Genomic DNA, 56810 nt, shown 5'->3' on the forward strand with positions numbered 1-56810 from the left:
GAACGCGACGGACGCCGGCTGCACTACGAGGTGCTCGGCCGAGGCGATCCCGTAATGCTGATCCATGGGTTCACGAACGCCGGGTGGTCCTGGATGAACCAGGTCGCCGCCCTGGTGTTCGCCGGCTACAGCGTGATCCTACCCGATCTTCGCGGGCACGGCCTGTCGGATCCCGCCGCCGACGTCACCACCGTGGACGATCTGACCCGGGACGTCATCGGCTTGCTCGACCATCTCGCGATCGCGCGCGTCTCGGTCTGCGGCTTGTCGCTCGGCGGCATGATCGCGCTGACGCTCGCGCTCGAGCAGCCGCAGCGGGTCGACCGGCTGGTCGTGGCCAATTCGCGGGCCGCGTTCAACGACCCGGCGACGGCGGATCTCGTCGCCGGCTGGGTCGAGATGTTTCATCAGCTGGGCGGGCCGCTCCGACGCTTCCAAGCGACGTGGCCCGTGATGCTCAACGCGCAGTACCGGGAGAGCTCGGCCGGACGCGCGACTTACGCGACCTGGTGCCGCTTGGCCGAGCGACACAGCGGGTCCTCACTCGCGAACGTCGCCCTCGGCATGCGCGCGTTCGACGTCGCGGGCCGCCTCCAGGGTATCGGGCATCCCACCCTGGTGATCGCCGGCGAAGAGGACAGGCTGTTCCCGCCCGCCGTCGCGCGCGAGGTCAGCGACGGCATGGCCGATGCGCAATTCACGATCATCCCTGGGGCAGCGCACATCTCGTCTCTGGATAGCGCGGAGGCGTTCAACGCGCGCCTGCTCGCCTTCCTCGCCGGTTGATCGAGAACGCTGAACCCCTCGGATGTCCCGCTGATACGGGTCCTTCCCTCAGCGTGGCGGGACGTCCCAACCCGCCTGCTTCAGCCGGGCGCTCCCGTTCGGTCCGGTCACGAAGGCGATGAAGGCGCGTGCCGCGCTCGGGTCCTGCGTCGTCGTCGTGACGGCGGCGGCGTAGGGCGTCCACGTGTTGACGGCCTCGGGCAGGAACCCGGCGAACGCCACACCTGGTGCGTCGATGAGCTCGCTGGCCTGTGTCAGCCCGATCGCTGCCCGGCCTGAGGCGACGGCAGATGCCACCTCGGCGCCGGTGGCGCACAGCACCGCTCTGGCCTGCACTGCCTCGGCGAGGCCGAGCCGGGTCAGCATCCCGTCGAAGAAGGCGCCGGCCGAGCCGCCGCCCTTGGGATCGATGTAGGCCACGGTGGGCGCCGCGAGGAGCGCGGTGCGGAAACCCGCCTCGCCCGTCAGGTCGGGGAGCGCGGCCCTGGATCTGACGGCGGCGCCGAGCCGCATGCGTGCGATATCGACCTTGGTCTCCGGGCGGACGTCGCCGCGCGCGACGAGCGCGTCGATGCCGGCCGAGGCGGTCATGGCCACGTCGGCGTCTTCGTGCGCGGCAAGCTTGGCGAGGACGCCGCCCGCATTGGTGATCGTCAGGACGAGGTGATCGCCGGTCATTGCCTCGAACGGCCCGGCGAGGTCGCGCAGGCTGGACGCGTAGACGCCCGTCGCGAGCACACGGATGTCGGCCGCCGCCGCGGGCGTGCTCAGCGCAGCCATGCAGGAGGCGATCGACAGCAGCTGAGCTCGGCACATGGCATTTCTCCTCAGGCGCGATGCCTGCGATCGCGCGAACCGACGGGATGCGCCGGACTTTGGACCACGGAGCGCTGCACTCTACACACGATGGGCCGCGTCCGGCCGCCGTCCGCCTCCCCGCCTGTCGCGCCCTCCCCCGTCCGAGCGCGGCCTCGGAGACGCCTGATACGGCGGCACCGGGACGCCTCTCCTCGTGGCATCGCCGCTCGGGCGCTCCGGGAAGTGATCCCGGATAGCGAGTGCGGGCCGTCGGCCACAGGGCGCGGAGCGGGCGGTGCTCGAAGCTGGGACTTACCCCTCATCCTGCCTCGCGGGTCTTCGCCCGCGGGGCGAGCGTTGCGGTCTGCACCTGCTCACCCGGTAGAACGGGGCTCAGCGGCGCGCGCGTGCGGCCCAAATCCAGCGCGAGAGCGGCGCCCGTGGCCGTGACCAGGGCGAGCGGCAGCAGGCCCAGCGCGTAGCTGCCGCTCGCATCCTTGATCACGCCCATCAGGTACGTCCCGACGAAGGCGCCGAGATTGCCGATGGCGTTGATCTGCGCGATCCCGGCCGCGGACGCGCCCGGCGGCAGCCATTCCGTGACCATGGCCCAGAACGGGCCCTTGACGGCGTAAGTCCCCAGGATCGCCAGGAACAGGATCGCCACCGTCGGCCCGAACCCCTGGGCGGCCAGCGCCGCGGCGAGGCAGAGCGCGGTGAGCGCCTGCGGCCCGGCGACGTGCCAGGCCCGCTCCCCCGTGCGGTCCGAGCGTCGGGCCCAGAGCACCATCAGCCCGGCCGCGACCCCGAACGGCACCGAGTTGAGCAGGCCGATCTCCATGGTCGTGAGGCCGTAGGATTTGAAGATCTGCGGCTGCCAGATCGACAGGCACGCGCTCGCGCCGACGCTGCCGGCGAAGATCAGGCCCGCCGCCAGCACGCGCCGATCGAGGATCACCCGCCAGACGGAAGGCCGGACCAGCGGCTGCTCCGCGCGCTCGGCTTCCAAACGTCCGGTGAGCCAGCCGCGCTGCGCCGCGTCGAGCCAGGGCGCCCGGTCCGGCCCCTCCGGGAGGAACCGCAGGACCAGCACGCCCAGCACCACGGCCGGCATCGCCTCGACGATCGACATCAGCTGCCAACCGCGCAGACCGAGCCAGCCGTCGAGCCCGAGCAGCGCCGCCGAGAGCGGCGAGCCGACGAAGTTCGACAGGGGCACGGCCACCGCGAAGAGGGCGATCACCCGGGCGCGATAGGCCTTTGGGAACCAGCGCGTCAGGTAGAAGATCACGCCGGGATAGAAGCCGGCTTCCGCCGCGCCGAGCAGGAAGCGCACCGCGCAGAACGAGACCGGTCCGACGACGAGCGCGGTGGCCGCGGAGATCACCCCCCAGGTGATCATGATGCGGGCCAGCCACAGCCGGGCGCCGAACCGCTCGAGCATCAGGTTCGAAGGCACCTCGAACAGGAAGTAGGCGATGAAGAACAGGCCCGCGCCCAGGCCGAAGACCGACGCGGATAGGCCGGCATCGGCGTTCATCTGCAACGCCGCGAAGCCGACGTTCACCCGGTCGATGAAGGCGACGAGGAAGCCCAGCATCAGGAGCGGCATGATCCGCAGCGTGACCTGCCGCATCGTCGCCCGCTCGATCTCGGACGGGGTCTCGTCGCTCGTCGATGTCACGGGCCGCTCCGGGTCTGAGGGGGCATCCGCGCGCAGAGGCTGGCCCGGGCGCAGGCGACCGGCCGCACGGGCTGTGCCAGCTCGGCCCGGCCCGTCAGGTGCCGACCCGGAGCGGGGCGGCGAGCTTGCGCAGGTAGGCGATGACCGACAGGGCCGTGATGCGGCCCGTACGGGGGTTCTCGTCGGTCGGCACGTTCTCGATCGTCATGGAGAACCGCGCCGCGTCGGCCTCGACCTCGATGCGGTGGGTGTTGCGGTCGAGATTCGGGTCCGCCCAGATCTCGAGCTCGGTCCGATCCGGTCCGATGCCGGCGAGTGAGAGCGCGACCGCGACGTTGAGGTTGGCCGGAAACCCGCGGGCTGCCTCGCGCGGGCTGCCCGAGAAGACCCGCATCGGCTCGGTGATGCCGGCGATCTCGATGCCGTTCTCCACGAGGTAGGGCGCGCCGACGAGGCCGCGCACGGGCTTGCGGGTGATCATCCGCACCGTGTGGATCGTGCCCTCCGCGGCGGCCGTCACGGCGTCGAGGCCGAGCAAGGCGCCGGTCGGGACGACGATCTGACCGCCGTAGGCGCGGGCGGTCGCCACGAGGTCCTCGTGGTCGAGGAGCGCCCCGCAGCTCAACACGACGGCGGTTTTGCCCGCCGTCACGAACGGCCGCACGATCGCCGGGAGATACTGGGACGGCGCGCATTCCAGCACGATGTCCGCCCGCGGCTACAGGGCATCGAATGCGGTGACGACCTCGGGGGGGGCGGCGAGCGCCGCGAGCTCGGCGCGGGCTTTGCCGCCATCGCGGACCGCGACGGCGGTCAGGCTCAGTCCGGGAATGGCCCCCCCGTCGAGGGCGCGCGCCACGGCGCGCCCGACAGTGCCGAGGCCGGCGATCGCGACGCGCCCACCGCGGACCGGCGATCTGGCTGCTTCCTGCGGCGGCATGCTGGGATCCCGTTTTTTCGAGGCCGGAACGGCTGGCCACCGCCACCCTTTGCATCGGCCGTGCCGATGGATGACGCGGATCGCTTCCATCTTGGACCGCCGGTCAACCGGCGGCTAGGCCCGAACGCGCCGCCGGCATGCGGCTTGCCATGTGCCCCTGGGGATGTGACCCTGACCGGCGCGCCGGGCGCGTGCGTGCTCGACGAGGTGCAGGATGGATCGCCGTCGGTTCCTCCAGCTCGCAGCGGCTCAGGCCCTCACCGCGGGCATCGCACGGCCAGGCCGCGTCGCCGCGCAGGGCACGCGCGTCCTGCGCTACGTGCCCTACACCGACGTCACGGTCCTCGACCCCACCTGGAGCACCGCCTACGTCACCCGCGACCACGCGGCGATGGTCTACGACACGCTGTTCGCCCTCGACGAACGGCTGACGCCCCAGCACCAGATGCTGGCCGGCCACACGGTCTCGGACGATGGCCTCACCTGGGATCTCACCCTGCGGCCGGGACTGAACTTCCACGACGGCTCGGCCGTGCTCGCCCGGGATTGCGTCGCGAGCCTCGTGCGCTGGGCGCGCCGTGACGCCTTCGGCGGGGCGCTGATGGCCGTGACCGACGAACTCGCGGCGCCCGACGACGGCACCATCCGCTTCCGCCTCAAGCGGCCCTTCCCGCTCTTGCCCTACGCCCTGGCCCGCAACGGCGCCCCCTACCCCGCGATCATGCCCGAGCGGCTGGCACGGACCGACGCCTTCACCCAGCTCACCGAGATCGTCGGGAGCGGCCCGTTCCGCTTCAAGGCGGACGAGCGCGTCGTCGGCGCGCGCGCCGTGTACACCCGCTTCGAGGGCTATCGCCCGCGCGAGACCGGGACGCCGAGCGGCACCGCCGGGCCGAAGATCGTGCACTTCGACCGAGTCGAGTGGCTCGTCCAGCCGGACGCGGCCACCGCCGTCAACGCCCTCGTCGCGGGCGAAGTCGACATGTTCTACAATCCACCCACCGACCTGTTGCCGGTCCTGCGCCGCAGTCGCGACCTCCAGGTCTTCCAGGGCGATCCCCTCGGCAACGTCGCCCTGATGCGGGTGAATCACCTGCACCCGCCCTTCGACAATCCGGGCGTGCGCCGCGCCGTCCTCTCGGCCGTGCGCCAGGAGGACTTCATGCTGGCGATGATGGGCGAGGACCGCGCCCTGTGGCGCGACGGGGTCGGCGTCTTCCCGCCCGGCACGCCGATGGCGAGCGAGGCCGGCCTCGACGTCCTGACGAACCCGCGGCCGGTCGAGGAGGCCAAGCGCGCGCTGGAGGAGGCGGGCTACCGGGGCGAGCGCGCGGTGGTGCTGATCTCGACCGACAGCCCCAAGCTCCAGGCGCTGGGCGAGGTGGCGGCCGACCTGATGCGCCGCATCGGCATGAACGTCGACCCGCAGGTCACCGACTGGGGCACCGTGGTGCAGCGCCGCGCCAAGAAGGAGCCGGTCGCGCAGGGCGGCTGGAGCGCGTTCTTCACGACCTTCTCCGGCCAGGACCTCCTCGACCCCGCGGGCTACCTGGCCCTGCGCGGCACCGGCGAGCGCGCGTGGTTCGGCTGGCCGACCGACGCACGGGTGGAGGATCTGCGCGCCCAGTGGCTGGCGAGCGGCGATCCCGCGCAGCAGCGGGCGATCTGCAGGGACATCCAGGCACGGGCGATGGCCGAGGTGCCCTTCCTGCCGCTGGGGCAAGCCTTCTACGCCACGGCGGCCAAGCGCGACCTCACAGGCATTCTGAAGGGCTTCAGCACCTTCTGGAACGTGCGGCGGGCTTGAGGGGATCGGGATCATGGCGGATGACCTCGCCTACACGCCCGCGGCGGAGCTCGCGACCCTGATCCGAACGCGGCGGCTGTCACCGGTGGAGCTCATGACGGCGACGCTCGCGCGTATCGCCAGGGCCCAACTGGTGCTGAACGCCTTCATCACCGTCGCGGAGGAGCAGGCGCTCGCCGGTGCCCGGGCAGCGGAGGCCGCGGTGATGCACGGAGAGCCGCTGGCGCCACTGCACGGCCTGCCGGTCTCGATCAAGGATCTCGTTACGACCGCCGGGATCCGCACCACTTGGGGCTCGCGCGTCTTCGCCGCGCACGTGCCGGAGGCCGACGCGGAGGTCGTGACCCGCCTGAAGGCTTCCGGCGCGATCGTCGTGGGTAAGATCACCACACCGGAATTCGGTCAGCAATGCCTAACCGAGGCGCCCCTGTTTGGGCGCACGCGCAAAGCCTGGGACGCGGGCCGCACGTCGGGCGGATCCAGCGGCGGGGCGGCGGTCGCCGCGGCGGCGGGACTGACCGCGCTCGGCGTCGCCACGGACGGCGGCGGCTCGACGCGGATCCCCGCCGCCTGCAACGGCGTCGTCGGATTCAAGCAGGGGCTCGGCGTCGTGCCGCAGGAGTACGCCCAGGATGGGTTCGGCAACATCTCCTACGTGACGCCGATGACCCGCACCGTCCGCGACACGGCGCTGATGCTGGACGCGATGGCTGGACCCGACCCTCGGGATCCGCTCAGCGCGGGCCGGCCCCAGCCAGGCTTCGTCGCGGCCCTGGACACGCTCCCTCCGAGGACGAAGCCTCTCGCCGGGCTGCGCGTCGGCTGGCGGCCGCTGCTCGGCAACGCGCACGTGGCGACCGTTGTGCTGGCAGCCTGCGAGCGGGCGGTCGCCGCCCTGGCGGATCTCGGCGCCGAGACGCGCGAGCAAGAGGCGCCGTTCGAAAATCCCGAGGCGCTCTGGTTCGTCAGCAACGGCGCCTACCGGATGGCGCAGTTCGGCCACCACATGGCGCGGCACAGGGAGATCCTGTGCCCGACCTTCGTGCGCCAGATGGACCGGGTGCGCGACGTCTCGGCGGCCGAGCTCTACGCGGCGATCTTCGCGCGCACTGCCCTTTACCGGCAGGTGCAGGGATGGTTCTCAGATACCGACATCCTGGCGATGCCGACCCTGTCGCGCACAGCCCTACCGATCGACCAGGACTTCTTCGGGCCGATCACGATCGACGGGACGTCCGTGCCGAACCTGCGCGCGGCCTGGTACCCGTACACCATGCCATTCAACCTCACCGGCAACCCGGCCGTGAGCCTACCCTGCGGCTTCGACGAAGCGGGACTGCCGATCGCGATCCAACTCGTCGGACGCGTCGGCGAGGATGCGCGCCTGCTGCAGGTCGCGGCCGCCTTCGAGCGGGCGAAACCCTGGGCGGACCGGCATCCGCCGCTGCCGGAACTCGACTGACCCGAGGAGCAGAAATGGCCCCCTACGATCCGAACCGCCGGACCCCAGGCTTCGACGCCGCCGCGGAGGCGTTCCGCTCGGGCGCCGATTCCCCGCGAGCTTACCTGGAGCGCTGCCTCGCAGTGATCGCTCAGTGCGAGCCCGTGGTGCGGGCCTTCGTGGTCGTGAACGAGGCCGGGGCGCAGGAGGCTGCGGACGCCAGCGGCGCGCGCTGGCGGGCGGGGCGGCCGCTCTCGCCGATCGACGGCATGCCGGTGGGGATCAAGGACCTCCTCGAGACGCGCGACATGCCGACCCAGATGGGCTGCGCGGCCTACGCGGGCAACTTTCCCCGACGCGACAACGCCGCGGTCTGGGCGCTGCGCGAGGCCGGGGCTGTGGTGCTCGGCAAGACCACCACGGCCGAGCTCGGCGGTACGCACCCGCCGGCGACGACGAACCCGTTTGATCCGGCGCACACGCCGGGCGGGTCGTCCTCGGGCTCGGCCGCCGCGGTCGCGGCCGGGATGGTGCCGGCCGCGATCGGCAGCCAGGTCGGTGGCTCGATCATCCGGCCGGCGAGCTACTGCGGCAACTGGGCCCTGAAGCCATCCCAAGGCGCGATCAACCGCGGCGAGCGACAGGCGACCAGTATGAGCACGCACGGCGTGCACGCGACCTGCGCGGAGGACATGTGGCGCGTGTCGATCGAGATCGCGCGCCGGGCCGGCGGCGATCCGGGGCGCGCCCCGCTCGCCGGCCCCGCGGACCCGCCCTCCCCGCACCGCCCGCTCACCGTGGCGGTGATGGAGACGGAGGGGTGGGAAGCGCTCGACGACACGTCGCGGGCAGCCTTCGAAGCTGTGGTGGCGCAGATCGCCGACGCCGGCGTCTCGGTGCTGCGCCGCCGGGACGCCCCCGCGATCGAACGCCTCGAGCGCACCCTCGTCGGCGTGCGCGAGATGGCCAACACGATCACGGCCTGGGAGAATCACTGGGCGATCCGCAACCTCGTGGCGCAGCACCCCGACGGCGTCAGCGCGCGAGCCAAGGCCACGGTCGCGACCGCGGAACGCCTGGGGGTCGAGGGCTACCAGGATCTACTGCATCGGCGGGAAGCGGTGCGCACCGTGTACGCGGCGCTGGCGCCCACGCTCGACGCGCTGATCGCGCCGGCCTCGCCCGGACCGGCGCCACCTTGGTCGGGCGATCGTCCCGGCGAGCCGCTCGCGCCGCGCCCGACGGGGGATTCCGTGTTCAATACGCCGAGCTCGCTCCTCGGCGCGCCCGTGGTGACGGTCCCCCTCACGGCCGTGGGCGGCCTGCCGATGGGCATTCAGGTCGTCGGGCAGCCCGGCACGGACGCGCGGATGACGGCGATCGCGCGCTGGATGGATGCGGCGGTGCGGCGGGTGGTCCTCTGACCGAGCGGCGGTGATCCCGTTGCCGTCCGTGATTTGCGGCCCAGCTGTGTAGGCCAGACGAGGGCAGGAGAGATCTATGGACATCGATCGACGCCTCCTCCTGGCCGGCGCGGCCGCACAATTCCTGGCCTCCCGCGCTGCCACAGCCGAGGATCGCCCCATCGCGCCGGCCGAGACCCGGATGAAGGCCATCGTGGTCGGACCGGAGGGGCCGAGCCTCGTCGAGATCGACACGCCGACGCCGAAACCCGCGGAGGTGCTCGTCCGGGTTCGGGCCGCCGCCCTCAACCGCGCCGATCTCGCCGTCGCCTCGGGGCAGCCGCACGGCCCGACCGGAGGGCCCGACGCGATCCCGGGGCTGGAGTGGGCCGGGGAGGTCGTGGCGGTCGGCGCGGCCGTGAACGACTTCCATCCGGGTGACCGCGTCATGTGTTCCGGCGCCGGCGGCTACGCCGCGTATGCCGTGGCGGATCACGGGCGGACCCTTCCGCTTCCCGCGGACCTGTCGTTCGAGGTCGCCGCGACCTTGCCGGTCGCCCTGCAGACGATGCACGATGCGCTCATAACGCAGGCGCACCTGCAACCGGGCGAGACCGTGCTGATCCAGGGGGCGAGTTCCGGCGTCGGGCTGATGGGGCTTCAGATCGCTCGGTGGCGGAGGGCCTCATTGGTGATCGGCACGTCGCGAAGCCCCGAGCACCGCGCGCGCCTGGCCGAGTTCGGCGCAACCCTGGCGATCGACACCAAGGATCCGACTTGGCCCGAGCAGGTACGGGCGGCGACCGGCGGCCGGGGCGTCGACGTGATCATCGATCAGGTCTCAGCGCCGGTCGCCAACGGCAATCTGCAGGCGGCGGCGGTCCTGGGCCGCATCGTCAACGTCGGCCGCCTCGGCGGGAGCCGGGGCGAGTTCGATTTCGATCTGCACGCCACGAAGCGCATCAGCTACATCGGCGTGACCAACCGGACTCGGTCGATCGAGGAGCAGCGCGCGATCACCGCGCGCGTCCGGGCCGACCTGTGGCCGGCGATCGCGGCCGGGGGCTTCCATCTGCCGATCGATGGCCGCTACGCTCTGGCCGAGGCGCCGGCCGCGCTCACCCGCATGAGGAAGAACGAGCATTTCGGGAAGATCGTCCTGACCGTCTGACGCATGGTTCTCGGCTCGCCGATCGCCGACGGCTTGGTCGCGTCGAGGTCAGCCTCTCGGCGCCGCGGCCGGAAGTGCGGGCTTCACCTCACCGCCGAACCAGCCCCGGACCGTGCCGAGGATGTCGCTCGGGATCACGACCCAGGATGGTAGGAAGCCCGAGACGCTACCGTTCCAGCGCCCCGCCAGCGTCTGCCGCGCCTGCGCGTCCGAGCGGCGGATCTCCAAGTCGAGGATCCGCTCCTGGATCGGCAGCGTGGCGAGCTGCGCCTGGGCCGACTGCGCCCGCTTGTTGGCCATGAACGTGTCGTCGATCGCCGCCTGGATCGCGGCGTTCTCGAAGTTCAGCTCGTCGGCAAAGCCCAGCGTCGTGACTGTGACGCCCATCGGAGCGAACTGGTCGATCACCGCCTTCTCGACGGCCGCCATGATCTCGGCCTTCTGGTGGATCGCGTCATCGGTCGAGCGGCGGCCGAACTCGCGCGCGAGCGCCGCTTGCACGGTGCGGTGGACGTTGCCGTCGACCACCTCGGCGAGCGAGCGGCCGTAGAGCACCGAGGCGAAGCGCGCCTCGTCCGTGTCCTGGGCGGCCGGCTTCGTGCCGAACCAGTACAGGAACTTGGCCGCGTCCTCCTCCTTCACGAAGGCCGAGATGACCACCGAGGTCGACAGCCCGATCGAGTCTGCGGTCTCGAAGCGGAAGCCCTGATCGGCGCTCGACGTGCCTCGATTGGCCGACGTCGTCCACTCGCGCGACACCGGCGTGCGGTCGACGATGATCAGGCGCGCGGCCGGCACGTAGTAGTCCGACAGCGTCCCGGTGTTCGGCAGCTTCGTGTGCGGGATCTGCACGCGCTTGGCCGCGACCTTGCTCTCGGCGAGGAACCGCTCCGAGCCGAACTGCGCCTGCGTGGTCTTCGTGTCCCCGCTCTCCGGGATCACGAAGGCCGACTGGTTCGGCAGGATCTCGATGTATTCGCCGTAGTCGTACTTGCTGAAGTAGGCGCGCGCGGGCTCAGGCTCCACAAACGCGCTGAGCCCGAGGAGCAGGATAGCGAGGGGGATGCGTCGGGCGGGCACGAGCCAGATCACTGTGAGGACGGCGAGCAGTGCCAGGAACGGCAGGGGCGAGCCGCCAGCGAGGTCGGACGCGATCTGTGTCTTGAAGGGGGCGGCATCGCTGTCGGAGAGTTGTGCGACGGCTATACGGCCCGCGGCCAATCCGGCCTCGGTCGAGGCGAGCCGCGGCAGGCCGGCGAAAACCGCGACGGCGCCGAGCGACAGGCCAGCGCGGATGAGCGTAGACATGCAAAGTCTCAAGGATCGAATGCCCAAGATGAGCGTCGCCGATATCAGTACTCGTGCCGAAGCGTGTCAGGGTCTTTTTCGCGAAGCTCGGCCTTGAGCCGAGCTGCCGCGGTATGGAACAACCCCTACACTCCTTCGTTTGGGGTGCCGCCCGCAGGGGCAGGCCGCGCACCGGCCGGCGTGAGATGCTCCGTCGAATCGCCGGATCAGGCGTGCCGACTACCCCATGCTGGACCAGCCGCGGCGGTCCTGGCACCGGTCGTGAATTCCGCGGGGCGCAGCGTGGCCACAAAGCCTTCCGGCGCTCTCGTGCCAAAACACGTCACGCCGGAAGGCTGGCGCCGCGACCATCGCGTCACGTAGGGCGCGGACGGCGTTCACGGCTCCGCCGCCACGGGCGTCGTCGGGTTCACGGGCGGCTCGGATCGGTCCGAAGACGCCGAGGCCGAGGGCATCGGGCGTCCGAGCAGGACGACGGCCACCGTGGCGACCGCGGTCACGCCGGCGAGCGGCAGGAGCGCCACGGTCCAGCTTCCGGTCGCATCCTTGATCGCCCCGGTCGCCCAGCTCGTGAAGAAGCTCGCGCCGGTGCCCACCGCGTTGATCTGTGCGATCCCCGCGACTGCCGCGCGCGAGGACAACCACTCGGTCGTCAGCGCCCAGAAGGGGCCGCGCGACGCCGATACGCCGAGCAGGGCGAGGCACAACAGGAATACGGTCGGGATCAAGCCGTGCAGGACGAGGCACAGGCAGAGGCCCAGCGTCGTCAGTGCGGTGGGCACGGCCGTGTGCCAGACGCGCTCGTCGCGCCCATCGGAACTCCGGCCGCCCGCGTACATCGCCAACGCGGCGACGGCGAACGGGATCGCGTTCACGAGGCCGACTTCCGCCGTCGAGAGGCCGAACGACTTCAGGAATTGCGGCTGCCACAGTGACAAGCCGGCGTTGGCGGTGGCTTGCCCCGCGTAGATCAGCGACAGCACCAGCACCGTGCGGTCACCCATCACCGCCCAGACGGAGGTCTTCTCGACGCTGATCCGTGCGGCAGCGTCGGCGGCGAGACGGCCGGCGAGCCAATCCTTGTGCTCCGGGTCGAGCCAACGTGCCTGCGCGGGCGAGTCGGTCAGCCAGAACAGGCCGACGAGGCCGATCAAGACGGCCGGCATCGCCTCGATGATGAACAGCCACTGCCAGCCCGAGAGGCCGAGACAGCCGTCGAGCCCGAGCAGTGCCGCCGAGATCGGCGAGCCGACGATACCAGCCACAGGGCTCGCGACCATGAACAGGCCGATGACGCGGGCCCGCTCCCGGGCCGGGAACCATTGCATCAGGTACAGGATCACGCCGGGCACGAAGCCGGCCTCCGCCGCGCCGAGCAGAAACCGCAGCACGCAGAAGGAGACCGGACCGGAGGTCAGCGCCATCGCCCCGGAGACGAGCCCCCACGTGATCATGATCCGCGTGAGCCACAGGCGCGCCCCGACCCGGACCATCGCGAGGTTGCTCGGCACCTCGAACAGCAGGTAGGCGATGAAGAACATCCCGCCGCCGAGACCGAACGCGCTCGCCGTCAGCCCGACTTCCCGGTTCATCTGCAGGGCGGCGAAGCCCGCGTTGACCCGGTCGATGTAGTTCGCGAGGTAACTCAGCGCCAGAAATGGCAGCAAACGCAGGCTAATCCTGCGCAGAGCTTCTCGGCCGACCGCGTCAGTCGGCGTCGACGGGATACTCACGGTTGTCCTCCCAGTATTTGGGCCGGCCCACGTCTCGACGCGCGGGTCACGGCGGCTCTAGATGGCGGGTGGCCCGAACGCGCCGGAGAGCGAAGGCCGCATCCGTGGTGGTCCCGGGCCGGAGGCGACGTCATGCGCATACGAGATGTCACTGTGACCCTGTTCGGCTGGGACGATATCCCGCCGACGCGCTACTCCGGACGCACGGCGCGCGCGGTGGGCAGCAGCCAACTCGGCCTCGTCACGATCCACACCGACGAGGGCATCGAGGGCCACGCCTTCCTCGGCTCGGCGTACGGACCGGCCGATCTCGACGCGCCGCTTCTCGTGCGGGTGCTCAAGCCGGTGCTCATGGGGCGCGATCCCCTCGACCGCGAGCGCCTGAACCAAGAGCTGTGGGCCCGCGTGCGCGCGGCCTCCGTCCGGACGATTGGCGCGCTCGACGTCGCCCTGTGGGACCTCGCCGGAAAGGCCGCCGGCCTGCCGATCCACCGGCTCATCGGCACCTATCGCGACCGCGTCCCCGCCTACGCCAGCTCGCAGATCCTCGAGGGGGCCACGGCCTACGTGGAGCAGGCGTGTGCGTATCGCGAGGCCGGCTGGAGCGCCTACAAGATCCACCCGCCTCAGGTATGGCGCGACGACATCGCGATCTGCGAGGCGGTGCGGGCCGGGATGGGTGACGGGTTCACGCTGATGCTCGACGCCTGCTGGGGGTATACCTACGAGCAGGCGCTGCGGGTAGGCCGCGCGATCGAGGCGGCGGGCTACTACTGGTACGAGGATCCGCTCACGGATTCCGACCTCTACGGCTACGTCAAGCTCAAGGCCAAGCTCGACGTGCCGATCATGGCGACCGAGTATCCGCAGGCCGGCTTCGAGTCCTACGCGCCCTGGATCCTGCAGCGCGCCACCGATTTCCTGCGCGGCGACGTGGCGGTGAAGGGCGGCATCACCACGCTCGTCAAGGCGGCCCATCTCGCGGAGGCCTTCGGGATGAACTTCGAGGTCCATCACGGCGGCAACTCGCTCAACAACGTCGCCAACCTCCACGTCGTCATGGCGATCCGCAACACCGAGTTCTTCGAGGTGCTGCTGCCGGATGCGGCGCAGAAGTACGGGCTCGCCGAAGACATCGCTGTCGATCCCGCCGGCATGGTGCACGCGCCGACGGCGGCCGGGCTCGGCGCGGAGATCGACCACGAACTCATCCGTGCAAAGACCAAGACGGTCCTGACGTAGGAGCACGCTCATCGCGGTCACCTGTTCCCGATCATGACGCCGCGTGCGCCCGCGGCCGGCGGCTCGCTGCCGGGTCTTCGATGAGCCCGGCGGCGTCGGCGAGACCGGCGATGTACTGGCCCGCCTCGCGGATATCCTGCCGGATCGCCGCGGCTGCCGCCTCCGCGTCACCCGTGCGCAGGGCCGAGAGTGCCGCGGTGTGCAGGTCGCTCCCCTTCTCGAGCAGCACGTAGTCCGGGATGACGTAGGTCAGGACTGGGCCGCACCTGAGCCAGATGTTCTCGATCAATCCCTCCAGGATCGGCATGCGCGCGAGGGCGTAGAGTTCGAAGTGGAAGCGCCGGTGCAGATCGAGATACGCGTCGAGGTTCTGCTGCCGGATCAGGGCCTTCATCTCGGCGAGCAGTGCGTCGAGGACGCCGAGATCGCCCGGGGCTGCGCGCTCGGCGGCGCAGGCCGCGGCCCGGCCCTCAAGGTCGCAGCGGATCGTCAGCAACTCGTCGAAACGCTCCACGTTCATGCGCGGAACCACGGCGCCGCCGCCCTGCCCCGAGCTGCCGCGCTCAAGCACGTGCTCCGCGATCAGCCGGTTGACCGCATCGCGGACCGGCGTGAGGCTGATGCCGAGCTCGGCCGCCACCTCGCGTAGGAGGATCCGCTCACCCGGCCCGAACCGGCCGCCGAGCATGGCGGTCCGCAGCTCCGCGTAGGCCTGATCCCAGAGCGGCAGCCGCTCGACGTGCCTCATGATATTGACTCCCCCTGTCCGCCAGCAATCCCGAGCCGCTGGATCAGGATGGATCAGCGAGACCGGCTGCGACCGCGCTTGACAACCTACCCGCTTTCCATCGTTATAACAAACAACGAAGACGGGAGGAACGCCATGCTGACCCGCCGCAGCGTCGTCGGAAGCCTCGCCCTGGGGGGGCTTCGCACACAGATTGCACTGGCGCAGTCGGGCTTCCCGGCGCGCGAGATCACGTTCGTCGTACCCTGGAACGCGGGCGGCTCGAACGACATCCTGGCGCGCGGGCTGCAGCCGCTGCTCAAGGAGCGCGGCATCACGGTCATCATCGAGAACCAGCCCGGCGCCACCGGCGCGATCGGGATGCGACGCGTGGCGACGGCGAACCCCGACGGCTACACGCTCGGCATGGGGACGAGCTCGACGCTGGCCTACATGGCCGAGGGCAAGACGCCCCTGAAGAGCACTCAGTTCACCCACATCGCCCGTGTGTCGATCGATCCCCTGATGCTGCTCGTCCCCGGCTCGAGCCCGCACCAGACGCTGGACGACTTCCTCGCCCACATGAAGAAGAACCCGGGCAGCGTGTCGATCGGCACGCCGGGCAACTACAACCTCAACCACATCTTCGCCTCGATGACCGCCCGGGCGGCCGGCGTCGCCTACATCAACGCGCCCTATACCGGCGGGGCCAAGGTCATCACCGACCTCGCCGGCGGGCAGATCCAGGCCGCGGTGCTCAAGCCCGCGGAGTCGCTCGGCCAGTTGCAGCAGGGCCTGGTGCGCGCGCTCGGCGTGTTCGCCGACGAGCGCCTCCGGCAGTTCCCCGACGTGCCGACCTTCAAGGAGCGCGGCTACGACGTGTTCCCGTTCGGCCCGGTGGAGCAGATGGCCTACGTGGTCGCCCCGGCCAAGCTTCCGCCGGAGGTTCGCACCAAGCTGACAGACGGCTTCAGCGCCGCGATCGGGGACCAGCGCTTCAAGGATTTCGCCGAGCGCAACGCCTTTCTGATCGCCCCCCTGACTGGCGATGCGCTGGCCGCCGAGGTCGATCGGGTCGAGCAGTCGATCAAGGTCGTGGCCGAGAAAGTCTTCAAATCCTGAGCCGACGTGCCGCTCTGAGCGCTCGAACGATCTGAACAACGACCGGGACGGATAGCGTGACCAAGATCAAGACCATCACCTGCCACGTCGTGACCACGCCGATCAAACGGCCGTTCACCTCATCGCGCGGCTGGCTGTACAAGACCCGCGGCACCTGCCTCGTCGAGATCGAGACGGCCGACGGCATCGTCGGGTGGGGCGAGTGCTACGGGCCTTCCGCAGTCGCCAAGGCGTTCATCGACACGCAGCTCGCGCCCCGGGTGATCGGTCAGGACCCGTTCGACGTCGAGGTCGTCTGGGAGGACCTCTACAACCGGATCAAGGATTACGGGCCGAAGGGCATGTCGATCGCCGCGATCAGCGGCATCGACATCGCGCTGTGGGACATCATCGGCAAGAGCGTGGGCAAGCCGGTGCATAAGCTCATCGGGGGCGCCTTCCGCACCAGCGTCGACGCCTACGCGACCGGCCTGTACTTCACCGACATGGACCGGCTCGTCGAGGAGGCGGTCGAGGAAGCGCGCGGCTACGTCGAGGCCGGCTTCAAGGCCGTGAAGATGAAGATCGGCCTCGGTTCGATCGAGCGCGACATCGCCCGCGTGGCGGCGGTGCGCGAGGCGGTCGGCCCGGACATCCGCCTCATGGTCGACGCCAACCACTCGCTCTCGGTCCCAACCGCCATCCGCATGGGTCGGCGGCTGGAGGAGCTCGGCATCGAGTGGTTCGAGGAGCCGATCTCGCCGGAGGATCTCGACGGCTACGTCGAGGTCACCCGCGCCCTCGACATCGCGGTGGCCGGCGGCGAGAACGAGTTCACCCGCTGGGGCTTCCGCGACGCCATCACGCGCAAGGCAATGGACATCGTCCAGCCGGACGTGTGCGCGGCCGGCGGCATCACCGAGTGCAAGAAGATCGCCGCGATGGCGACGGCGCACGGCGTCGAGTGCGTGCCCCACGCCTGGGGCTCGGTCGTCGGCTTGGCCGCGACCATCCACTTCCTCGCCTCGATCCCCGATCAGCCGCCCTGCCTGTTCCCGGTCGCGCCGATGCTCGAGTTCGAGCAGGAGGAGAACCCCTTCCGGGATCATCTCGCCCGCGAGCCGATCCGGCAGGTCGGCGGCAAAATCGCGGTCCCCACCGCGCCGGGGCTCGGGATCGAGGTCGACCGCGCCGTGATCGACCGCTACCGCGCGGCCTGAGGCACACTGCGATGCGCTTCGTCACCTTCACGAGCGACGGCGCGGAGCGGGCGGGTATCCTGCTGGGCGACGCCAGCGGGCCGGACGACATGGTCGTCGACCTCGCCCATCCCGCCTTGCGGTCTGCGCTTAACGGCTGCCCGCCGCAGGTCCTCGACCTGATCCGCTCCGGATTGGCCGGCGCCGCAGCACGCCTGCGCGATCACGCCATCCCGGAGGCGGCGCAGCTGCCGCTGCGATCGGTGCGCCTGCGCGCCCCGATGCCCAAGCCCGGCCGGATCTTCGGGATCGCCCACAACTACGTCGACGCGCTGGCCGAGCGGGGCACGCCCCATCCGGCCGAGCCGTTCCTGTTCATGAAGGAGCCGTGGACGGTGATCGGCCCGGGCGAGCCCGTGGTGCCGCCGCCGGGCATCGGCGGCTGCACCTACGAAGCGGAGATCGCCGCGGTGATCGGCAGCCGCGCCGAGCATGTCGCTGCGCAAGACGCGCTGGCCCATGTCTGCGCCTACGGCGTGTTCAATGACGTCAGCGCCAGCGAGCTGATCCGCCGCGACGGCTTCGGCCCAGGCAAGAACATCGCGACCTTCGGCCCGTTCGGCCCCTATCTCGCGACCAGCGACGAGGTCCCCGACCCGCAGGCGCTGCGGATCGGCCTGTCGATCGACGGGGTGAGCCTGCAGGACTCCACCACGGCCCGAATGCTGTTCTCGGTGGCCGACCTCGTCGCCCACCTGTCGCGGCAGACGGTGCTGGAACCGGGCGACGTGATCGCCACCGGCACGCCGGCGGGGATCGCGGCCCTACGCCAACCGCCGGCCTGGATCCGGCCCGGCACGACGATGACCGCCTGGGTCGAGGGTCTGGGCAGCCTGATCAGCCCCATCGTCGAGGAAGGTCCATGACCGAGCGCCCCATGGTCCTGTTGACCAACCCGATCCATCCGGAGGCGGAGGCGATGCTGGCCGTCCAGGCCCGCCCCGTCACCGCGCCAGATCCCAGCCCCGAGACTCTGCGGGCGCTCATCGCCGAGGCGGAGGGGCTCATCGTGCGCGTCAAGCTGCCCGACGATATCCTGGACGGCGCGACGCGGCTGCGCGGCCTCGTCCGCCACGGCGTCGGCCTCGACATGATCCCCGTCGCGGCGGCGACCGCGCGGGGCATTCCGGTCGCCAACCTGCCCGGCAGCAACACCCAGGCCGTGGCCGAGTACGTGTTCGCGGCGCTGTTCCACCTACGCCGCCAGGTCTGGCGTCTCGACGGCGGCCTGCGCGCGCAGGGATGGGGCGCCGTGCGACCGATCGCCGACGGCCTCGCCGAGATCGGCGGCAGCACCCTCGGGATACTGGGCTTGGGCGAGATCGGCGGGCGCGTCGCGCGGATCGCCCATCACGGCTTCGGCCTGCGCGTGCTCGGCGCCTCCCGCAGCGGCGCGACGCTCGGCGGTCTCGTCCAGGCGGTCGACCTGGAGACCCTGTTCGCGCAGAGCGACGCGGTGGTGATCGCCTGCCCGCTCACCGAGGCGACGCGCGGCCTCGTCGACGCGGCGCTGATCGGCCGGATGCGCTCGGACGCCGTCCTCATCAACGTCGCCCGCGGGCCCGTCGTCGAGACGGCCGCGCTCGCCGCCGCCCTGCATTCCGGCGCGCTCGCCGGTGCGGCACTCGACGTGTTCGACGTGCAGCCGCTGCCCCCCGACGACCCGCTTCTCGCCTGCCCGAACCTGCTGCTGACCCCGCACGTGGCCGGCATCACGCAGACCAGCTCGCGCGCGATGAGCGTCGGCGCCGTCGAGGAGATGCTGCGCATCCTGCGCGGCGAGCGACCGCGCAACCTCGTGAACCCCGAAATCCTGCCCGAGACCCTGTCCGCCTGAGGCAAGCCCATGCGCATCACCCGTATCCAGTCCGTCCCGATCTCGTTCCGGGTCCCCGAGGGTCAGAACGTCCGCCTCGGCATCGGCCGCGCGGTCAAGCGCGACGCCGTGCTCGTGAAGGTCGAGACCGACGAAGGCCTCATCGGCTGGGGCGAGGCCCATCACGGGCGCTGCCCGGGCGCCATCGCCAAGCTCATCGACACCACCCTGTCCGAGCTCGTCCTCGGCATGGATCCCCTCGACGTCAACGGCGTCTGGGCCCGGGTCTACCGGATGCAGCTCGCCAGCCACGGCATGGGCGCGGCCGCCGCGATGGCGTTGTCAGGCCTCGACATCGCCCTGTGGGACATCCGCGGCAAGGCGTCCGGATGGCCGATCTACCGGCTGCTCGGGGGTGGCCCCCGCGCGGTGCCGGCCTATGCAGGCGGCATCTCGCTCGGCTGGCAGGAGCCGGCCTCGCTCGCCGACGAGGCGCGCGCCCACGTCGCCGCCGGCTACCGGGCGGTGAAACTGCGCGTCGGCGACAGCCCCCGGCGCGACATCGCCCGAGTCGAGGCGGTGCGCGAGGCCCTGGGCGCCGACGTCGAGATCCTGGTCGACGCCAACACCGGCTACACGGTCGACGACGTCCGCCGGGTGATGCCGGCGTTCGAGGCGGCGGGGGTCGCGTGGCTGGAGGAGCCGTTCCCGCCGCATGACGCCTACAGCTACGGCGAGGCCGCGCGGCTCGGCACCGTGCCGCTCGCCGCCGGCGAGAATCACTTCACCCGCTACGAGTTCGTGCAGGCGCTGCAGGCCGGCTATCTCGGCTTCGTCCAGCCCGACCTGTCGAAGACCGGCGGCATCACCGAGACGATGCGGATCGCCGCCCTCGCCTCCGCGTGGAAGATCTCGGTCAACCCGCACACCTCGGCCACCGGCATCAACATGGTGGCGACGCTCCACCTGCTCGCGGCCGTCGACAACCCCGGCTACTTCGAGGGGGACGTGGCCCGGCACAACCCCTTCCGCGACGACGTGGTCGGTCTGCCCTACCGGCTCGACGCCGAGGGCAAGGTGTGCCCGCCGGACGGTCCGGGCCTCGGCGTCGAGGTCGACGAGCGCTTCCTCGCCGCCAATCCGCTGATCGACGGCCCCTGCTACGTCTGATCTCCTTTGACAGATCGCGCGGCCCCGCGACGCTCGGGGGCTTCGCACGAGCAAGAATTAAAAAAAGCTAGGTCGACCGGAGGGACGCGTGCTTCACTCGATCCAACAGCACAGGGAGCGCTACGCTGGCGTCCTGATCGCGGTGATCGGCCTGGGCGCCATCGCGGAATCGGCCACCTACGGCCTCGGCACGATGGCGGCGATCGGGCCAGGGGCTTTCCCGCTGGCCATGGGCGTCATCCTCCTGGCCTGCGGCCTCGGCATCGGGCTGTCGGAGGCTCCGGCCGCCGACGCGCACGACCACGACCGCGTCGACCTCAGCCGACCCGAATGGCGCGGTTGGGCCTGCATCATCGGCGGGATGCTCGCCTTCCTGCTGCTCGCCCGGACCGCCGGCCTGTTCCCGGCGACGTTCGCCTGCGTGTTCCTGTCGGCGATGGGCGACCGCACCTCGACGGTGCGCGGGGCCTCCCTCCTCGCGACCCTGATCGCGGCGTTCGGCTGCGCCCTGTTCTACTACGGCCTGCACATCCAGCTGCCGCCGTTCGCCTGGGGGCAGTCATGATCGGCACGGCGCTCACCGACCTCGCCCACGGCTTCGAGGTCGCCCTCCAGCCGACCAATTTCTTGGCCTGCTTCGCCGGGGTCCTGCTCGGCAACATCGTCGGCGTGCTGCCCGGGATGGGCGTGATGGCGGCGATCTCGATCCTGCTGCCGCTCACCTTCGCCATGCCGCCGGTGGCCGCGATCCTGATGCTGTCGGGCATCTTCTACGGGGCGCAGTACGGGGGCGCGATCTGCTCGATCCTGCTCAACCTGCCCTGCCATCCGCCGCACGCGGTGACCTGCCTCGACGGCTATCCCCTGACCCAGCAGGGCAAGGGCGGCACGGCGCTGGGCATCACCATGCTGGGCGGCTTCTGCGGCGCCTCGTTCGGCATCGTGATGATGATCTTCTTCGCCCCCCTCCTCGTGCGGGCGGCGCTGAAGTTCGGGCCCGCCGACGTGTGCTCGCTGATGCTGCTCGGGCTGCTCGCCGGCTCGACGCTGGCCCGCGGCTCGGCGCTGAAGGGCATCGCCATGACGACGCTCGGCCTCCTGCTCGGCATCTTCGGCACCGACGTCACGTCGGGCTACGAGCGCTTCACCTTCGGCCTGCCCGAACTCGCCGACGGGGTCGAGATCGTCGCCCTCGCGCTCGGGCTGTTCGGCATCGCGGAGTTCCTCAAGAGCGTGAACAAGGTCGAGCCGCTGCGCGGTGCCGCGGGCGTGCGCCTGCGCGACATGCGCCCGAGCAAGGCGGACCTGAAGCGCTCCGCCCTGCCGATCCTGCGCGGCACGCTGATCGGCAGCCTGTGCTCGCTCATCCCCGGCACCGGCCCGACCATCGCCTCGTTCGTCGCCTACGCAGCCGAGAAGAAGATCTCGCGCACGCCTGAGCGCTTCGGGCGGGGCGCGATCGAGGGCGTGGCCGCGCCCGAGACCGCGACGCACTCCTCGGTCCAGGGCGACTTCATCCCGACCATGAGCCTCGGCATCCCGGGCGATGCGGTGATGGCGCTGCTGCTCGCCGCCCTGACCATCCAGGGCATCACGCCCGGCCCGCTCTTGATCTCGCAGCACCCGGACATCTTCTGGGGCCTGATCGCGAGCTTCTGGGTCGGAAACATCCTCCTGATGGGGCTCAACGTCCCGCTGATCGGCGTCTGGGTGAAGCTGCTGACGATCCCCTACCGCTACCTCTATCCCAGCGCGCTGTTCTTCGTGTGCATCGGCGTCTACTCGACCAGCAGCAGCCTGTTCCAGGTCGGCGAGACGCTGGTGATCGGGATCTTTGGGTATCTCCTGCTGATCCTCGGCTTCCACCCGGCCCCGATCCTGCTGGGCTTCGTGCTCGGGCCGCGCTTTGAGGAGAACTTCAGGCGCGCCATGCTGCTCTCGCAGGGCGACCTGACGGTGTTCGTCGAGCGCCCGATCAGCGCCGCCTTCCTCGCCGTCTGCGCGATCCTGATCCTCGGACAGCTCTATCTGCGCTGGCGACGCCGGGGGGGATTGATACCTGACGGCCCCGTCGTGATGGAGGGATAGGCTCGCGCCGAGCACGATCCTTTCCGCCGAGACCAGGCGGCCGAACTTTGGCGAGAGGTCCAACCGGGGCAGGCATGCTTCTTGGAACGCGCCGCGTGATTCAGGGTGCGCGCGGGGAGCGCCGTTCGCCTCAGCGCGGCGAACCTTCGCGATACGCTCGAATCGTTCCGAGGACGCGGAAGCGGGGGCTTTCGCATCCCCTTACACCCACGCGTGGGGAGCTCCGTGGCTGCATCTGACCTCCATCCCGATCTCCTCGTCTTCGACGGCCTCGTCCTCACCTCCGGCGGTCGCCGGGAGCTCGAGCTCATGCGAGCCGGTGGGCTGACGGGGGCTAACTTCACCTGCTCGGTGTGGGAGGGGTTTCGCCCGACCATGGAGCGCGTCGCGCGCTGGAAGATATCGCTGGCCGCCAACGCCGACCTCGTGCGCCCGGTGCTCACCGCCGCCGATCTGCGCGCCGCCAAGCGGGAGGGCCGGATCGGCGTGGTCCTGGGCTGGCAGAATGCCTCGGCGATCGAGGACCAGATCCCGTTCATCCAGCTCTTCCACGACGTCGGCGTGCGCGTCGTGCAGCTGACCTACAACACGCAGAACCTCATCGGCTGCGGCTGCTACGAGGCGCGCGACTCCGGCCTCACCGGCTTCGGCCACGAGGTCGTGGCGGAGCTGAACCGCGTGCGCATGCTGATCGACCTGTCGCATGTCGGGCCCAAGACCTCCGAGGAGGCCATCGCCGCCTCACGCCTGCCGGTCTGCTACTCCCACGTGGCCGCGCGGGCCTTGAAGGATCATCCGCGCAACAAGTCGGACGACCAGCTCCGCGCCCTCGCCGAGAAGGGCGGGTTCGTCGGCGTGACCTTCTTCACCACGTTCCTGGCGCGCGGCATGGACGCGACCCTCGACGACTTTCTCGACGTCGTCGAGCACATCATCGGCGTCGTGGGCGAGGAGGGCGTCGGCTTCGGCACCGACGCCCGGCAGCGCTACGAGGCATGGTCGATCTACTGGGAAGACTACACCGAGGCCGACCCGCCTTACTGGACGCACGACAAGGGTTACGCCCGCCAGCTCACGACCTTCGCCCCGCAGCGCCGGCCCGCGGCCTTTGTCGATTACGCAAGCTACGGCGCGCTGACCGTCGCCATGGAAGCGCGCGGCTGGCCGGAGTCTCGCATCCGGCGCGTCATGGGCGAGAACTGGGTTCGCTTCCTCGGCGATGTCTGGGGCGCGTAGCCTCACGGAGCGGTCGAAGGGTTCGAGGATGATGGCGATCGTCGGCTTCCGTCTCGCATCACCGTATCGCCGGCCCTGGCGGCGGGTGCTCGCCGCGGCGCTGATCGCCCTGCTCGCCAGCCTGCCCGGCGCGGCGCGGGCCGAGAAGACCGAGATCGCCATCGCCAAACAATTCTCGATCGCGTTCCTGCCGCTCATCGTCATGGAGCGCGACCGCCTGATCGAGAAGCACGCCCGCGAGGCGGGCCTGCCAGAGGTCAAGGTCAACTGGCTCACCTTCAGCGGGCCGGACACGATGATCTCCTCACTCTTGTCCGGAAGCGCGGACGTGGCGGCGGCCGGCATCCCGGGGGCGCTCATCGTCTGGGCGCGCACGCGCGGTTCGCGTCAGGCGGTGAAGGGCATCGCGGCGATCGGCGCGGTGCCGCTCTATCTCGTGACCCGCAACCCGGCGATCGCCTCCGTGCGGGATTTCAAGGACACCGATCGGATCGCCACCCCGGGCGGCAAGGGCACGATCAACGCCGTCCTGCTGCAGATGGCGGTCGCGCAGACCCTGGGCGAGGCGAGCGTCCCCCGGTTCGATCCCCTGCTGTTCTCGATGGGCCAGCCCGATGCCACCACGGCTATGCTGGCGGGCGTCGATACCGTGAAGAGCGTCGTCAGCACGCCGCCTTTCCAGGATCAGCTGCTCGCCGCGCCCGGGATGCGCCGGCTGTTCAGCTCGTTTGCCGTGATGGGCGGGCCGCACAGCTACGCCAACGTCCTGGCGACGACCCGCTTCCACGACGAGAACCCGAAGCTGTTCGGCGCGATCGTGGCGGCCCTGAAGGAGGCTGAGGCGGCGATCACGGCCGACCCGCGCGGTGCGATCGCGGGCTGGATCGCCGCCACCGGATCGAAGTTGCCGATCACCGTCGCCGCGCGCGTCCTGGACGAGCCCGGGACCAACTGGAGCCTCACCCCGCAGAACGTGATGACGTTCGCCGACTTCATGGCGCGCACCGGCATGATCGCGAGCGCGCCCGCGTCGTGGCGCGATCTCTACTTCCCGGAAGCCGTGTCCGATCGGCCCGGCGGCTGAGGGTTCGATACTCGCCGCGAACGAGGCGAAGGTGCGCGCGGCCTTCTGGGGCGGCCTCACCCTCCGGTCGAGACTTCGCCGCGTCATCGCCGCTGGGTCCGTATCTGAGCGAGCGGCCGCGCCCGCGCTCAGGATGCGAAGCGGCCGACGGCGTAGGGGGCCGGATCGATCGGGGCGGCGCGCCGTGCCAACAGCGCGGCGACCAGGCGCCCGCTCGGCGGACCGGCGGTCATGCCGTAGTGGCCGTGGCCGAACGCCAGGTGCAGGCCCGGCTGCTGCGGGACCGGACCGAGCACGGGCAGCGTGTCTGGGAGCGAGGGCCGGAACCCGAGCCACAGCTGCGGCTCCCCGTGGGTGAGGCCGGGGAAGAGCGCGCGCGCGTGCTCGGCCAGGATCCGGGCGCGGGTCTCGTCCGGCGGGGCGTCGAGCCCCGCGAACTCGACCGTTCCGGCCGCGCGCAGGCCCCCTTCCATCGGCGTCACCCCGAAACCGCGCGACTTGTAGCTGATCGTGTAGCGCGGCTCGATCGACGGCGCGGGCAGCATGGCGTGATAGCCGCGCTCGGTCTCGAGCGGCACGCGCACGCCGAGCGGATCGAGCAGCGCCTTCGACCACGCGCCGCCGGCGACCACGACATCGGCGCCAACGCGGTTTGCGACGTTGGTCCAGACCGTGAAGCCGCCGCCCTCACGCGGGATGAGCTTCAGGGCCCGCTCGGCCACGATCGTGCCGCCCTCGCCGCGCAGACGCTCGGCCAGGGCCCCGACGAGCCGGGCGGGGCTGATCGTGTAGCCGTTGCCGGGCACGAGGAGCGCGCGCCGCACGGCGCGGGAGATGCCGGGCACCATCTGCTGCAGGTCGTCGGCCCCGAGCACCTGCGCCTCGATGCCGTGCCGCTCGCGGATCTGCCGCTCGACGCGCGCGCCCGCGCCCTCGCCCTCGCCGTCCCAAACCTGGATCTGGCCGGTGCGCCGGACGAGCTCGCCGAACGCCTGCGCTCCGATCAGGTCCTGCCAGCAGGCGAACGCGTCCTTGTGCAGGGCGCGCAGCGCGTCCGAGATCGCCAGGACGCGCTCGATCCGCCCCTCCTTGATCCAGCGCATCAGCCAGGGCAGCGCGGTGGGCAGGTAGGAGGGGTGGACGACGAGGGGCCCCTTCTTGTCCCGGAGCCAGCCGGGCACCTGGCGCAGCATGCCGGGCATCGCGATCGGCGAGGCCGTGTCGGCGCTGATCATGCCGGCGTTGCCGTAGGAGGCGCCGCCGCCCGGCGGCAGCGGATCGATCACGGTGACATCCCGACCGGCGCGCCGGAGGTAGAGCGCGGTCGACAGTCCGACCACGCCCGCGCCGAGGACGATCGCGGTGTTCTCATCGCTCATGCGGCGTCTCCGGCGGCCGAGGATAGGCGGTGGTTCGACCGTGATCGGTCGGACGGATGGCGTCCGGACTCCGCCCCGGCGATCGCGCACCGCGCGCGGCGCCCGCGCGGTGCGGCCGGGATCGTGGGAGCGGGGCGAGAGCCAGGCATGGGGTCATGTGGCCCGGCGCCGGCGCAGGAGCGCGTCGGCGGCCAGGATCACGCCCGTGACACCGATCAGGAACGCGCTGACCGCCGCCACCGTCGGCTCGACCTGCATGTGCAGGCTGTTCCAGATGCGCACCGGCAGGGTTTGCGTGGCCGCGTTGGTGAGGAAGAGCGAGATGACGAGCTCGTCGAAGGAGGTCAGGAACGCGAACAGGGCGGCCGAGGCGAGGCCGGGTGCGGCGAGCGGCACGACGACGGTGCGCAGCGTCCGCGCGCGACTCGCGCCTAGGCTGAGGGCCGCCTGCTCCAGGCGCAGATCGACGGATTGCAGCGCGGACAACAGGATCAGCAGGACGACCGGGAAGGCGATCACCGCGTGGCACAGACCGACCCAGACCACGCTCCCGACCAGCCCGAGGCGCGCGGACGCGTAGTACATGGCGATCGCCGTGACGACGGTCGGCGAGACGATCGGTAGGAGCGCGACGGCCAGGATCAGCCTCTTGGCCGGGAACGCGCCGCGCACGAGCGCGTAGGCGGCCAGGAACCCGACTCCGGTGGCGACGACGCACGCCACGCCGCCGATCGTGAGGCTCGACCACAGCGCGGCGCGCCAGGCCGGATCGCCGAGGAAGGCCGCAAACCAGCGCAGCGACAGGGAGGTGGGCGGGAAGCGCAGGAGGGTGCCACCGCTGAAACCCAGCACCACCACGATGGCGATCGGCAGAATCAAGAGCAGGCAGCCGCATCCGACGAACAGCGGCAGCGCGGCGCGCACGCTTCAGGCCCCCATCATGCGGCGCAGATCCGTCACGCGGGCGTAGACCGCGAAGAGGATCAGGGTCGCTGTGAGCAAGACCACCGACATCACAGCTGCGCTCGGCCAGTCGATCAGGATCTCGACCGCCCGCTCGATCAGCATCGCGACGGTGACGTCGCCGGGGCCGCCCATCAGCGCGGGCGTGATGAAGAAGCCGAGCGCCAGGATGAGGACGATGAGCGAGCCCGACACGACCCCCGGGACCGACAGCGGGAAGTACACGCGCCGGAACAGGTAGAGCGGGCTCGCCCCGAGGGCGCGCCCGGCCCGCAGCAGGCTCGGGTCGATCGCCTTCATAGTCGCGTAGAGGGTGAGCACCATGTAGGGCAGCAGCACGTAGGCCATGCCGACCACGATCGCGAAGGTGTTGTAGAGGAGCGCCAGGGGCGCCCCGATGAGCCCCGACGCGCCCAGGAGCTCGTTGATGAGCCCGCTGCGGCCTAGCACCACGGTCAGCGCGTAGGTCCGCACGATCACGCTGGTGAAGTACGGCACGATCACGCAGAACACGACGAGCGCGGCGCGCCAGCCGCGGCGATTGGCCAGGTAGAACGCGATCGGGTAGCCGATCACCAAGGTCGCCAACGTGACGAGGATCGAGACCCAGAACGTCGTGAGCGCGGCGATCTGCATCGAGCGCGCGGTCAGCACGTCGACGAAGAGGTCAGGCACCTCGGCGGGCGCCGTCTCGACGAACAGGGTCCGCGCCAGGAACCAGGCGAGCGGCCCGAGGAACAAAAGCGCGAGCAGGCCGAGCGCGGGCAGGAGCAGGAGCCACGTCCGGTCCCGGCCCATCAGGCCGCGTCCGGTGGCAGGATCACCGTGTCGGCGGGCGACCACGCGAGGGCGACGCGCGCGCCGGGCTCCGGGTGGTGATGGGCGGCTACGTTCGGGGCGTCGGCGGTCACGAGCGTGCCGCTGCCCGTCTCGACGGCGTAGCGCACGACGCTGCCGAGGAAGGACGCGCGCCGCACCGTGCCGCTCAGGCGGTTGACACCGTCGCGCGGCGGATCGGCTAAAGGGTGCAGGGTCAGCTTCTCCGGGCGCACGAACAGCTGACCCTCAGCCTCCGCCGCGCGCGTCGACGCTTCGTCCGCGTGTAGCACCGTCCCGTCCCTGAGCTGAAACGCGACGCGGCCCGAGCCGGGCGTCACGATCCTGCCCGGCAGGAGGTTCGCCTCACCCAGGAAGCGGGCGGTGAAGGCGTTGACCGGGCGCTCGTAGACGGCGCGGGGCGCGCCGATCTGCTCGACGCGGCCACGGCTCATGATCGCCACGCGATCGGACAGGTTCATCGCCTCCTCCTGATCGTGGGTGACGTAGAGGACGGTCATGCCGAGCCGCCGCTGGATCTCCTTGATCTCGACCTGCAGGTCGTAGCGGAGGTTCTTGTCGAGGGCGCCGAGCGGCTCGTCCATGAGCACGACGGGCGGTTGGAACACGATCGCCCGGGCGATGGCCACGCGCTGCTGCTGCCCGCCCGAGAGCTGGCGCGCGTAGCGGTCGGACAGGTGCTTGAGCTGAACGAGGTCGAGCGCGGAAGCCACCCGCTCGCGCACGAGCGCCTTCGGCATCCCGCGGGCGCGAAGCGGGAACGCCACGTTCTCGAACACGTCCATGTGCGGGAAGATCGCGTAGTTCTGGAACACCATCCCGAAGCCCCGCCGCTCCGGGGGCACGGCCGCGAGGTCGACCCCCTCGACCAGGAGGCGCCCGGCGTCGATCGACGCGAACCCCGCGACCATCATCAGGGTCGTGGTCTTGCCCGAGCCGGAGGGGCCGAGCAGCGAGAAGAACTCGCCCGCCTGGATCCGGGTGTCGAAGCGGTCCACGACGGTCTCGGAGCCGTAGATCTTGGTCAGCCCCTGGAGCTCGAGCGCCTTGCCGGCCGGTGCCGAGATGGCGGCCGCCGCGCGCTCGTGCGGGCGGGCGAGGCCGACGGCGCTCGGCACGGTCACGCCCCGTCCGATCACAGCACCCAATTCGACCAAGCGCGGCTCACTTTGGTTCGGTTGGCCGACCACCAGTTGATGTCGTTTCTGAAGCCCTTCGACACGGTCCAGGGCGTGCCGGTCGCGGGATCGAGCAGGAGCTTCGAGGTGTGCGGGTAGACCTTGGTGTTGACCGGGATCGCCTTGTACTCGGCGAGCCAGCGCTTCTGCACGTCCTCGCTGATCGAGTAGTCGATGAACTTGAGCGCGGCCTCGGGCACTTTGGCCCCTTTCGGAATGGCGTAGGACTGCACCAGCACCTGGTTCTGGTTCCACTGGATGCCGAGCGGCGCACCGCCGTCGATGGAGGCCTGGGCCCGGGTATTCCAGAGCACGCCGAGCACGGCCTCCTTGTCGGCCATCATCTGAGCGGATAGCGCGCCGGTGTCCCAGAATTTGGGCACGCTGGGCTTGATCCGGCCCATGGATTTGAGGGCGCGCTCGATGTCGACGGGGTAGACCTTGTCCATCGCCACGCCGTCGGCGAGGAGCGCGATCTCGAGGTTGGGGGCGCCGGACTCGATCCCGGCCAGCGTGCGCGGCCCTGGGAACGCCTGCGTGTCCCAGAACTCGGACCAGGATTTCGGTTCGGAGCCGGGCTTGAACACGTCCGTCCGGTAGCACAGCACGAACGCGTACACGAACGAGCCGACTTGATAGGGGAGCTTCAGGCTTGGATCGATGTCCTCGAGCTTCGTGTAGCGAAACGCGCCGTAGTCGATCGGGACGAGCGCGCCCGCCTCCTCGAGCATGAGGTTGGCGTCGTTGCCGGTGTCGATGCAGTCGATCTCGACCTGTCCGGCCTTGTACATGGCGAGCAGTTTGCCCACCGTGCTCGGGACCGGTACGATCTCGATGCCGGTCTCCTTCAGGAACGGCTCGTAGACGGTCCGGCGCTTGATCTCGTCGAAGGAGCCGCCGGGGGTGCGAACGCGCAGTTGCGTGGCGGCCCGGGCGGGGTTCGTGATCACGGCCGGCATGGCGAGCAAGGCCGCACTACCCACCATGAGGTCGCGCCGCGTCGGGGTCGTGGACAGCTTCGGCACCGCGCGCTCCCATCACCTCGGAGCGGAGTGTAGACGCAGGAAATACTGTCGGGCTAGCGGAAATCACGGGCATTACTGATCGCATTTGCGACGTCCCGCACACGCAGCGGGCTGCCGGGGTGGCCCGCGATCGAGCCCTGCACTTGCATAGGTCTGTCTGAGGCCGGACCGTGGTCGCGCCGGCGGTCGAAGGAAGCGTCCATGATCAAGAGCGAGCCGTACTGGTGGCAAGCGGCACCTCTGGCTGCCTCGGATCCCACGCCCGTGCGCGGCACTGCCGACGTGGTCATCGTCGGCGCGGGCTATACAGGGCTGTCCGCGGCGCTGACGCTGGCCCGGGCCGGCCGCAGCGTTCAGGTCTTCGACCGGCAGAAGCCCGGTGAGGGCGCCTCGTCCCGCAACGGCGGCATCACGAGCGGCAACCTGCGACCCTCGCTCGCCGCGTTGACGAAGCAGTTCGGCGCCGAGCGGGCGGCTGCCCTCGTGGCCGAGTCCAAGGCGGCGCGCGAGGACCTGTACCAGTTCATCGCCGAGGAGGGCATCGACTGCGACTTCAAGCTCGTCGGCCGCTTCGCCGGTGCGTCCCGTGCCGCAGACTACGAGCGCCTGGCGCGGGAGGCCGATCACCTGCGCAGCGCGTTCGGCATCGAGGCTTACCCGGTCGGGCGCGGCGAGCAGCAAAGCTACATCGGCTCGACGTTCTACCACGGCGGCAACGTCCGCATGGACATCGGCGGCCTTCATCCGGCGAAGCTGCACGCCGCGATGCTCCGCCTCGCCCGGGACGCGGGCGCCCTCGTGCACGGCGAGACCGCCGTTCTCGGCATCCGGGACGAGGCCGGCGGCTACGAGGTTCTGACCGCGCGGGGGGCGGTCCGCGCCAGCCACGTGATCGTCGGCACCAACGGCTACACGGATCGGTTCGACCGGTGGCTGCGCAGCCGCCTCGTACCCGTGCGCAGCCGCATCATCGCGACCGTACCGCTCTCGGCCAATCTCATGGGTGAATTGATGCCGAGCCGCATGATGTACTCGGAGACGCGCAAGCTCCATTACTACTACCGGCCCTCCCCGGACGGGACGCGCATCCTATTCGGCGGCCGCGATGGAACGATCGCCGGCGACGCGGAGTGGCCCACTGCGAGCCTGCGCCGCGCCCTTGCAGATATCTTCCCTCAGCTCGCTGGTGTCACGATCGAACACAGCTGGTACGGCAACGTCGCCATGAACCGCGACATGGTCCCCCGCATCTTCGCGCGATCTGGCCGGCGCTACGCCGCGGGCTACTGCGGATCGGGCGTGGTTTGGGCGCGATGGGCCGGCCGGAAGGCGGCGCTTCAGGTGTTGAGCGATCAGGCTGGAGGCTCGGCCCTCGACTTCCGCCCGCCGCGGTGGGTCCCGCTTATTTCTGGCAAGGCGTGGTTCATGCCGGCCGTGTTCGGCTGGTTGCGCTTCCGGGATTGGTTAGCCACTCGGGAATGAGAACATCCCAGGGCAAAAGTTGCCTCGTCAGCCTCCCGCGATGTCCGCCTCTCGGCGACCGGCGCAACTGTTCGAACGGCGGGAACGGACGGAAGCCGAACGTCCGCTCCTGCGCGTGATGACGATCCGGCATGGCGTAGTCTGGCCGAAAGCGGAATGACCGCTTCGGAAAAGGCAGATCGGAGAAGCGGACAACCTCCTATCGACCCGACGCGGTCACAGGACATGATCGGCGCGGCTCACCAAAAACGCGCATCGAGCAACAGTTGGGAGATACTTTTCGTCGTCAAGAAGCAAACGGCGTGGGTATTTCAGACCAGTCCGTTGAAGATGTCGGGGCACCCAAGGCCGAGACCGGTTGCGAATGCCGAAGATCAACCTGTAGCGAGGAGTCGGAGCGGAACAGGGTTTTCAGGAAGGCCGAAACCGCCCTGATGCGGGGCGAGAATTGCAGGTCGGTGTGGACGTTGAGCCAGAGATCTCGGGTTGTCGACAAGTCATCGTGCAGTACGGGGACCAAGAGGTCGCGACTGGTAACCGCGAAGCTTGGGAGGAGGACGATGCCGAGCCCTCCGGCGGCCGCCTGCTTCTGCGCGATCATGCTCGTCGAATGGAACACGGTACGCCGATCCGCAATGATCTCGTCGAGCCACCGAACGCAATCGACCTGCACGAGGTCCTCGACGTAGGTGACAAAGGCGTGGCGCTCCAGATCCTGGATGGATTGGGGCGTTCCCGCCCGGTCGAGGTAGCCCGGCGAGGCGTACAGCCCGAGCCGGAAGCGGCCGATCCGCTCGGAGACGAGCCCTTGTCCCGGAGGCTTAAAAAAGCTGAGGAAAAGGTCGGCCTCCCGGCGGTTCACGTAGACTGTCTGAGACGAGGTCAGCAGCTCGACGGTGAGGTGGGGGTGCGTCTCGTGCAGGCACACGAACCGCTCAGCGAGGTAGAGGGAGGCGATTCCTTCCATCGTCGCAAGCCGGACGCGGCCCCCGGCCTGCCCCGATCCGGGGGTGACCTCCTCCTCCATAGCGATGATGGCGCTCTCCACCCGCTCCGCATGGCGCAGCAAGCGCTGGCCCGCCTCGCTTAGGCGCAGGCCGGAGGGTACACGCTCGAACAGGGAGACGCCCAGGGCAGCTTCCAGATGGGCGAGTCGTCGGCTGACGGTCGATTGATCGACCCGCAGCCTCTTGGCCGCACCCGCAAGGCTGCCCCCACGGGCGGCATGGACGAAGACCTTCAGGTCATCCCAGTCGAGCTGATCGAGGGCACGCATCGCCTCGCGCGCCGCAAGAGGCGCGCCACGTCGGCGGCTCGGGATCTGTGCAAGGGCGCTTGCGGAATTGGCCGCTTCAAGCCGCGGACGAGGCGCCTAAGCTCGGCTTAGAAAGGGTAACCTATGCATCCCCGTTTCAAGGCAGCAGCCATCCATGCCGCACCGGTCTTCCTCGACGCCACGGCGACTACGGACAAGGCGGTCTCGCTCATCCACGAAGCGGCCAGGGCCGGCGCGGCCCTCGTCGCCTTCCCGGAAACCTTCATCCCGGCCTTTCCAGTCTGGGCCGCCCTGGCTGCGCCGATCGACAATCACGACCTGTTCACCCGCATGGCCGACCAGTCGGTCCTCGTCGACGGGCCGGAAGTCGCCCGCATCCGCGAGACCGCGAAGGCGGCGGGGGTCATCGTCTCCATCGGTTTCAGCGAGCGTTCGCCCGTGAGTGTCGGCTGCCTGTGGAACAGCAACCTGCTGATCGGCGAGGGCGGCGACATCCTCAACCACCACCGCAAGCTCGTACCGACCTTCTACGAGAAGCTTGTCTGGGCGGCAGGCGATGGAGCCGGGCTGCGGGTGGTCGAGACCGCGATCGGACGCATCGGCCAACTCATCTGCGGCGAGAACACCAATCCGCTGGCCCGCTTCAGCCTGATGGCGCAGGGCGAGCAGTTCCACATCTCGTCCTGGCCGCCGGTTTGGCCGACGCGGCGCCCAGCGGGCGGAGGCAATTACGACAACCTCGCCGCGAACCGACTCCGGGCGGGCGCCCATTGCTTCGAGGCCAAGGTCTTCGGCCTTGTCACCGCGAGTGTGCTCGACCGGGCGGCGTTCGACACCATCGCCGCCTGCGATCCCCGGGCCGCCGAGGTGCTGGAAGCAACCCCGCGCGCGGCCTCGTTCTTCCTCGATCCCACCGGTGCCCAGATCGGCGAAGCCCTTCGGGACGAGGGGATCCTCTACGCGGAGATCGACCTCGCAGCCTGCATCGAGCCGAAGCAGTTCCACGACGTGGTCGGCTACTACAACCGCTTCGACGTGTTCGACCTCACGGTGAACCGCCGCCGCCTCGCCCCCGCGGCCTTTCGCGATCCCGGCTCGGCCCCGCCGCCCACGACCGTGTCCGCGCCCGTTCCCGGCGACGGCGCGTGACTTGCTGAGCTTTACCTCGACCCCTGCCTAAGCGGAGATGTGCCCTGATGTTCGACCGTCGTAAGCTGCTCCTCGGGGGCGCCGCCGGGCTGATGCTGCCGGGTTTGGCCCGGGCGCAGGCGCCCGCCGCGATCGGCACCTTCCCGGAGGGCGTCAGCGCCGACTCCGTCTTCGTCGGCCTCAACATGCCCCTGACAGGCGTCTTCTCAGGTGATGGCAACGACCTCAAGCTCGGCTATGAACTCGCCATCGCGCAGATCAACGGGGGTGGCGAGATCCCGGCTGCCTGGGGCCTGAAGGGCAAGGGCGTCCTTGGACGCCAGATTCGCTACAAGGTCGCCGACACGGAGGGGAAGCCCAACGTCGCGGTGCAGGCGGCGACCCAGTTCATTCAGCGTGACAAGGCGATTCAGTTCTCGGGCTCCGTGAGCAGTTCCGAGGCCATCGCCCTGGAGGAACTCGCGAGCCGCGACAAGGTCCTCTACATGGTCGGCATTGCCGGTTCGAACGACGTCACCGGCAAGAACTGCCAGCGCTACGGCTTCCGCTCGCAGCAGAACGCCTTCATGGCCGCCAAGGCGCTGGCCCCGGTGGTGGCAAAGGCACTCGGTCCCAAGCGCAAGATGGCCTTCCTGGTGCCGGACTACACCTACGGCCAGACGGTCTACGAATCTTTTGCCAAGTTCGCCAAAGAGGCGGGCTGGACACAGGTTCTGAAGGAGACCGTGCCGCTGGGCACCGCGGATTACAGCTCGGCGCTCCTCAACATCGCTAATAGCGGTGCCGACGTCTTCGTGAACATCTGCTTCGGCGCCGATGCGGTCGCCTCAACCAAGCAGGCCGAGCAGTTCGGCGTCCTGTCGAGCATGAAGCTCGTCGTGCCGAACCTGTCCTCCTTCCAGGACAAGGAACTGGGCGCCGAACTGATGCAAGGCGTCTATGGCTCCTGCGATTTTTGGTGGACGCTGGAGGATCGCTACCCCCTCGCCAAGACCTTCGTGGCGAGCTTCCTCGACAAGAACAAATATCATCCGCGCTGGGGCGCCCACATTGCCTACATGCAGACCTATCTCTGGGCGCTTACGGTCGAGCGGGTCGGCGGGTTCAACCCGGTTGACATGATCAAAGCGATGGAGGCCTCGAAGAGCCAGCCCTATGACTCGACCATCGGCCGCGTCTATTACCGTGCCGAGGACCACCAGATGGTCCGACCGATCCCGATCCTGAAAGGCAAGGCGCCCGCCGCGATGAAGGGGCCGGAGGATTTCTACGAGATCGTGGACATGGTCGAGGGGGAGAGCGTGATGAACCCGACCGACCTGTTCGGTTGCAAGCTCGGCCCCTACACCTGAGGGACCGGCCATGCCCAGCACGGCGGTTCTCCTCTCTCAGGCCTTCAACGGCCTTGCCCTCGGGAGCCTTCTGGCGCTCGTGTCCAGCGGGCTCACCATCATCCTGGGCACCCTGGGGGTGCTCAACTTCGCCCACGGCGCGCTGTTCGCCGTGGGGGCCTACACCGCCTTCGTGATGATGTCAGCGACGCATTCCTTCCTGCTCGCCCTGCTCGGCGGCTGCGCCATCATGCTGGTTGTCGGCTTCGCCATGGAGCGCCTGGTGATCCGCCATTTCTACGCGAGGCCAGACGAGGACCAGATCCTCGTCACCTACGGCATTGGCATCGTCCTCGTGGAGGCATTGCGCGCGTGGTTCGGGGGGAACAGCCAGCGGGTGCCGGTGCCCTCGTGGGGCGTGGGGGCGACCAAGCTCGGCTTCCTCGTCTACCCGACCTACCGACTCCAACTGATCGGCATCGTCGCGGCGCTCCTCCTCGGCCTCTACCTCGTCCTCTACCGGACGGCGATCGGCCTCGTGGTGCGGGCGGGCATCGAGAATGCCGGCATGGTCGGCATCCTCGGCATCGACGTGCGCCGCACCTTCCTCCTCGTCTTCGGCATCGGCGTCGTCGCGGTAGGGCTCGCCGGGATGCTCTACGCCCCCGTCGTCTCGGTGACGCCTGACATGGGCGCCAGCTTCATGGTGCAATCCTTCGTGGTCATCGTGCTGGGCGGGCTCGGCTCGTTCCCCGGTGCGGTGGTGGGAGGGCTGATCGCAGGCGAGGTCATCAGCCTGACGAGCGCCTTCAGCTCCGCCTATTCGGAGGTGATGCTCTACGGCCTGATGGCTCTGGTGCTGGTGGCGCGCCCGCAAGGGCTGTTCGGCACGGAGGGCCGCGTCTGATGCCCCCTGCTCTCCGCCGCATCCTCCCCGAACTGGCGCTCGCCGCCTTCCTATTGGTCGCCCCTCTCCTGCTGCCGCCGCTGGGCTTCTCGCACGACCTGCTGTCGCGGGCGCTCAATTGGGCGCTGTTCGGCCTCGGGCTCGACATCCTGTTCGGTCTCACGGGCCTCCTCTCCTTCGGCCAGGCCGCCTTCTACGGGACGGGCGGGTTCGTCACCGCCACCCTCCTCGTCTCCGGGACGGTGGGAAGCGTCTGGCTCGCCCTCCTGGCCGGGACGCTGGCGGCGGGGCTGTTCGGCCTACTCGTCGGGTGGCTCGCCGTCCGGCGCATCGGCATCTACTTCGCCATGATCACCCTGGCCTTCGGCCAGATGGCGTATTTTATCGAAAACTCCCCGCTCTCGGGCTGGACCGGCGGCGAGAACGGCATCGCCGGCGTGCCCCTTCCGACAATCGGCTTCGGGGCGGACGCGGTGCGGATCACCGCCGGGCTGCCGATGTACACGCTCCTTGCGGCCACCTTCCTTGTCGGCTTCGTCCTGGCCCGCCGCATCGCGAAATCTCCTGTGGGGCTGATTCTGCGGGCGGTGAAGGAGAACACCGCCCGCGTGGCGATGCTCGGCCACGACGTCCCGGCCTACAAGCTCGCCGCCTTCACCATCGCCGCGCTCTATGCGGGGCTCGCCGGGGCGATGCTCGGGCCGTTCCAGAGCTATATGCCGCCGGACGCTTTCGCCCTGGAGACCTCGGGGCAACTCGTGGTGCAGACCATCGTCGGCGGCGTCGGCACCTTGGTCGGGCCACTGGTCGGCGCGGCCCTCTGGCTGTGGCTGCGCGACAACCTCCAGCTCATCCCTGGCCTCGGTCCGCTGTGGAAGCTCGTCCTTGGGCTCGCCTTCATCGGCCTCGTGATCGGCCTCCGTCGGGGCATCTGCGGGGAGATCCTGCATCTCTGGAACCGCCGCCGGGAGGCCCATCGCCTCCGCGCGGAGCTGGCCCGAACGGAGGCCATCGAGGTGAGCGGCGGGGCACCGGCCCGCGCCATCCCGGCTGAGATCGCCCTGCCGATGCCGCGCCCGGCGGTGGACGGACGCAGCGCGCGCGGGGAGATCGCCCTTGAGGCGCGCGGGCTCGCCCGGCACTACGGTGGCCTGAAGGCGGTCGATGGCGTGAGCTTCACCGTGCGCCGGGGTTCGATCCATGCGGTGATCGGGCCGAATGGGGCGGGCAAGAGCACCCTGTTCAAGATGCTCTCCGACGAGGTGAGCCCGAGCGCGGGCGAGGTGCTGCTGTTCGGCGAGCGTCTGACCGGGGGCGGCGTAAGCCGGGCGGCCCAGCGGGGTATCGCCAAGAGTAACCAGCTCAACCAGCTCTTCCTGAACCTCACGGTGCAGGACAACCTGCGGGTAGCGGCGCTGGCGCGGGCGCGGGGCGGCTTCCGTCTGGATCTTCTCGCCCCCGCCGACGGACGCCCCGAGATGGAGGCGCAGGTCGCGACCCTGATGGACCTTCTCGATCTCAGCGAGCGAGCCGGCACCCCGGCGAGCGTCCTGGCCTATGGTGAGAAGCGACGGCTGGAGATCGGCATGGCGCTCGCCACCAGCCCGAACGTGCTGCTCCTCGACGAACCCTTGGCCGGCATGAGCCTGTCGGAGCGGGCGGCGACCTGCGCCCTGATCCGACGCATCGCGAAGGCTTGCACGGTCGTCGTGGTGGAGCACGACCTCGACGCTATCTTCGACCTCGCCGAGCGGATCACCGTGCTGTGCGAGGGCCGCCTCCTTGCCGACGGCCCAACCGATTCCGTGCGCCGGGACGCAGCCGTCCAGCGCGCCTATCTCGGTGCCGGGCCAGCGGAAGCTGGTGCCACGCTGGGGAGCGCCGCATGAGCCTGCTCGAAGTCGAGGGCATCGACACCCTCTACGGCGATTCCCACGTCCTGTTCGGTGTCTCCCTGCGAGTGGAACAGAACGAGGTCGTGGCCCTGCTCGGCCGCAACGGTGCGGGCAAGACCACGACGCTGCGCACCCTCATGGGCGTGCTCAGCCCTAGGACGGGCACGATCCGCCTCGACGGTCAGCCGATCCACGGGCTCCCGCCCTCGAAGATCGCCCGCGTCGGCATGCAGCTCGTGCCGGAGGAGCGCGCCGTGTTCGGCGGCCTGACCGTGGAGGAGAACCTCCGGGTCGCGTGCCTAAGCGCCCCTAAGGCGTGGCCCCTCAGCCGGATCTGGGAGATCTTCCCCCGGCTCAAGGAGCGACGCACCTCGCGGGGGCGCACCCTCTCGGGGGGCGAGCAGCAGATGCTCTCGATCGCCCGCGCCCTGGTCCGCGACCCGCGCATCCTCCTCCTCGACGAACCCTTTGAGGGGCTGGCGCCACTGATCGTTCAGGATCTAGTCGTGTTGACGAAGCGTCTGGCCGCGGAAGGGCGCACGATCGTCGTGGTCGAGCAGAACGTCGCAGCGGTACTGAGCTTCGCCGATCGGGTCTACGGCTTCAACAACGGCCACGTCGTCTACGAGGGGCAGGCTTCAGCTCTCCGAACGGATCCCGCTCCAATGAGGGACTTCATGGGCTTGGCGCTGTGAGCGAGACCACGGACACTGTCTTGATGCCGCTGCTTATATCAAGAGGTCACCACCTTGAATCGGTTAACCTGAGGATGTTTGATCGCGCGATTTGATGTCGGTTCTTGCTGCATTTTGCCCGAAAAAAGACCGGCGGCAATCCATGCATCCGAGACGTTCGGACACGCGATGCGTTGCGGCAGATGCTGGCCGAAAGCGCTCTGGCGGTGTTCGGTTGCGCGAGGTGCTAAACCGGACATCACAGCGTTCTCGCTGCCGGCTGCCGGCTGCCGGCTGCCGACGGACACGTTTTTTCGACGTTTGAATTTCCGACGTGGTTTTCCGACAGCCTCGGCGGGCGCAACATGCATTGCCAGCGTTTGTCGGGAAGACGATCGTTTTCCGTGCACGACCGATCGTGTTACCCGCCGTTGCGTTCCAATAGGGCTTGCGCAATGGAACGACGTAACTGGAACTGAGCCGTGCCGTTCACCCGCGGCGCCTGGGCCTGTCGCAAAAGCGATAACGCTGGTTTTCACGAGTTGTTAGCCCTACCTGCCCAGCTGGCCGCCTCCGCCTCTGAGCCGGCCCATGATCCTTAACGCACCTGACCTCAAGTTGAAATGAGAAGCCGGCGGCGACTTCAGAGGCCGGCACTTCGAGGCCAGCCTGATCGTGCAGGCAGTGTCCTGGTACCTGCACTACGCGCTCAGCTACCGCAGTATCGGAGAGATGCTCCTGGAACGTGGCATGAAGATGGATCACTCCACCATCAACCGTGGGGTGCTGGCCTACGCGCCACCATCGAGCACCGCCTACGCCAGTTCCGCAAGCCGAACTGCAGGTCTATGCGCGTGGACGGAACCTACATCCGCGTCCGGGACCAATGGCGGGATCTCTAACCGCGCCATCGACAAGCACGGCGAGGCAGTCGATTTCCTGCTCAGCCGTGGCGCTGCCTGCTAGGTTAGATACCGACGCTCACCGCGCCCGCTTCCGCTGCCTGTCTCACGGTGGCTCCGCTCCGAAGCGCCATGGCTATCGCGGTCGACGTGGTGTCGACGGCAAGTGCCCGATCCTCTCCGTGGTCATAGGGGCTATTCTCGCCGGAACTCAGCCTTGCGTGATAATTGTCCGGGAAATTCTTATCCATCCGCAGCTTCAGCATGTTTGTGGCAGCATGATAGTCGTCCTCGAAATTCCTAGCCTTTGCCGATGTTTCCCCGACGTAAAGCCCCGCCTCTTTCTCCTTAGCCATAGAGGTGTTTCTTTGCTCATCTCCGCTGCCGATGAAGAACTGAATGATCATGGAGATCAGCCAACTGATGATGTTCATCGGGGGGGCTCCTGAGCGGGCAGCAGCGGATGCGCCCTGTCATAGAAGACAACGCATCCCGACAGGCTTCGGACGCCGAGGTGATGTCATGACCGCTACTCACCGGGAGGCCTGCTGATGTCCGAGACTGCCCGCATGCCCCATCTCGGCCAGACCTCGGCCGAGCGCCGCGCCCTCGACCGGATCGGCTGCGGCAAGTCCCCGGGCAGCTCGGCAAAGACGCTGAAGGCCCTGCTCGATGCCGGTCTGATCGTCGACCACGGCGGAGAAGTCCGGCGCGACGCCTTCGGGCTCTACAAAGTACCATCCTATGGCATGCCGCTCCCGGTCCACTACCAGTGGTGCAGCGCCGTCGCCTTCACCGACGAGGAGATGGAAGCGTTCGAGGCCGAGATGAGCGCCAGCCATGACCGCCTCGCGCGAGCGCGCCCGCGAGTGGGAAATTTTGGCATCAAGCCGGTGCAGCAAGCCCGATGACGTCCAGCGAGTACCGCAACATCCCTCTACAGGATGCGCAGACCTCGGGCCGCGACCTCTGTTGGCACACCGCGACGCTTAGGTCGCCTCGTTCGCGCTTGCCGCTTCACGTGAGCCTTGATCTCGCTTCTCGTTCGCCGAGGTTCGCGGTGCTGACTTGCGGTCCAGGCGTAGTTCATCGCCACCGTAAGCAGCATGGCGTTCTGGACCATTCTCGCGTTCAACCGAAGTGCTTCATCGGCCAACCGGCCCATCTCGTCGTAGAGCATTTTTTTCTCCGATCTGGGCTCTGGCAGTTGAGGCGCCCCGAGATCCAATCCGCTCACGCGACGGCGTATGTGAACGGCCCGTCCTGCGGCCCAACTTGGGTTCGATCCCCGAGAACTCTTCGGCCAGAGGCGATGATCTGGACAGTCTGTCGGCTATCGCAGGCAGTCCGCGCCATGACCTCTAGATCGCGCAGATATGAAATTAGCAACCCGTGCGGAACATCATCTGTGTTAAGAGCCTCGTCTACTTTGGACGACACCTTACGCTCAAGCTCAGTCCAGAATTCTGGCGAAATTAACATTTCTTGCATTGTTAAAACTCCCCGACTCGAAAATGTCGGGTTGATTTCTTGCACCTTTATTTGATGCCCATCCGGTCAAATGACAGTTGGAGTGCTTAAATGCGTAACGCTACTGTTCGCGAGGAAGTCGCCTTCGCCGCCGGTATCAAGCCGGTCCGGCAGGCGGCGCTGACTACCGCCGTCACCCTGGAGACCCATGAGGGCTCAACTTGTGTCCGGGATTGTACCGCCATCCAGGCGTTGCAAGACTTCGCCGAAGATCTTGATGTTCTGATGCTCGGCCACCTGAAACCTCGGTGGGCAGATTGCAGCCACACGAGGTTTATACCGATTGACCCGCCACCCGCTTCTCGCGGGTGACGGGGCGAAATGAGTGATTAGCGACCCATGCTGCCGGACGAGCTGCCGGACGAGCTGCCGGTTCCCTTACCCATCGAACCAGACGTTCCGGTCGAGCCGGTGCTCATCGATCCAGAGTTGCCCGCACCCATGCGGTCCCCCGTGCCGCTCCCATTGTTCATCTGACCGCCGGTGCTCATGCCGGTGCCGGATCCACTACCTGCACCCATCGAGCCGCCTGTTCCTGTGGAACCGCCGCTCATGCCAGTTCCAGCACCACCTGCACCGCCGCCGGCAGCTCCGCCCTGGGCGAGAGCAAAGCTAGCGCCGCCGGTAAGCAGAGCTGCAGCAATCAAGGGAACGCATAGATTTTTGACGTTCATCTCAAAACCCAACTTTTGTTTGTAAGTAGATCCCAGACAGGATCTTGCCCAATAAACTATCAGCATCAGGAGATGTTCCCGTTTTTGTAAGCCTCACATTGTTGAAAGATGGTGCTAAACTGAGCTTGAACTAACCTATGTGAAAGTACGGCTCTGCCACGGGTCTAGGTTCAAACATTCGTTACGAGACGCGCCGTACCTGTGTAGCCGTCCACGCCCCACCCCGAGCGGCCGGGATGCCCCGCGCGTTCAGCGCCGCCGCGATCTGGCGCAGCGGGACCGCGCCCTCGGCCCGCACGGCGGCTATCACTGGGGCGAGGTCCCGGGCCCACTCCTCGGGCCGCCGGGTCTGTCGTGCCCGCGCACTTGGCCGGCCTCCCGGTTCGATAGGTTCTCCGGCTTGCCTTGACCAGATGTTCGCCCGAGAAGGGGCGACCCGTCTCACATGATGCAGATTAACGAGCGTTCAACCGGATGAAACACCCGCCCGCGATGACGCCAGGGACACTCAGAGGCTTCCCCGCGGCCGCGCTCGCGCCTATCTCAGGACTATCTGCTGCCGACGCGGTCGGGAGGTGCGCGAGGTCGGCGTGCAATCAGCCGGCAATCTTGGCCGGTCGTATAAGGCGGACTTACGGAACGTCCCGATCCTGTTCACGCTCGGACGCCCGTAGGCTGAGCCTCACCAAGTGACGACCAACCTATATGACAATCGTTGAATTGATCCGTGCCTTTGGCCGCGACCTCCCGGTCGGCATCCTGATTACGGACGCATCCATAGAGCGGCCGGGCCCGATCATCGTCTATGCCAACTCGGCCTTTGGCCGGCTTGTTGGACGCGATCCAGATGAGATCATCGGGCAGAGCCCCCGCTTCATGCAGGGCAAGGAAACGCGTCAGGCGACTCTCGACGCCTTTCATCGGGCCCTGAGGGCCGGTGAACGCTTCCACGGGTATCTGACCAACTACCGAGGCGACGGCACCAAATACCGGGCCGAGATCGATTGCCGGCCATTGCGCAACGTGTGTGGTGAGATCGAGGGCTTCATCTCGTTCGAGCGTGAGGTGGCGCGGCGCATCGGACGCCCCTTTGAAAGCCGTGGGGGGCGGTATGAAGCAATCTCCATAAGTAACGATTTGTTAGGGGACGCTTTGCGCAGTTTGGGTGTTTTCAGCTCCGGAGATGCAAATTCCCGCCCGCCACAATCGGCAGCACTGTTCTAATCATCGCTACAACACTGAATTCCCGTCATTTGTTGTATTTCTTCCGACACAGTAACAAGATGTTTTTAAGCAATAAGTAATAAATTGGTACTATATCCAGCACGGGAAAAAGTGATTACGTCGCGACTTATTGCCAGCGAGTAGATCAAGCCTGATCACGGGCCATGGCCCTGTCATATCGGACGAGACGGACTTCTGCCGAGGCGGCATCTCGGGAGGAGGCCGGTGCAGGGGGTCGCCACACTCTAGGACATGAGGCGACCGCAGCCAGTACGTGGACGGCATGAGGGAGCAACTTATGGTGTCGGCCGCAGAAACTGAGCGTCTTGATGCGCTTCGAAGGTTCGACCTCTTGGATACGCCCCCAGGAGAAAGCTTCGACCGCATCACGCGTATGGCAAGCCAGATATTCGGCCTGTCAATCGCCGCCGTCTCTTTGACTGATAGCGACAGACAATGGTTCAAGTCCAGGATCGGAGTAGAGCACTGGTCGGTCACGCGCCAAAAAGCACCGTGTTCTCAGGTAGCCGAGAGCTGTGATTTGGTGGTGATAGAGGACTTCCTGACGGACCCCTACTATCACGACAGCGCTTTGGCAAAGGCCGGCGTCCGTTTCTATGCCGGTGCCCCACTTGTCACGCGAGACGGTTTCGGCCTCGGTGCCATGTGCGTCCTGGGGACGTCGCCTCGGCAAGCACAACCGTCAGAATTGGCGGCGTTGCGCGATCTCGCCGCCATGGTCATGTCGCAGATCGAGCTGCAGCATGCCTTCGGACGCATCGACCCTATCAGTGAACTGCCGAACCGAACGCAGTTCATCGATGACCTGAGCGACTTTGCTCGTGATCATACGTCTGGAGAACGGCGGATCGCGGTCCTAGTGGATTTGATCTCCGTCGATCAGATGAACCATGTCGTGCGCGTCATGGGACAGGCTGCCATCGACAGTATGGTCAAGGCAGCCGCGCGCAATTTCCGGCTTTTGATCGGGCCGCAGCGGAAAGCCTACCACGTCGGCGCCACACAACTGGCAGCCCTGGCTCCCGACGGAATGGATGAGGTCGCATACAGCGATCTCTTGACCGTCCGGGCCGAGCGGCTGCGCAAGCTCGGTGGGCCCGACGCGATCGGCACGACCGTGATTGGGGTTGCCCCTTTCGCCCTTGGCGATCTACCTCCGACCGATGTGCTGAGGATCGCTCAGGGAGCGGCCCAGGATGCGCGCTCAAAAGGCAAACTCTTCCAGATCCACTCGAACACGCTGGATAACGCATCCCAGCGAAGCTTCACGCTGCTGCGCGACTTCGAGGCGGCTTTGCAAAGCCCCTCCGGTTTCCGTCTGGTCTATCAGCCCCGCGTCGACCTGACCTCCGGACGCTGTGTCGGGGCCGAGGCGCTGATGCGGTGGATGCATCCGACGCTTGGGCCGATCTCGCCGGGTGAGTTCATCCCGTTGGTCGAGCGAATGGCCCTAGCCACGCCAACGACCGCCTGGGTGCTGGAGACGGCGGTCTCGCAGATGGCCCGGTGGCACGCGGCCGGCATGGAGCTGATCGTCTCGGTCAACATCTCCTCGACCAACCTGCACGAGCCCGATTTCGCTTCTCGTGTCAGCCAAGTCCTGGCTCGACATGGTGTCTCTCCCGAGTTCCTCGAACTGGAAATCACCGAGACGGCGGTGATGAATGATGCCGAGCAGGCCTTACGTCAGCTTAAGGACCTCGCGGCTGCCGGAATTCGGTTGGCGATCGACGACTTTGGTACTGGGTACAGCAGCCTGTCCTACCTTCAGCGGCTGCCGGTGCACGTCGTGAAGATCGATCGCTCCTTCATGGGTGATCTTGATACCGACCCGCGTCAGCTCTCGCTGGTCACGATGATGGTCTTGATGGCGAAGCATCTCGGCCATCGTGTCGTCGCGGAGGGCGTCGAAACGCAGGAAGTGCTCGACCAGCTCCGATTAACTGCGTGCGATGAGGTGCAGGGTTACTTCTTCGCTCGTCCTATTCCAGCCGATGAATTCATAAAATGGACGGAGACCCGAGCCTCTAATTTGGCGGTTGGCTGATAGCAAATTCCACTGTGATTGGCTTTTCTAGTGCAGCGTTCGATCGGAAGAGCCATGGTTTAGCGGAGTCGCGATGATACGCTCGCTTTGAAACTCCCCGGTCGGACACTTCCTACGGATTGTCGAGGCCAACTTTGCAGCTGGTCAGGCTTGAAGTGGGTCCGCGAGCGGTTCGATACGGAGGGCATCACCCGGTTTCGTTGAAGCAGCGGTGGCTGGAGTGCTCGCGTGAGCGGACACGAAACCGTAGACCTGCTCCGGCAACCGCCCGCGCGGGAGGTCGTCGACTTCAAGGCTTTGTTGGTGGATCTGCGCGCCCAGCGGCGAGCTGGTCGAGAAGTCGAGCAGAAGGCCGTCCGCGAGGACGCCAGAGACATACCGCTGCTCCCCAAGCTGGGCTCGGGGTCCATCTCGGGCGCACCAGCCGCGGTACGGTCGGGAGTGCGCGAGGGCGGGCGAGCCGTGATGGTATGGCCGCCCCCGTCGCCTTGATGGGTTCGCCCGCGGGCTTGGCCTGGATCAGGCGACTACGCGGCAGATCGTGCAGAAGGTCTTCGTCGACATGCTGGTCCGCTCCGATGACGAGCGCATGGGCGAAGCGCGCAGGCAAATGATCGTACCCTCTGCGTAGACGCCTCGCCGCGTGTCCCGCATCAGCAAGGCTTGCTCCTCACGGAGGCAGCACATGCCGGTCGCTATGCATTCAATCCCGCGCAGCGAGGGATTGCGCGAACGCCAGTACCTTCCGGCGGTCTGAGGCGTGTTTCAGTCTATCCCATAGCCGTAGCATCTCAGAAGCGTCATTAAGGTCTGCCAGCGCCTCGGGCCCATCGACGAATGCGGTCTCGGGCTTGCCGAGCGCAGAAGCAATGCGCTTCAGGATGTTGACGCTTCCGGCATCGTCTTCCTCGCAGCGGCGACGCAAAGCTTCTCGCAAAAAAGTTTCCACGCGCTACTTAGATTGCGGGTAGACAACAGTTAGAGCGAGATATTAAGCTCAGCGCAACGTCATTTGATGGATTTGGGGTTGGAGTATTAATTTATATGTCGGGCGCTGTCTATCTAGAGTTAGCTACCTCGGACAAGAGAGGCGGTACTTGCCGGAGGGCAGGATGAATGCGCTCAACGAGTTCGAGGCGATGATAGAAGCCTGCATCGCCAACCACGCTGAGATCATGCAGCACGGTTCATCTGAGATGAAGACCGCCTCTCGCCTGCTGCTCTATGCGCTTGGGGAGGAAGTCCGACGCCGCGGCCGCGGCGCGACCGTAGCGGCTAATGATGACGGTTAGCCTTGAGACCCGGGGGTTAATCTTGAAAATACTTAACCCAGGTATGATTGCGGCGCTGATATAACCTTTAGACCTGACTGATCGTCAGCCGCTCCGAAACAGGTGCTGCCGCCTGGGAGAGCCGTGCGCTTCCGCCTGCAATGCAAGGCGACGCCACGATGGCTTCGAAGATCCCCCACGCTCTCTGCCCGCTCATCCGCAAGCTGGAGAGCGTCACCCGCCTCTCGGACGAGGAGCGGCACGCAATCGAAGCGCTGCCGGTCCGGGTTCGAACCCTCTCAGCGCGGCAGGACATCGCGCGGGAGGGCGACCTCGCCACTCAGTGCTGCCTCATCCTAGAGGGTTGGGCCTACCGCTACAAGCTCCTGAGCGAGGGGCGGCGGCAGATCTTCTCGTTCCACATCGCGGGCGACATCCCGGATCTGCAGAGCCTGCACATCCCGTTGATGGACCACAACCTCGGGACGATGACCCAGGCCACGGTCGCCTTCATCCCGCATGAGAGCATGCACGACCTCACGGCGCGCTTCCCGAGCATTGCGGCCAAGCTCTGGCGTGACACGCTGATCGATGCGGCGATCTTCCGGGAATGGTTGATCGCCATGGGTCGCCGCCCGGCGTTCGAGCACCTCGCTCACCTATTCTGTGAGCTGTACCTCAAGCAGGAGGCGGTCGGCTTGGCAGGTGATCACCGCTGCTCACTGCCGATCACTCAGGTCGATCTCGCCGACGCCACCGGAATGACCGGCGTTCACATCAATCGCGTGTTGAAGGAGATGCGCGGCCGCGGCCTGATCACGCTGCACCGACAGACGCTGGTCGTTAAGGCCTGGGACGAACTTATCCGTGCCTCCGAGTTCGACGGTAAGTATCTGCACCTGCAGAAGCGAGCCCTCGGATGAGCTTGCATCTTCAGCCTGTGCATGTCGCCACCAGCAGCGAAGACGGCGACGGCCAGCTTGTGTTCGCGGATGACTTCCTCGTGGCAGTCCTGGTGCGGCTTTCAGACCAGCATGGTGCTGACGTGGGCTTGTGGTTCCTAGAAGCTGGGTTCGGCCTAACCTCGGTAGCCCGCGCGCCCCTGTTCTTTGACCTCGATGCGGCTCAAGATTGGATCGAGGGGCACCTCAGCAGCAAGCGCGGCAGCGCGTAGCTTGGGGTGGGACTGAGAAGGTTATCAGTGGCCATCCGGCGTCGGATCCGTAATCAGGCGCTCGTATTCGGCCTCGGGAGCGCCGTAGGAGGGGCCGGCTAGGGCGAGCAGCGCCGCGCGATCGCGGACGATCAGGGTACCGCGCTGCCTACCGATCACGCCGGAACGCTCCAGTACCGAGATCGCGCCCGTCAGGCCCGGACGATTGACCCCCAGCATCAGCGACAGAAAGCGGTGCGTCGTCGGCAGTTCGTCACCCTCGGTCCGATCGTGACACATGAGGAGCCAGCGGGCGAGACGCGGCTGCAGAGTGTAGCGGCCGTTGGCCAGGGCCGTGGCCGTGGCCTGCACGCCGAGGACGTGCGCATACCGCAACAGCTGATTGTGCAGGCGCGGACTGTGCCGAAGCGCCTCGGAGAAGGCGCTCGCCGGCATGGCCCGCGCCAACCCGATAGCCTGAACTCGGGCCTCGTCCGGCGTCCGCTCGGCGTTGAGCAGGATGGGTACGCCGACCATGCCCTCGCATCCGACCAGCCCGACCTCGACCTGCTGTCCGTCTGCCGCGATGCTGACGAGCGAGACGATGCCCTGTTCGACGAAGGCGACCTGCGTGATCGAGGTGTCGGCTTTGATCAGCACATCACCCAACGACAGGGTCATAAGTTCGAGGTGCGGCCGAAGCAGACCGAAATCGTCCGGATCCAGGGATCTAAGCAGGCGATTGAGGCAGCTATGCTGCGTCGGGTGCGACATGGTCCCGTTCACTTGGAGCGGGGGGCCAAGTGCCCTCGGTCGGGAGCCCCTGGACATGCCTGCGCGCGACGCCTCGCCTGTCTTTGAGCCTAATCTCCTAAGAGCGCAAGATATCGGTCATTTGATGGAGATTTGGTCGGATATCTGACATATGGGCTGACAGCGAGTCTCGGCGATGTGGGCCCCATGCAGCAGGCGCTGACGCGGAAGCTTGAGAGCTTCGAACCCTTGTCCGACCAAGCCCGCTGGGCCCTCAACGGCTTGGTGCTCAAGGTCCGGCAGGTCGGTGCACGCCAGGATCTGATCCAGGAAGGCGACAAGCCTGACAACGTCCTCCTGATCCTCGACGGCTTCGCATGCCGGTACAAGGTGCTCCCGGACGGCCAGCGCCAGATCATGGCTCTGCTGGTGCCCGGCGACTTCTGCGACCTGAACGTCTTCATCCTCGACGAGATGGACCACACCATCGGCACGATCTCGACGTGCCAAATCGTGGACATCCCACGCCAAGCCATCGATGACATCGCAGCCCATCACCCGAGCATCGCGCGCGCTTTCTGGTGGTGCTCCCTGGTCGATGGTGCCGTCCTACGCGAGTGGCTGGTCAACATGGGAGCACGCGCTCCGGACCAGCGCATCTCCCACCTTCTGTGCGAGCTTCTCATGCGCTTGGAAGCGGTCGGGCGTGTCACCGACAACAGCTACGCGTTTCCACTCACGCAGACCGAGATCGCCGAGACGATGGGTCTGTCCGACGTGCACGTGAACCGGACGCTGCGCGAGCTTCGCGCCCTCGGCCTGATCCACCTCAAGCGCCGGGTGCTGACCATCCTCGACGTCGAGCGCCTGAAGGCCTTCTGCAGCTTCACACCGAACTACCTGCACCTGCGCAGCACGCGCTGGGGGGATCGCCGCGACCTGAGCTGGCCCGGTCGAGCCCAGGAGGGCTAGACGATGTCCGGGCGGGGCAACGTCGAGACGCTCCTCGTGCTGCAGCTTCAGCCGATTGCGGTCGACACCAACAGCCCCGACCGTGAAGGCATGCTGGTGATCGCCAATGGCCTGCTCGTGGCGGTTCTGGTGCGCCTCGAAGGGCCGGAGCACGATGATCGCGGGAGCTGGTTCATGGAGGCAGGGTTTGGTCGACTGCAAGGGCAGAGGGTCCCTACCTTCCCCACTCTGGAAGAAGCGACGCGCTGGCTGCGACGGCATCTGAAGGCGGCGTGATCTGTCCGCAGGCTATCGGCCGGAGCGCATGACCTACAGATCCGAGGATGACGCCACCGAACGAGTGCGATCGGGTCGGAGCACGAGCGAACCCATGCACGGGACCGCTAATCACCACGAGAACAGCCAGTCGAGTTTCGGCAGCATGAACACCATTGTCGCCCCGGCGCCCAGCACGCCCGCAATCATGACCACGAATTCCATCGCGGCGTCCTCCCATTAGATTGAACTCAGCCTGACCTGTTGAAGCGCTGATGTGTCCACTTATCAGCTCACCAGCGAAAGAAGCGATCGAAAGAGGGGAGGACGGCGATGGTCAGTGCGATAGCGCAGACCGCTGCTACAAGCATGCTTCCGAGAGACAGAGACACAGCCGCGTCGCTCCTCGTTGATCCAAGAACCAATTTCCGGATCAATATTCCCAGAATGAAATCTGTGCTGCGCTACAGAATAACCGGCGTCGCTGGCTAGCGCTCGCTGGATGGGATCACTCGGGATTGTCGACAGGCTGAAGGGCCTTGGTACGTCGTCTAGCGAACCAGAATAATTTGGCCCGCCAGCCTCTAAATGACGCGTGCCTTTCAAGGATACAGTAGGCTCAGGCCGCGTCCGCCAGCCGCTGCTCGATCCAGGTCTGCGCGGCATCGAGGTCGGCGAAGGTGGGCGGGGTCGCGCTGCTCACCAGCCCGAAGCCCGCTTCCAAGAACCACATCCCGGCTATGTCCTCGTGAAATCCTGAGAGCCGCACCAGCACCGCCGCGAGGAAGGCATCGGCGAAGACGAGTTGGCCCTCGATATCGTAGCTGCCCGTTCCGACCTGCACGGGCTGTAGGCGAAGGGTCATCCGGCCGCCCGCTTCTCAAGCTGCAGGTATGTGGAGTCAAACTCCGAGACCCGAAGAAGTTCGTCCCACGCCTCGATCACGAGCATCTGGCTCCGGAGCGTGATCATGGTCCGGCCGCGCATCTCCTGGAGCACGCGGTTGACGTGCACGGAGGTGAGCCCCAGCGCGTCGGCAATATCGGTCTGGGTGATCGGCAGCGGACAGCGGAAGTTGCCGGCCAAGCCGACCGCCTGCAGCTTCAGGTACAGTTCGCAGAACAGGTGCGCGACGTGCTCGAAGGCCGAGCGGCGGCCCATGCTGATCAGCCACTCGCGGAAGATGCCCGCATCGATCAGGGTGTCGCGCCAGAAGATCGACGCGATGCCAGGGTAGCACGCCGTCAGCTCCCGCAGGCTCTCGTGCGGGATGAAGGCCACGACCGCTTTGGTCAGCGTGGCGAGGCTGTGATCCATGGTGTGAATGTGTAGGCTCTGCAGATCCGGGATGTCGCCTGCGATGTGGAACGATAGGATCTGGCGCTTGCCCTGGCTAAGCATCTTGTACCGGCAGGCCCATCCGTCGAGGATGAGGCAGCAGTGCGTGGGCTGGTCGCCGTCGCGCACGATGTCCTGGCGAGCGTCGAGGTTGTGGATCCTCATCGGCAAGCTCCGAACGGCCTGACGTTCCTTGTCCGAGAGGGTGGTGATGCTCTCCAGCTTGCGGATGAGCATGCCCGGGGCGTGCTGGTCGGGGGCTGCGTTCATATTTCCCACCTCGCATCGCAGGCGGAAGCGCACGGCTCTTCCAGTCATCAGCGCCTGTATCGGATCAACCGATGATGATCCCTACGATAGACTGATTTTACCTCGAAGTTCTGTCATAAGATATGTTCTTGAGCCGATCATACGCCCGCAATGCTCAGATTCGGGGTCCATTTGCTTCGATCGCGCGGCGAAGGCATGGCTATCGGCATGACCTTGATCAAAATTCCAAGCTTGCACCCTCGATTACACGAGGCGATTGAGGACAAAACCTGACCAACGTCCGTCTTTTGATCAGATGGATCTTTTTGTTTGCTGGCATGAGTGTCCGGCTGTCGCCGCGATGATGTGAGCGCAGATGGCCACGCGAGCGTTCCTTGCCCCTTCATCGCCCGCATGGCCTTTCCTAACCCGAGCGCACTCAGGCTCCGTTGCCCGGTTCGAGTAGCGGGGCCTTTTTGTGCGGATCATCCGTTCCGTGGTGTGACGAGGAAAGCCAAGCAAACGCACAAATCCCAGAATGCTTTGCCGAACTGAGGATTTCGGACGATGCTTTATGGTCTCTATTTCATAACGTGCATGGTTTCGAACCCGGCACACTGCATTATGCGCGTTCACGCCTTCGACGAAGATGTCACGACGCCCCAGCAGTGTATGTCTGTCGCCCAGCCTCAGATGGCCCATTGGCAGGGCTCTCACGCCGATTGGCGGGTTGAGCGCTTCCGCTGTGGGAAGCCACCGAAGGACGATGGGACGCGCATCTGAGGTTTTGTCACCCGGCTTAGAAAGAGTAGGCCGGACCTCGGCTGTCGGTCAGTGAAACTACCCGCGTCCGGAGCCGGACCCTGGGTGGACCGTTCCGTCACCTGATCTGATTACCGGATGGCGGGGCTTGGTGCCGTTCCGCACGGCGATAGACGAGACGCAACGACGTTAGGGTTAGTCTTGTTATCCGAGAATTGGCGCACCGTGGAGCAGATCAGGGACGCTCGAACTGTACGGCGGGCTCCAGGTCCTCGCATGAGGGGATGTAGGCGCACCAGCCGCATACGCCCCTATCAGCCGCCTTTGGGGCATTCCACTGCGAGCAGGTGGGGCAGACCTTCATCACAATGCGGGTGCCGTGGACGAACGCCAGTCCGCGGCCACCGAAGGTGGTCGTGCCTTGAGGGAGATTTTTTAACATAGGTGTCTCCTGCGCAATACCGCAGGTTGATGTCAATGGCCGCTCAAGGTCTCCAGACCTGCTTTCTTAGCGGGTCTATCCGATGGGGCGCTCGGGAAGCGGCTGGCGCAGGAAGGAAGTGGCTGCTTGGCCAGCCCGCAGGGATAATTCCCTCTGACCCACGATTTGAGCCTAAGCCATTGATGTGCCGGGATTTAGGGGCGAGATCTCCTTGCTTGGTTTCGGGCCGACAATGCTCGCCCCGCGTTCCATCTTTCTGGAGCCGTAAGCGGAGCCCGGCACCCCACCGTTCTCAGGGATGAACTCTGGGCCGAAGGTCACTGCACGAGACCGGTGAACCTGCACGCGGGCAGTGCCGTCACCAGCATCGTGACACCCAGCAGCGACTTCGCGCTGCCGATTTGCGCGAAGAGCCGGCAGCTCACCGGCCCGCGCCCTTCTCGACGAACTCCCATACTGAGATACCCCATTGCTGGCCCGGCCCATTCCGATATCCGGAGGTTCGCTCAAACAAGATCCGGTCGGCCTCAACGCCACGCGCCGGTCCGCCCCCGACCATCAGAACCCGCAATAATCCAGCCGGCTCGGTTCTCTTCGACCAAGCCGACGAAAATCAGCACGGTGTGGACACTAGTCGGACTTGACTGTCTGATCCGGCTTGAAAGTGGCAGCCGCCGCGATCGTGTCTTTGCCCATGACGAGCATGGCCGAGAACCGGTCGCCACCGGGATACAGCACCAGCGCTGAGGGCTCGACCGCGATACGGCGGCTGCCGACGCCGAGGACGCCTCCGACATCTAGAACCACCGCCTTGAGGGCGCCCCCATCACCGATCAGAAGGTCAGTCATCTTGCCGACGCTCTGTCCCGACAGATTGTGCACCCCTGTGCCGATCATCTGTGACGTCAGGAAGGTGATGGGTTTGGGATTACTGCGCCGCGTTGCATCATCCGCCCTGGCGACCTGCCTGAGTTGGCCGCCCGTTCCGTCGGTCGAGGAGCTTTGACCCGTGCCAGAAAGTATTGTATCGGTGCTGACCACCGTCTTATCCTGAGCGAGCGATGGAGATGTTGCCGAAAGGCCAAGGACCGAAATCAAAAATATAGTCTGGTATTTAAAAACCATTCGCGAGACCTTATGGTGGAAATTAAGTACTTCATCCTCGGGCTGCTGATAGCCGCTTGGTGTTGAAGGCAACGTGCTCGCGGTAGCGAGCGATGACTGTCTCGGACGAGCCGCCGAGCATCAGCGTCGTCATCGCCTCACCGGCGGCGTGCACCTTCTCGATCACCATCGACTGCATCTCGGCCCGGCCCTCACGGCCACCCCAAGCGAGGCGTACCATGCGCAACTCGATGACCCGTCGCGACTCAATCGCGAGCATTATCGATGAAAAGATGGGATTATACACGTTAAAACTCCGCGATGTGGTAGATAGTGCCTAGATTAACGCGGCTTAAGGCCACGTTGATCCTCCCTAAAAATGTTAAGAAAAGACGCCGCACCCCTGATATAATCTAAAATGGCAACCTATGACCCTGGGCTTAGTTCGATCTGTAGCATCATGCTCCCCGTCGCCCTTCCTTCGGCGGTTCTTTCGATGAAAGGCTTCGCCCATGGGCAGCGGTATCTCTCTGCTATTTCTAGCGCTCGGTACGATAGGCGGAGTCGGCGTCCTCGCATTGGCCGCACGGAAGCAGGTCGCCAATTTGAAGGGCGACCCGGAACGTTCCAATCTCATCAAGGATCATGGCGGCGCGCCACGTCCGAACATGCCTGGGACAGAGCACTGAACCCGTGACCGCGGTTGAGACGGCGAACGAAGATCCAGTCGAGGCTGCGGTGCTTGAACGAGCTCAGCAGAACTTTCTCGACACCGGTCCGGGCGACCGGATGTGGGTAGATCCCTCCCCGATGGAGGGATCCGCGATGAGTGCCTGCTTCGCTCTGAGCGCGGATCAGCGCGCCGCGTTCATCGCCGCGGCGCGAGCGGAGATCGCATCCGAGGGCGGCGCGGCCGACCGATCGGAGGCACCCCTGCCACGAGCGAAGACCCGACCATGAGTCTCGGGATCCTCGCGCTGTATGAGAGCCGCAGCAAGGCGCAGGCGGCGATGGCCACGCTGGTCGCGGCCGGCATTCCCGAGCGAGCGATCCGGCTCGTCGTCGGCTCCGCTGATCCGGAACCCGGACGCGTCGAGGCGACGGCGGCGCTTCCCGACGGCCCCGGCCTCCGGGATAGGCTCGGGACGATGGGCCTGCCCCGGGAGGCATTGGACGCCTGCTGCGCGCGGCTGAGGCAGGGCGCGGCGATGCTGGACCTGGTGGTCGCGGACGCCCAGCGGGACCACGTCATGAGCATCCTGGAGGACCACGGCTCGGTCGACCCGACGCTGCGCGTCGCGACGTGGCGCGCCGAGGGGTGGGGCGGCACGTCGCCGGTCTCGACAGAGGGGTGGGGCGGCTATTCCGCCACCTCGACCGGTGCCACGGACATCACGACGAGACGGGAATAAGCCGATGCCTCAGTTCGCTCCCGTCAGGTCCGAGACGACCGACCTCGACGCCGTGCGGCGGTACGCGGTGAGCGTCATCGCGCAATCCGAAGGTGAGGCCTTGCAGATGAAGACGGTCACCTTGGCGCTGCTCGGCGGGATCATGTGGCGCGGCGCGCCGGGATCGACTGAGATGATCCAGGACGAGATGGGTACCAACGCCATCCTGTCGACCACCCTCGGCGGTCGCCATCTGACCTTCTCCTACGACCAGAATACCGAGTCGATCGAGATGCGCGAGGGAACGATGGACGGTCCCGTCCTGCACCGTTTCTGCAACCGGACTTTGGTCGGAGACTTCGAGCGAACCTTCAGCGCTCTGTGGGGCTGAGGGAGCCCGATCCGGTCCCGTTCATCGGCAGCAGCTGGGTCATCGGCATCGAGATCAGCACGCGCAGACCTGCGCGCTCCCAGTGATGCGGGATCTTGCCGCCGAGCTGACCGCCAACGCTGTGCTGGACCAGAGTCGAGTTGGACCCCGTATGCGCCGGCGTCTGCTCGATCGTCGGACTGCCCCGCTCGCATCAGATTAGACTGCCGAGGGAAATCGCCTGAGAAGCGGTGAAGGCGCCGAGATCCGGAAACTGTTTGTGCGATGCTATTGTTTTCAGAGCGCGAAGTCAGTCCCGACGGCGCAACCGTCGGAGCTGTCCGTGGCCCGTATTCCTGTCTTGATCCTCGCAACTGGCCTGACGGCTGGCGCTCTCTGCTCGGCTGGTGCCGCCATGAAAAAAGTCCGGGTGCCGAACCAGTACGATGGCTCTTGGACCATCGTCGCCACCACGGCTCAAGGCCCCTGTTCGGCGAGCACGAGCTATCACGTGCAGATCAAGGATAGCGATGCCTCGATCCCCGGTGAGGAGGTCGATATCGACGGCGGCGTGTCTGCGAGCGGCTCCGTGCACGCCACGATCACCAGCGGCGCCAACAAGGTCCCGATCTCCGGCAGCCTCGACGCCAAGGGCGACGGCAGCGGCACATGGCGCACGTCCGGCGGACTGGTCGAATGCACCGGCAGTTGGAGCGCCAAGCGTTCAAGTTAGGGTATTCAAGGCGCGAAGGCATGGTTCCTGACGTCGGTAGGCTATGCGGCGAGAAGGACCTTGCCCACCGTGGGTCGGGGCCGCTCGATACCCGTGCGCCAGTGGCTATCCTGCCGGGATATTTACCTCGGGATGATCGCTTCCTTGAAGGGCATCACGGCGAGGATCAACCCGGTGCTGTCGCTGATCTGAAAGCATCGTCCATCCAGCACCTCGCCGAGCGATCAGCCCTTTGCGAGCACATGACGGGCAGAAGCAGAAGCGTCGGCGCATGCTGCTGCCAAGCTCGGCAAATAACTGCCATCCACGTCTTCAATCAGTCGGTCCCCATCGCGTACGTGGAAGAAGTACAACGGCATACAATTTAGATGTGCCGGCGGCATATGGACCTAAAGCACTAATCGTGCCGGGCCATCGATTGGCTTATCTTGCTCTCAAGGATGCGCAACTCGGCATCAGATCATGCCGATCCGTGCGACAGCAACCGGCTCCACGTCCAAGTACGATGGAACGTAGGCACACCAGCCGCAGTGGCCGTTCTCCGCCGCCTTTGGTGCATTCCATTGCGAACAAAGCGGACAGATTTTTACGACAATTCGTGTGCCGGAGATAAAGGCCAGTCCGCGGCCACGAAAAGTGACTCGGCCTTGCGGGAGGTCATTCGGCATGGCTGCATCCATGCTCCTGTCAGAGTTGACCATCTCAAAGCGAGCATAATTATATCGATGC

53 protein-coding genes and 2 pseudogenes are annotated in these 56810 nt (G+C 67.2%); 33 read left to right on the forward strand and 22 right to left on the reverse strand.

Features of this window, described 5'->3' with window-relative positions:
• Positions 1 to 786: alpha/beta fold hydrolase (locus tag MKK84_RS06335; protein ID WP_243917715.1), on the forward strand; the 786-nt coding region annotated here is incomplete at its 5' end.
• 48 nt (positions 787 to 834) lie between these two features.
• Here the strand turns inward: MKK84_RS06335 and MKK84_RS06340 are convergent.
• The 3 genes and pseudogenes from MKK84_RS06340 to MKK84_RS06350 form a co-directional block, all read right to left on the reverse strand.
• Complete coding sequence (locus MKK84_RS06340) at positions 835 to 1602, reverse strand: molybdate ABC transporter substrate-binding protein (protein ID WP_243917717.1); 768 nt, start codon at positions 1600 to 1602, stop codon at positions 835 to 837.
• A gap of 301 nt (positions 1603 to 1903) precedes the next feature.
• On the reverse strand, positions 1904 to 3268 hold the full coding sequence (locus MKK84_RS06345; protein ID WP_243917719.1) for an MFS transporter: 1365 nt from the start codon (positions 3266 to 3268) through the stop codon (positions 1904 to 1906).
• Positions 3269 to 3362: 94 nt separating this feature from the next.
• Positions 3363 to 4208: pseudogene (locus tag MKK84_RS06350) on the reverse strand (aspartate dehydrogenase).
• 214 nt (positions 4209 to 4422) lie between these two features.
• On the opposite strand from MKK84_RS06350, the gene MKK84_RS06355 reads away from it, so the two are divergent.
• The 4 genes from MKK84_RS06355 to MKK84_RS06370 all read left to right on the forward strand — a co-directional run bounded on the left by MKK84_RS06355 (position 4423) and on the right by MKK84_RS06370 (position 10030).
• Positions 4423 to 6015, forward strand: a complete 1593-nt coding sequence (locus tag MKK84_RS06355) for an ABC transporter substrate-binding protein (protein WP_243917721.1) — start codon at positions 4423 to 4425, stop codon at positions 6013 to 6015.
• 13 nt (positions 6016 to 6028) lie between these two features.
• The gene (locus MKK84_RS06360; RefSeq protein ID WP_243917722.1) at positions 6029 to 7477 is read left to right on the forward strand and encodes an amidase; all 1449 of its coding nucleotides are present in this window, start codon (positions 6029 to 6031) and stop codon (positions 7475 to 7477) included.
• A 14-nt stretch (positions 7478 to 7491) separates the two neighbouring features.
• Positions 7492 to 8880, forward strand: a complete 1389-nt coding sequence (locus MKK84_RS06365) for an amidase (RefSeq protein ID WP_243917724.1) — start codon at positions 7492 to 7494, stop codon at positions 8878 to 8880.
• 181 nt (positions 8881 to 9061) lie between these two features.
• Entirely contained in the window at positions 9062 to 10030 is a 969-nt protein-coding gene (locus MKK84_RS06370; protein WP_243917891.1) for a zinc-binding dehydrogenase, read from the forward strand.
• 48 nt (positions 10031 to 10078) lie between these two features.
• Here the strand turns inward: MKK84_RS06370 and MKK84_RS06375 are convergent, their stop codons facing one another.
• Both MKK84_RS06375 and MKK84_RS06380 read right to left on the reverse strand, forming a co-directional pair.
• Positions 10079 to 11338: an SPFH domain-containing protein gene (locus MKK84_RS06375; protein WP_243917726.1), complete on the reverse strand. Its 1260-nt coding sequence runs from the start codon at positions 11336 to 11338 to the stop codon at positions 10079 to 10081.
• Between the two features lie 377 nt (positions 11339 to 11715).
• The gene (locus tag MKK84_RS06380; protein WP_243917728.1) at positions 11716 to 13005 is read right to left on the reverse strand and encodes an MFS transporter; all 1290 of its coding nucleotides are present in this window, start codon (positions 13003 to 13005) and stop codon (positions 11716 to 11718) included.
• Between the two features lie 198 nt (positions 13006 to 13203).
• Here MKK84_RS06380 and MKK84_RS06385 point away from each other — a divergent pair, with 198 nt between their 5' ends.
• Positions 13204 to 14313, forward strand: coding sequence for an enolase C-terminal domain-like protein (locus MKK84_RS06385; protein ID WP_243917730.1), 1110 nt, complete (start codon positions 13204 to 13206; stop codon positions 14311 to 14313).
• A 31-nt stretch (positions 14314 to 14344) separates the two neighbouring features.
• Here MKK84_RS06385 and MKK84_RS06390 read toward each other — a convergent pair whose 3' ends face one another.
• Positions 14345 to 15061 (reverse strand): GntR family transcriptional regulator, encoded by a 717-nt coding sequence (locus MKK84_RS06390; protein ID WP_243917732.1) that lies wholly within the window; start codon positions 15059 to 15061, stop codon positions 14345 to 14347.
• Positions 15062 to 15196: 135 nt separating this feature from the next.
• Between MKK84_RS06390 and MKK84_RS06395 the strand changes: the two genes are divergently transcribed.
• From MKK84_RS06395 to MKK84_RS06435, 9 genes are all read left to right on the forward strand, one after another.
• Complete coding sequence (locus MKK84_RS06395) at positions 15197 to 16162, forward strand: Bug family tripartite tricarboxylate transporter substrate binding protein (RefSeq protein ID WP_243917734.1); 966 nt, start codon at positions 15197 to 15199, stop codon at positions 16160 to 16162.
• Between the two features lie 56 nt (positions 16163 to 16218).
• Positions 16219 to 17361 (forward strand): mandelate racemase/muconate lactonizing enzyme family protein, encoded by a 1143-nt coding sequence (locus tag MKK84_RS06400; protein ID WP_243917736.1) that lies wholly within the window; start codon positions 16219 to 16221, stop codon positions 17359 to 17361.
• A gap of 11 nt (positions 17362 to 17372) precedes the next feature.
• Positions 17373 to 18266, forward strand: coding sequence for a fumarylacetoacetate hydrolase family protein (locus tag MKK84_RS06405; protein ID WP_243917738.1), 894 nt, complete (start codon positions 17373 to 17375; stop codon positions 18264 to 18266).
• Entirely contained in the window at positions 18263 to 19237 is a 975-nt protein-coding gene (locus MKK84_RS06410) for an NAD(P)-dependent oxidoreductase (RefSeq protein ID WP_243917740.1), read from the forward strand. Before MKK84_RS06405 ends, MKK84_RS06410 begins: the two co-directional genes overlap by 4 nt.
• A gap of 9 nt (positions 19238 to 19246) precedes the next feature.
• On the forward strand, positions 19247 to 20386 hold the full coding sequence (locus MKK84_RS06415; RefSeq protein ID WP_243917742.1) for a mandelate racemase/muconate lactonizing enzyme family protein: 1140 nt from the start codon (positions 19247 to 19249) through the stop codon (positions 20384 to 20386).
• Between the two features lie 88 nt (positions 20387 to 20474).
• Positions 20475 to 20951: a tripartite tricarboxylate transporter TctB family protein gene (locus tag MKK84_RS06420; protein WP_243917744.1), complete on the forward strand. Its 477-nt coding sequence runs from the start codon at positions 20475 to 20477 to the stop codon at positions 20949 to 20951.
• Complete coding sequence (locus MKK84_RS06425) at positions 20948 to 22474, forward strand: tripartite tricarboxylate transporter permease (protein ID WP_243917747.1); 1527 nt, start codon at positions 20948 to 20950, stop codon at positions 22472 to 22474. Before MKK84_RS06420 ends, MKK84_RS06425 begins: the two co-directional genes overlap by 4 nt.
• Positions 22475 to 22699: 225 nt before the next feature.
• The gene (locus MKK84_RS06430) at positions 22700 to 23710 is read left to right on the forward strand and encodes a dipeptidase (protein ID WP_243917749.1); all 1011 of its coding nucleotides are present in this window, start codon (positions 22700 to 22702) and stop codon (positions 23708 to 23710) included.
• Positions 23711 to 23738: 28 nt separating this feature from the next.
• Positions 23739 to 24794: an ABC transporter substrate-binding protein gene (locus MKK84_RS06435; protein ID WP_243917752.1), complete on the forward strand. Its 1056-nt coding sequence runs from the start codon at positions 23739 to 23741 to the stop codon at positions 24792 to 24794.
• Between the two features lie 128 nt (positions 24795 to 24922).
• On the opposite strand, the gene MKK84_RS06440 is transcribed toward MKK84_RS06435, so the two are convergent.
• The 5 genes from MKK84_RS06440 to MKK84_RS06460 all read right to left on the reverse strand — a co-directional run bounded on the left by MKK84_RS06440 (position 24923) and on the right by MKK84_RS06460 (position 30176).
• Positions 24923 to 26173: an NAD(P)/FAD-dependent oxidoreductase gene (locus tag MKK84_RS06440; RefSeq protein WP_243917754.1), complete on the reverse strand. Its 1251-nt coding sequence runs from the start codon at positions 26171 to 26173 to the stop codon at positions 24923 to 24925.
• Positions 26174 to 26326: 153 nt separating this feature from the next.
• Positions 26327 to 27097 (reverse strand): ABC transporter permease, encoded by a 771-nt coding sequence (locus MKK84_RS06445; RefSeq protein ID WP_243917756.1) that lies wholly within the window; start codon positions 27095 to 27097, stop codon positions 26327 to 26329.
• 3 nt (positions 27098 to 27100) lie between these two features.
• Positions 27101 to 27934, reverse strand: coding sequence for an ABC transporter permease (locus MKK84_RS06450; protein ID WP_243917758.1), 834 nt, complete (start codon positions 27932 to 27934; stop codon positions 27101 to 27103).
• Positions 27934 to 29097, reverse strand: a complete 1164-nt coding sequence (locus MKK84_RS06455) for an ABC transporter ATP-binding protein (protein WP_243917760.1) — start codon at positions 29095 to 29097, stop codon at positions 27934 to 27936. Before MKK84_RS06455 ends, MKK84_RS06450 begins: the two co-directional genes overlap by 1 nt.
• A gap of 11 nt (positions 29098 to 29108) precedes the next feature.
• Complete coding sequence (locus tag MKK84_RS06460; RefSeq protein ID WP_243917762.1) at positions 29109 to 30176, reverse strand: ABC transporter substrate-binding protein; 1068 nt, start codon at positions 30174 to 30176, stop codon at positions 29109 to 29111.
• A gap of 201 nt (positions 30177 to 30377) precedes the next feature.
• Here MKK84_RS06460 and MKK84_RS06465 point away from each other — a divergent pair, with 201 nt between their 5' ends.
• Positions 30378 to 31658, forward strand: coding sequence for an NAD(P)/FAD-dependent oxidoreductase (locus MKK84_RS06465; protein ID WP_243917764.1), 1281 nt, complete (start codon positions 30378 to 30380; stop codon positions 31656 to 31658).
• Between the two features lie 286 nt (positions 31659 to 31944).
• Here MKK84_RS06465 and MKK84_RS06470 read toward each other — a convergent pair whose 3' ends face one another.
• A complete protein-coding gene (locus MKK84_RS06470; protein ID WP_243917766.1) occupies positions 31945 to 32934 on the reverse strand; it encodes a LysR family transcriptional regulator in 990 nt (329 codons plus the stop codon).
• Between the two features lie 123 nt (positions 32935 to 33057).
• On the opposite strand from MKK84_RS06470, the gene MKK84_RS06475 reads away from it, so the two are divergent.
• From MKK84_RS06475 to MKK84_RS06495, 5 genes are read left to right on the forward strand one after another with little or no spacing between them, the layout of a single operon-like run.
• A complete protein-coding gene (locus MKK84_RS06475) occupies positions 33058 to 34083 on the forward strand; it encodes a carbon-nitrogen hydrolase family protein (RefSeq protein WP_243917768.1) in 1026 nt (341 codons plus the stop codon).
• A 44-nt stretch (positions 34084 to 34127) separates the two neighbouring features.
• Complete coding sequence (locus MKK84_RS06480; RefSeq protein WP_409566457.1) at positions 34128 to 35435, forward strand: substrate-binding protein; 1308 nt, start codon at positions 34128 to 34130, stop codon at positions 35433 to 35435.
• A gap of 10 nt (positions 35436 to 35445) precedes the next feature.
• Positions 35446 to 36321 carry a branched-chain amino acid ABC transporter permease gene (locus tag MKK84_RS06485; protein WP_243917772.1) on the forward strand — a complete coding sequence of 292 codons (876 nt, stop codon included), beginning with the start codon at positions 35446 to 35448 and terminating at the stop codon, positions 36319 to 36321.
• On the forward strand, positions 36321 to 38210 hold the full coding sequence (locus MKK84_RS06490) for an ABC transporter permease subunit (protein WP_243917774.1): 1890 nt from the start codon (positions 36321 to 36323) through the stop codon (positions 38208 to 38210). Before MKK84_RS06485 ends, MKK84_RS06490 begins: the two co-directional genes overlap by 1 nt.
• Positions 38207 to 38911: an ABC transporter ATP-binding protein gene (locus MKK84_RS06495; RefSeq protein WP_243917776.1), complete on the forward strand. Its 705-nt coding sequence runs from the start codon at positions 38207 to 38209 to the stop codon at positions 38909 to 38911. The genes MKK84_RS06490 and MKK84_RS06495 overlap by 4 nt, the downstream gene beginning before the upstream one ends.
• Before the next feature lie 38 nt (positions 38912 to 38949).
• On the opposite strand, the gene MKK84_RS06500 is transcribed toward MKK84_RS06495, so the two are convergent.
• Positions 38950 to 39198 (reverse strand): hypothetical protein, encoded by a 249-nt coding sequence (locus MKK84_RS06500; protein ID WP_243917778.1) that lies wholly within the window; start codon positions 39196 to 39198, stop codon positions 38950 to 38952.
• A 283-nt stretch (positions 39199 to 39481) separates the two neighbouring features.
• Between MKK84_RS06500 and MKK84_RS06505 the strand changes: the two are divergent.
• Positions 39482 to 39838: pseudogene (locus MKK84_RS06505) on the forward strand (DDE-type integrase/transposase/recombinase); the annotation flags it as partial.
• Between the two features lie 19 nt (positions 39839 to 39857).
• Here the strand turns inward: MKK84_RS06505 and MKK84_RS06510 are convergent.
• Positions 39858 to 40226 carry a hypothetical protein gene (locus tag MKK84_RS06510; RefSeq protein ID WP_243917780.1) on the reverse strand — a complete coding sequence of 123 codons (369 nt, stop codon included), beginning with the start codon at positions 40224 to 40226 and terminating at the stop codon, positions 39858 to 39860.
• A 117-nt stretch (positions 40227 to 40343) separates the two neighbouring features.
• On the opposite strand from MKK84_RS06510, the gene MKK84_RS06515 reads away from it, so the two are divergent.
• Positions 40344 to 40703 (forward strand): hypothetical protein, encoded by a 360-nt coding sequence (locus MKK84_RS06515; RefSeq protein WP_243917788.1) that lies wholly within the window; start codon positions 40344 to 40346, stop codon positions 40701 to 40703.
• A 26-nt stretch (positions 40704 to 40729) separates the two neighbouring features.
• On the opposite strand, the gene MKK84_RS06520 is transcribed toward MKK84_RS06515, so the two are convergent.
• On the reverse strand, positions 40730 to 40972 hold the full coding sequence (locus tag MKK84_RS06520) for a hypothetical protein (protein WP_243917790.1): 243 nt from the start codon (positions 40970 to 40972) through the stop codon (positions 40730 to 40732).
• A gap of 1205 nt (positions 40973 to 42177) precedes the next feature.
• The gene (locus MKK84_RS35675; protein ID WP_313899317.1) at positions 42178 to 42441 is read right to left on the reverse strand and encodes a recombinase-like helix-turn-helix domain-containing protein; all 264 of its coding nucleotides are present in this window, start codon (positions 42439 to 42441) and stop codon (positions 42178 to 42180) included.
• A 260-nt stretch (positions 42442 to 42701) separates the two neighbouring features.
• Here MKK84_RS35675 and MKK84_RS06525 point away from each other — a divergent pair, with 260 nt between their 5' ends.
• The 5 genes from MKK84_RS06525 (at position 42702) to MKK84_RS06545 (ending at position 47733) form a co-directional block, all read left to right on the forward strand.
• The gene (locus MKK84_RS06525) at positions 42702 to 43220 is read left to right on the forward strand and encodes a PAS domain-containing protein (RefSeq protein ID WP_243917792.1); all 519 of its coding nucleotides are present in this window, start codon (positions 42702 to 42704) and stop codon (positions 43218 to 43220) included.
• Between the two features lie 298 nt (positions 43221 to 43518).
• Positions 43519 to 45288: a putative bifunctional diguanylate cyclase/phosphodiesterase gene (locus tag MKK84_RS06530; RefSeq protein WP_243917794.1), complete on the forward strand. Its 1770-nt coding sequence runs from the start codon at positions 43519 to 43521 to the stop codon at positions 45286 to 45288.
• Positions 45289 to 46400: 1112 nt separating this feature from the next.
• Entirely contained in the window at positions 46401 to 46580 is a 180-nt protein-coding gene (locus MKK84_RS06535) for a hypothetical protein (protein WP_243917796.1), read from the forward strand.
• Positions 46581 to 46738: 158 nt separating this feature from the next.
• Positions 46739 to 47482, forward strand: coding sequence for a Crp/Fnr family transcriptional regulator (locus MKK84_RS06540; RefSeq protein WP_243917797.1), 744 nt, complete (start codon positions 46739 to 46741; stop codon positions 47480 to 47482).
• The gene (locus MKK84_RS06545; RefSeq protein WP_243917799.1) at positions 47479 to 47733 is read left to right on the forward strand and encodes a hypothetical protein; all 255 of its coding nucleotides are present in this window, start codon (positions 47479 to 47481) and stop codon (positions 47731 to 47733) included. The genes MKK84_RS06540 and MKK84_RS06545 overlap by 4 nt, the downstream gene beginning before the upstream one ends.
• 24 nt (positions 47734 to 47757) lie before the next feature.
• Here the strand turns inward: MKK84_RS06545 and MKK84_RS06550 are convergent, their stop codons facing one another.
• Entirely contained in the window at positions 47758 to 48486 is a 729-nt protein-coding gene (locus MKK84_RS06550; RefSeq protein ID WP_243917801.1) for a Crp/Fnr family transcriptional regulator, read from the reverse strand.
• Positions 48487 to 48672: 186 nt separating this feature from the next.
• On the opposite strand from MKK84_RS06550, the gene MKK84_RS06555 reads away from it, so the two are divergent.
• Positions 48673 to 49437 (forward strand): Crp/Fnr family transcriptional regulator, encoded by a 765-nt coding sequence (locus MKK84_RS06555; RefSeq protein ID WP_243917803.1) that lies wholly within the window; start codon positions 48673 to 48675, stop codon positions 49435 to 49437.
• Between the two features lie 3 nt (positions 49438 to 49440).
• A complete protein-coding gene (locus MKK84_RS06560; RefSeq protein ID WP_243917805.1) occupies positions 49441 to 49713 on the forward strand; it encodes a hypothetical protein in 273 nt (90 codons plus the stop codon).
• Between the two features lie 598 nt (positions 49714 to 50311).
• Here the strand turns inward: MKK84_RS06560 and MKK84_RS06565 are convergent.
• From MKK84_RS06565 to MKK84_RS06585, 4 genes are all read right to left on the reverse strand, one after another.
• Positions 50312 to 50557: a hypothetical protein gene (locus MKK84_RS06565; protein WP_243917807.1), complete on the reverse strand. Its 246-nt coding sequence runs from the start codon at positions 50555 to 50557 to the stop codon at positions 50312 to 50314.
• Positions 50554 to 51300 carry a Crp/Fnr family transcriptional regulator gene (locus MKK84_RS06570; RefSeq protein WP_243917809.1) on the reverse strand — a complete coding sequence of 249 codons (747 nt, stop codon included), beginning with the start codon at positions 51298 to 51300 and terminating at the stop codon, positions 50554 to 50556. Before MKK84_RS06570 ends, MKK84_RS06565 begins: the two co-directional genes overlap by 4 nt.
• 1813 nt (positions 51301 to 53113) lie before the next feature.
• The gene (locus MKK84_RS06580; RefSeq protein WP_243917813.1) at positions 53114 to 53524 is read right to left on the reverse strand and encodes a PRC-barrel domain-containing protein; all 411 of its coding nucleotides are present in this window, start codon (positions 53522 to 53524) and stop codon (positions 53114 to 53116) included.
• 115 nt (positions 53525 to 53639) lie between these two features.
• Complete coding sequence (locus MKK84_RS06585) at positions 53640 to 53867, reverse strand: hypothetical protein (RefSeq protein ID WP_279593842.1); 228 nt, start codon at positions 53865 to 53867, stop codon at positions 53640 to 53642.
• A 676-nt stretch (positions 53868 to 54543) separates the two neighbouring features.
• On the opposite strand from MKK84_RS06585, the gene MKK84_RS06590 reads away from it, so the two are divergent.
• From MKK84_RS06590 to MKK84_RS06600, 3 genes are all read left to right on the forward strand, one after another.
• Complete coding sequence (locus MKK84_RS06590) at positions 54544 to 54999, forward strand: hypothetical protein (protein WP_243917817.1); 456 nt, start codon at positions 54544 to 54546, stop codon at positions 54997 to 54999.
• A gap of 4 nt (positions 55000 to 55003) precedes the next feature.
• A complete protein-coding gene (locus MKK84_RS06595; RefSeq protein ID WP_243917818.1) occupies positions 55004 to 55369 on the forward strand; it encodes a hypothetical protein in 366 nt (121 codons plus the stop codon).
• 394 nt (positions 55370 to 55763) lie between these two features.
• Positions 55764 to 56081, forward strand: a complete 318-nt coding sequence (locus tag MKK84_RS06600) for a heme utilization protein (protein WP_243917821.1) — start codon at positions 55764 to 55766, stop codon at positions 56079 to 56081.
• A gap of 224 nt (positions 56082 to 56305) precedes the next feature.
• Here MKK84_RS06600 and MKK84_RS35860 read toward each other — a convergent pair whose 3' ends face one another.
• Complete coding sequence (locus MKK84_RS35860; protein WP_409566454.1) at positions 56306 to 56464, reverse strand: DUF6894 family protein; 159 nt, start codon at positions 56462 to 56464, stop codon at positions 56306 to 56308.
• Between the last annotated feature and the right edge of the window lie 346 nt (positions 56465 to 56810).

The organism is Methylobacterium sp. E-065, from assembly GCF_022829605.1.
GTDB lineage: Bacteria > Pseudomonadota > Alphaproteobacteria > Rhizobiales > Beijerinckiaceae > Methylobacterium.

Excerpts from the sequence above, each read along its gene's own strand:
- MKK84_RS06535 (WP_243917796.1), top strand. The coding sequence starts at position 46,401 with ATGAATGCGCTCAACGAGTTCGAGGCGATGATAGAAGCCTGCATCGCC.
- MKK84_RS06410 (WP_243917740.1), top strand. The coding sequence starts at position 18,263 with ATGACCGAGCGCCCCATGGTCCTGTTGACCAACCCGATCCATCCGGAG.
- MKK84_RS06475 (WP_243917768.1), top strand. The coding sequence starts at position 33,058 with ATGCATCCCCGTTTCAAGGCAGCAGCCATCCATGCCGCACCGGTCTTC.
- MKK84_RS06340 (WP_243917717.1), bottom strand. The coding sequence starts at position 1,602 with ATGTGCCGAGCTCAGCTGCTGTCGATCGCCTCCTGCATGGCTGCGCTG.
- MKK84_RS06590 (WP_243917817.1), top strand. The coding sequence starts at position 54,544 with ATGAGTCTCGGGATCCTCGCGCTGTATGAGAGCCGCAGCAAGGCGCAG.
- MKK84_RS06370 (WP_243917891.1), top strand. The coding sequence starts at position 9,062 with ATGAAGGCCATCGTGGTCGGACCGGAGGGGCCGAGCCTCGTCGAGATC.
- MKK84_RS06385 (WP_243917730.1), top strand. The coding sequence starts at position 13,204 with ATGCGCATACGAGATGTCACTGTGACCCTGTTCGGCTGGGACGATATC.
- MKK84_RS06360 (WP_243917722.1), top strand. The coding sequence starts at position 6,029 with ATGGCGGATGACCTCGCCTACACGCCCGCGGCGGAGCTCGCGACCCTG.
- MKK84_RS06595 (WP_243917818.1), top strand. The coding sequence starts at position 55,004 with ATGCCTCAGTTCGCTCCCGTCAGGTCCGAGACGACCGACCTCGACGCC.
- MKK84_RS06465 (WP_243917764.1), top strand. The coding sequence starts at position 30,378 with ATGATCAAGAGCGAGCCGTACTGGTGGCAAGCGGCACCTCTGGCTGCC.
- MKK84_RS35860 (WP_409566454.1), bottom strand. The coding sequence starts at position 56,464 with ATGCCGCCGGCACATCTAAATTGTATGCCGTTGTACTTCTTCCACGTA.
- MKK84_RS06470 (WP_243917766.1), bottom strand. The coding sequence starts at position 32,934 with ATGCGTGCCCTCGATCAGCTCGACTGGGATGACCTGAAGGTCTTCGTC.
- MKK84_RS06495 (WP_243917776.1), top strand. The coding sequence starts at position 38,207 with ATGAGCCTGCTCGAAGTCGAGGGCATCGACACCCTCTACGGCGATTCC.
- MKK84_RS06405 (WP_243917738.1), top strand. The coding sequence starts at position 17,373 with ATGCGCTTCGTCACCTTCACGAGCGACGGCGCGGAGCGGGCGGGTATC.
- MKK84_RS06520 (WP_243917790.1), bottom strand. The coding sequence starts at position 40,972 with ATGCTCTACGACGAGATGGGCCGGTTGGCCGATGAAGCACTTCGGTTG.
- MKK84_RS06485 (WP_243917772.1), top strand. The coding sequence starts at position 35,446 with ATGCCCAGCACGGCGGTTCTCCTCTCTCAGGCCTTCAACGGCCTTGCC.
- MKK84_RS06585 (WP_279593842.1), bottom strand. The coding sequence starts at position 53,867 with ATGCTCGCGATTGAGTCGCGACGGGTCATCGAGTTGCGCATGGTACGC.
- MKK84_RS06390 (WP_243917732.1), bottom strand. The coding sequence starts at position 15,061 with ATGAGGCACGTCGAGCGGCTGCCGCTCTGGGATCAGGCCTACGCGGAG.
- MKK84_RS06395 (WP_243917734.1), top strand. The coding sequence starts at position 15,197 with ATGCTGACCCGCCGCAGCGTCGTCGGAAGCCTCGCCCTGGGGGGGCTT.
- MKK84_RS06560 (WP_243917805.1), top strand. The coding sequence starts at position 49,441 with ATGTCCGGGCGGGGCAACGTCGAGACGCTCCTCGTGCTGCAGCTTCAG.
- MKK84_RS06530 (WP_243917794.1), top strand. The coding sequence starts at position 43,519 with ATGGTGTCGGCCGCAGAAACTGAGCGTCTTGATGCGCTTCGAAGGTTC.
- MKK84_RS06440 (WP_243917754.1), bottom strand. The coding sequence starts at position 26,173 with ATGAGCGATGAGAACACCGCGATCGTCCTCGGCGCGGGCGTGGTCGGA.
- MKK84_RS06545 (WP_243917799.1), top strand. The coding sequence starts at position 47,479 with ATGAGCTTGCATCTTCAGCCTGTGCATGTCGCCACCAGCAGCGAAGAC.
- MKK84_RS06450 (WP_243917758.1), bottom strand. The coding sequence starts at position 27,934 with ATGGGCCGGGACCGGACGTGGCTCCTGCTCCTGCCCGCGCTCGGCCTG.
- MKK84_RS06490 (WP_243917774.1), top strand. The coding sequence starts at position 36,321 with ATGCCCCCTGCTCTCCGCCGCATCCTCCCCGAACTGGCGCTCGCCGCC.
- MKK84_RS06570 (WP_243917809.1), bottom strand. The coding sequence starts at position 51,300 with ATGAACGCAGCCCCCGACCAGCACGCCCCGGGCATGCTCATCCGCAAG.
- MKK84_RS06525 (WP_243917792.1), top strand. The coding sequence starts at position 42,702 with ATGACAATCGTTGAATTGATCCGTGCCTTTGGCCGCGACCTCCCGGTC.
- MKK84_RS06515 (WP_243917788.1), top strand. The coding sequence starts at position 40,344 with ATGTCCGAGACTGCCCGCATGCCCCATCTCGGCCAGACCTCGGCCGAG.
- MKK84_RS06565 (WP_243917807.1), bottom strand. The coding sequence starts at position 50,557 with ATGACCCTTCGCCTACAGCCCGTGCAGGTCGGAACGGGCAGCTACGAT.
- MKK84_RS06365 (WP_243917724.1), top strand. The coding sequence starts at position 7,492 with ATGGCCCCCTACGATCCGAACCGCCGGACCCCAGGCTTCGACGCCGCC.
- MKK84_RS06415 (WP_243917742.1), top strand. The coding sequence starts at position 19,247 with ATGCGCATCACCCGTATCCAGTCCGTCCCGATCTCGTTCCGGGTCCCC.
- MKK84_RS06600 (WP_243917821.1), top strand. The coding sequence starts at position 55,764 with ATGAAAAAAGTCCGGGTGCCGAACCAGTACGATGGCTCTTGGACCATC.
- MKK84_RS06425 (WP_243917747.1), top strand. The coding sequence starts at position 20,948 with ATGATCGGCACGGCGCTCACCGACCTCGCCCACGGCTTCGAGGTCGCC.
- MKK84_RS06435 (WP_243917752.1), top strand. The coding sequence starts at position 23,739 with ATGATGGCGATCGTCGGCTTCCGTCTCGCATCACCGTATCGCCGGCCC.
- MKK84_RS06550 (WP_243917801.1), bottom strand. The coding sequence starts at position 48,486 with ATGTCGCACCCGACGCAGCATAGCTGCCTCAATCGCCTGCTTAGATCC.
- MKK84_RS06555 (WP_243917803.1), top strand. The coding sequence starts at position 48,673 with ATGCAGCAGGCGCTGACGCGGAAGCTTGAGAGCTTCGAACCCTTGTCC.
- MKK84_RS06375 (WP_243917726.1), bottom strand. The coding sequence starts at position 11,338 with ATGTCTACGCTCATCCGCGCTGGCCTGTCGCTCGGCGCCGTCGCGGTT.
- MKK84_RS06540 (WP_243917797.1), top strand. The coding sequence starts at position 46,739 with ATGGCTTCGAAGATCCCCCACGCTCTCTGCCCGCTCATCCGCAAGCTG.
- MKK84_RS06510 (WP_243917780.1), bottom strand. The coding sequence starts at position 40,226 with ATGAACATCATCAGTTGGCTGATCTCCATGATCATTCAGTTCTTCATC.
- MKK84_RS06355 (WP_243917721.1), top strand. The coding sequence starts at position 4,423 with ATGGATCGCCGTCGGTTCCTCCAGCTCGCAGCGGCTCAGGCCCTCACC.